The organism is Paraburkholderia sp. RL17-347-BIC-D (assembly GCF_046027915.1).
Lineage (GTDB): Bacteria > Pseudomonadota > Gammaproteobacteria > Burkholderiales > Burkholderiaceae > Paraburkholderia.
The window spans coordinates 1-45,597 of the sequence record NZ_JARESS010000060.1 but is presented as its reverse complement, the minus strand read 5'-3'; the positions used below and the strand labels follow the sequence as shown (position 1 = coordinate 45,597).

The window sequence follows — 45,597 nt, the reverse complement described above, 5'->3', positions numbered from 1 at the left end:
GGTTCCCGACGAGTGCGCTAAATGTGCGGTGCCTTCAAGAGATTGACCGACGCTCGCATATACTCCAAATTGCACTCAGCCTCCGGGGGCACAGCGTTTCAGTGTCGCCAGGCTTGTTTTCCTGGTTCATTGACGGGGCGTTGCCGGCACTGCCACTATTCTCGAACTGGACGGGCGCGGCGACCATGCGCGGCCTGATTTCAATGACGGAAGAGAATGTGCCCGATTTTAAATAGGGGAGTGAAAGATGAGCACGGTGCTCGAGACCCGACCCGGCGCGGCAGAGGAGCCGGAGCGCAAGGCGACGTCGCACACAGCTGTACTCGACCCGGAACGCCGCAAGGACACCGGCCTTAAGTCGGGCCTGATTGCGGAGAAGGATGCTCTGTACATGGCGTACTACCAAGGCACGGTTTTCCACGGACACCCATCGCTGTCTTCCCTGCGCCTCGGCAACGAGGATGTCTTTTATGAAGTTGCGCTTCACGGGAAGGTGTATCGCGCGCTCGCGCGGCCTGTGCCCGGCCAGAGTCCGCGAACCGCCACCCGCGACCTGAAATACGGGCTTGCACGCGCGTGCTCGGAAGGCCTTCAGAGGGATGGCTGGCTGCTCGAGCCACCGACCGCCATACCGAACACGCCGCGCGCGCTGGTGCACGAGCTTCAGCACTTCACTGGCCTTACCGTCGACGATATCGTCGACAACGCGTACAGCATCCTGAACTATCGTCGCCACCACAGCGCGCAGTATCCCGATACGATGGAGCCGAAGGGATACAGCTTCAAAGAACTGTTTCTGATGTCGGTCGACACAGACGGCACCCTGAAGACCCTCTATGAAACCCCCTCTGGTGTGTACCCGGAAAAGTGGACAAACTTCCTGCGGGTGCTCGACCGCAAGGAGTGTGAACCGCTTCGGCAGTACGCCGTCTCGGGCATGGCAGTCGGAGAATATGGGGAAGCCGGTGCAACGGCCATCCGCGAGGCATTGCACCTGCGTGACGGTGGGCTTCGCGCGGTTCCGCCGGCGTCGTACATGCCTTTTATGGAGCGCTTTCCCCTAGCCGACCACCAGAAGCTCGAACGCACCGTGGGCGGACAGCGACGATAACCGTGCACTGGGCGGAATCTCGCCAAGCCCAACACTGCGTTCGAAACGCCTCCCACCCAGCAGAAGAGCCGGAGCGCATGGCGACACCGCATACGGCCGTACTCAAGCTCGGAGCGGCGGTAGAACTGCTTGCAAACCAATGGCCACAAGCTACCCGGAAGGGGCGGTCGAGTGGCTCCTGACTCAGGTCTGAGCGAGATTGATTCGACCGGGCCCAGACACCGACGACCGTAATTCAACCAGGGCCGTAATTTCGAATCCTTCAGAGTCGAAGTAGCTGCCGCTGGACGTACTTCACTACCTGGTGAGCCCAGCGTCTCGCGCGACACTCACCACTTCGACGAGACGCAACTCGCTCAGTTCGTGCGCAAGGGTTCACGCTAGCGTTCGAAGTGGCATCCTTGCAGCGCGCTCAGCGTCCCGCAGTGCACGACTTTTATGACACAACAAGCTCGGTCGCCTTCACACTTGAGCGCGCCCTGATACTCGGCAGTATCGTCCAGTTCATCTTGAGTAGCCAGATTACATGAAGACCCGTGCTCCCCAGGCACAAAAAGTAAAAAGCCCCTCAGACTCTCGTCGCGAGGGGCTTCCTTTCCGGCGGTCCGGTTTAGACCGCGGCGTCCTTCAGCTTCTTCAGCGGGCGCACTTTCAGACGCACTGAAGCGGGCTTTGCGGCAAACCATTTTTCCTCGCCCGTGAACGGGTCCTTGCCGAAGCGTTTCTTCTTTGCCGGCACGTCCTGAGCAACAACCTTCAGCAGACCCGGCAGCGTGAACTCCTTCGCACCCTTCTTGTGGACCGATGCGAGCACTGTTTCTTCCAGCGCGGCCATCAATGCCTTCGCCGCTTTCGGCTCGACACCTGCGCGCTCGGCAAGATGGGTAGCAAGCGAAGCCTTCGTGAACGAATCCTTGATGGGCTTCAGCGGCGTGGCTGCGACCGCCTTCTTGGTGGCAGGAGTCGCCGCCTTCTTTACCGTCGGCGCCTTCGCCTTTTTCTCGACCGGGGTCGTCACCTTCTTCGGAGCCGGCTTTGCTGCAGCTTTCGTTGCCATAGATTCCTCGTCATTGGTCAAAGGTTGGCCCGGGGCCCTTGCCTTTGCGTAGTCACCGACAATGCGCAAAGGTCCAAATCCTCAGGCTCGGACTAGCGTAGCAATTCGCATTTCAATCCGCAACGGGTGAGACCCTAAAACAAGGGGTTTTGTGCAGAAGGAACACAAAAACGGCGACCTGTACCCCTCCAGAGGAGGCTGTGCTCACGAAAACGGCTACGCGACAGGGTTTGACGCAGGGCAAGGGGGTGTAAGCCACTCGTGCGGGTCCAGCGTCGGGTGCCGGAATCGGCAATGATGCATGCGAGCGCCTAAGGTGATTGGTGTTTGCCGAAGGATATTTATTGGGCGACAAACATGAATGGCGATTTCTACGACTGGAATGCACCGTGCAAAGCATCGACTTGGATGCGTCACAAGTCATAGCGCCTGCGAAACTATCTCGTCCTGTTGGAGACGTTGCGTGCGTCGCCCCTTGAAGACAGTTCTGCTATTTGAACCTTCCGCCAATGCTCCTCAAGACGTAATCGACAACAGCTAGCGGACGGTCGATACGCATGGCATAGTGCGGACATCTCAAAGGGAGAGAAAAAATGACAATTTTGGAATCTATGCAGGCAAAAATTAAGAAGCTTGAGCAGCAAGCCGAGGCTCTGATTGCGAAACAGTCATCGGGCGTCATCGAGAAAATTCGCAAGCTGATGGCAGAACACGGCCTGACGGCTGCGGATATTGATGGGCACGCTGGCGGCAAGGTGCGCGCGAAGAAGGTCGGAGCCAAGGCTGTCGGCAAAGGGGGCACTGCCGCGGTCAAGTATCGGGACCCGAAGAGTGGCGCGACGTGGACCGGACATGGCCGGGCACCCCAGTGGATTGCAAGCGAAAAAAATCGCGGTAAATTCCTTGTTGATGGAGGTAAGGCGATGCCGGCACCTGTAAGCAAAGCGAAGGCTGCTGGCAATTACGTCCGCGGTCCGCAGCCTGCGCTTTATCGTGACCCAAAGAGTGGCGCGACCTGGAGCGGGCGTGGGCGTGCGCCGACGTGGATTGCTAAAGCCAAAGACCGAAGCAAATTTTTGATTGCAGGTGGTGCTGAATTGACTGTTGCCGCGACGGCCAGTGCTGTGAGCAAGGCGAAGGCTGTCGGCAGAAAGATGGCGTCGAAGTCGGGCGGTGCGACTGCGGGCAAGGGGCAGCCAAAAGGTCCGCAGCCGGCCAAATATCGCGACCCGAAGTCTGGCGCTACCTGGAGCGGACGCGGTTCGGCGCCGGCGTGGCTTGCTGGTGCCAAAGACCGTTCGAAGTTTTTAATTGATGGCGTTAGCGGAGTTGCGGATTCTGCCGCTGCTAGCAAGCCGAAAGCCGTCGCGAAGAAGCCCGCGACAACGACTGCGGTGGCGAAGAAGGCGCCGGTGAAGAAATTGGTTGGCGCCAAAAAGGCGGTTACGAAGTTGCCTGTCGCAACCGCGCCAGAAGCTGTGACTGCTCAAGCGACCGCGTAAGCCAGGGCACAGAGCTCGCTTTTCGTTGCGTCGGGACGCGCGATTAACGGGGTCTACCGCGAATGCGCCCGCAGTGCGTCCAGACGCGCGGCGCATTTTGCGTTCGAGCCACCGCGCTTGTAAGCCTGCGCAGCCTTTGCACTGTCTGGAACGACGTCGCCGGGAGCACTTCTGTCCCGGTGCCCCTCCCAGTACAAACCAAGGTTGTACGCGGCTGACCGGTGTCCAAGCTCCAAGGCCGTGGCATACATGTCCTTGGCCATCTCAAGGTCGGCGTCCATGCCACGACCAAGCCGCGCACTGTCCGCAATAGCGCTGCCGCCATGCCGCGCAGCGGCTCGCTCGCGGTATCGTCCTTCAGCACGTCGCCCAGAATGACGTGTCCGCCCTCATAATCCGCAGGCCTACCTGTCTCCGTGACAAGAGACAGTGCAAGCGCGACCCGGAGGGAGGGATGCCGGCCAGGGCCAACCCGTTCCAGCAGTCGCCGGCCGAGATAGGGCGCGCCCAGCAACGGACTGGTGAGCAGGCCATTCGCAATGGCCGCGATAGATTCAAGTGAAAGAAATCCGACCTTGTTTGCCGACACAACGTGCCGGAAGAACCTTTCCACGTCGAGTGACGGGTCGCACTGGCGAAGTTGTGACCACTCGCGTTCAATCTGGCCCAACCAGCTGGAATCTACCGACATCAGATTTCGCGTCCTATGGTGAGTGATGAGGACGATGATACCTCACCGCTATTGTCGCCTGATAGCCCACGAACGCAATCGGATGCCGTTCGAAGTCGACGACCAGCCGTTTGAAAAGAGCCCCGCGTTAGCGTGGCAACGATGGCTCCGGCCCGTGCCAACATCGACCCATGTTTCTCCTCACGACGTCAGTCAATGGGACCTGCGCAGATGCCGCGCCGCTGTGAAAGTCTTGATGTACCCTTCGGCACCTCTGACATTTTTGGCCAAGGCCTCCTGTCGCTCAGCTTCGGCCAGACCGGCTGCGCCTGAACCGCCAATTTCTGACAACGATTTATGCGATTATGTCGCGCAGCGCGTCAGCCAGAATCACGGTTGCTGGGATAACCTGCAAGTGGCCAGCGATTTGTTGGCCTGTCCGACCATTTGAATCTGGGCGGTCGGCAGCAAAATCAGAATCGGGAGAACGAAATCGGCAGAGTCGATTTGGGGACCAGATGGAAGGGATTATTGTCGAGCCGGCAGACACGTCGGAAGAGCCGCCTTGCGTCCAGATTAAAGCCACGCTCGCTAGCAAAATAAATCTGGCAGATTGTCAGAATGCCATTTCGGTTGTCCACGAGCTTCCGCTCGCCAATGAGACCGCCGATGACATCAAAGAGTTACGGCTCACTGCCTCTTCAGAGCCGTCGTTTTTCAGGCCGAAGACCTAGCTGGTCTATGGCCGTGCGCCGCTGGACACCACACGCCGATCAGTACACGCGTTTGCACTCGGCGCTCGGCGACCTCCGCCGTCAGGCCACGCGCGGCAATTTAGGCAGCCTTGTCGTATTGCGGCGCGAGGCGGGGAAATAATGTCCAGGCATTGCCGTGGTTAACCGATTTGCGCTCGGCGACACTGAAACCTTCGTAGGCGTTCAGTTGCGCAGTGAAAGTGCCAGCGATATCTGCTGAGACATACGGGAAATCGCTGCCGAAGAGAATCCGCTCGGTTCCGGCGAAGGCCTTGAGCGCCGGTAGCGCGACTGGACTCGCCGACAAGGCGGTGTCGAAATAGAAACGCCTGAATTTCGCGAGGATGTCGGCCGGACTATCGGCGTCGGGTCGGAAGACTCGAGCGAGTTGGGCGAAGCGATGCGACGCGTATGGAAGAAATCCGCTCGCGTGCGCGAGAATGATACGGACGTGTCGGTATCGGTCGATGACTCCGTTTTGCACGAGTTGTACGGCAGCGCGTGTCGTGTCGAACGGGTAATCGACCATCGGGGCGGCGACAGCGTCGAGTCACGGAATCTGCGGTAAACCAGGATGCACGAAGACAACTGCGCTGCGGCGGTCGAGCTCAGCCCAAAGCGGTTCAAAAGTTGGATCCGCAAGATATTTCCCTTCGTAGTTCGACAGCAGGACCACACCGTCGGCTCGGAGCTTGTCTAGCGCGTATTCAATCTCATAAAGTGCGCCATCGACGTCAGGGAGAGGAAGTGTTGCGAAGTGCCCGAAACGGGCGGGTCGCTTGACCACGAGGTCTGCCGTATATTCGTTTACGCGTCGGGACATCGTTCGACGCTCTGCTGGCTTCCACGCTGCGACGCTTGGCGCCGTCAAGGACAGGATGCCAGTAGCGATCTGTTGAGAATCCATCAGGTCGACAGCGCTTTGTGGCGACCATCGAGGAATGACGGTGCCTGACTGATCGCCGCCATTTGATGGAAGTTCATCCGCCCAGAAGGGCGGGACGACGTGCTGGTGAACATCAATGCGACGAGCCGCGCTCATAAATTGCTCCGTATGCTTGAAGAATGATTGGGTGAGCGACGGAAAAGCCAAGGGTGCGACTTCTCCGTCGACATGGATCAGAACGGGTAGTTGGGGAGCTGCGAGTGCACCGTGATCCATTGCCACTCGCTGAACTGGTCGGCATTGCTAGACGCGCCGTGGCCGAAGCCGTTTCCGGAAATGCCGAGGCCGCCAATCGGGCCATAAATCCCGTGCACCACGGTCTGATCGTTGATGTGGATCACTCCGGAATGCAGCGCATCGGCGACACGTTGGGCGCGGGCCAGGTCGGGAGAAACCACCGCCGCCGACAAGCCGTACTCGGTCGCATTGGCCAGTGCAATGGCTTCCTCGTCGGTGCGGAAGGTCGTGATCGCCGCCACCGGTCCGAAGATTTCCTGGGCGAAGGCCGTCATCCCGGCTGTCACTCCGGTGATGACGGTCGGCTCGAAGAACAGTCCATTGCGTGAGCCACCCGTCAGAAGCTTCGCTCCCTCGGCCACTGTCTGCGAGACGATCCGCTCGGCATTGGCGGCCTGGCGTTCGTTGATGATCGGCCCGACCTGGACCTTTGCGTCGAGGGGATTGCCGACGACGAGTGCGTTGGCCTTTTTCACCAGGGCTTCGACGTAGGCTTCGGCAATGTCCTCGTGTACCAGGTGACGGCCGGTGGTGAGACAGATCTGGCCTTGGTGGAAGAAGGAGCCCCACGCGCCAGCACTCGCTGCCGCCTCGATATCTGCATCGTCGAGCACGATGAAGGGATTGTTGCCGCCCAATTCCAGTGACACGCGCTTAAGCTGTCCGCTGGCGACCGAGCCGACTTCGCGGCCGACACGGCTGGAACCCGTAAAGCTGACCATATTGATAAGCGGTTCTTTGACCAGTGCGGCACCGGTCTCCGCAGCGCCCGGCAGGACGTGGAACAATCCTTTGGGTAAGCCAGCTTCTTCAAATACCCTGGCAAAAGCCACGCCGCCGATAATCGGCGATTGCACGTCGGGCTTCAGCAAGACGGCGTTGCCCATCGCTAGTGCCGGGGCGATCGCCCGCACGCCCAGGATGAAGGGCGAGTTCCACGGCGTAATAATGCCGATCACGCCGAGCGGAATTCGCCGAGCGATGCTCTGAAAGCCCGCCTCCATCGTTTGGGTCAGGATGCCTATGGGCTGACTCCCGAGCGCGGCTGCCTCCAGAAGCTCGCGTGCGGTGACGTGCACCTCCCACTGTGCTTTGGCGCGAATCGAACCGGTCTCGCGGACCAGCTGTTCGGCCAGCTCGTCGGCGTGCGACAGCACGAGGCGGGCAGCCTCCCTTAGCACATCGCCACGCTGCGGCCCTGCCAGTTTGGCCCAAGCCTTTTGCGCCTCGCGTGCCGATGCGGCGGCAGCCGCGATGTCCTCGGCGGACGCGATGCCGATCGTGCCGAGCTTTGCGCCCGTGGCTTTTTCCGTCACATCCTCGGTGCCGAGGCCTGGGTGCTTCCATCCGTTGCTGTAGATTTTTTCTTTCCACACGTGTGTGGGCGTCAGCAATGCTGTGCCAGTCATTCTTGCTTCTCCAAAGGATAGTTACTCAGACATGATCGCCATGTACTGAAAAGTAATATGGAGCCGTCTACAAAATCAGGTTGTTAAGAAGTCCGTCTTTCGGACAGGTTTATGCAGCCGTTAAATGCCGCACACATGACGTGTCGCCGCAGCGCAGATTCAAGCGGAAAGTTTTGCCGCGATGCGTTCGGCCACCATGATGGTCGTCACGTTCGTCGGGGCCGACGGGATGTCGGGAATAATCGATGCATCGACAACCCGCAGCGTTTCGACGCCGCGCACCTTGCCCCACCCGTCGACCACAGCGGTCGGATCGGCTTCGGTGCCCATTGGCACGGTCGAGGTAGGGTGCAGATAAGCCGCGACGTTCGAAACGATGTTTGCCCTGAGCGCTTTGTCGTCGATGGTGTTGCCCGGCGCCATCTCATGGTCGATTACGTCCAGGAAGGGTGCGGAACGGCCAATCTGGCGGGACAGCTGCACGGCTTCGACGAGCCGGTCGAGATCGTTCTGGTCATCGAAGAAGTTGTAGCGAATGTCCGGCGCGGCGCGTGGGTTGCGGCTCGAGAGCCGCAACTGACCAATCGACTTCGGCAGCGTCACCGCACAAGCCAGAACGATCGCGCCACCGGTGGGGCTGACCTTTGGGTCGATAAGATGCGTGCCCGAGATCTGCAGGTCGAGATCGCCGGGGCCCGCGCTCTGCGAGCGCGTCCATACCAGCGCGCCGGCAGCGGGCTGCATGGCGTTTGATTCGCGCTTGAGTGCGTAAACGTTGTAGAAGAACGGATGATCCTGCAGGCGGTTGCCCACCGGAAGGTCGGCGACGGTTGCAATGCCGAATTCGGAGAGGTGCGCAGCAGGCCCAATGCCCGAGCGCATGAGAATCGCCGGGCTGCCGAAAGCCCCCGACGCGAGAATAACTTCACCGGCGGACAGAACGTGACCGTCGACCAATTTGACGCCCACGGCACGCTTACCTTCGAAAACCACGCGATCCACTTCGGCACCGCCCTGGATCGTCAGATTGGGACGTGCACGCACGGCGGCCGTGAGGTAGGCCATGCCCGTATTGATGCGCACGCCATCGACGACGTTGAGCGTGTAGGGGCCGGCACCGTGCTGGTCCGCGCCATTGAAGTCCGATACGTGCTTCAGCCCCAGCGTTTGCGCGCCGTCAACGAAAGCTCGCATCGACGGTGTGTTTTCCGCGGCGGTACGCTGCCGGATCGGAAATGGCCCGTTACGTCCGTGCCAGGCGTCGTCGCCGGAGGGCGTGTTTTCCATCGACTTGTAGGCGGCCAGCACGTCCTCCCACGACCATCCTTCGATGCCGCGTTTGGCCCAGCGCGCGAAATCGGCCTGCCGGGCGCGAATTGCGACGGCGGCATTGACCGCCGAGCTGCCGCCGACCACGCGGCCTCGTGGCACCGGAATGTTGTGGCCGAGACTGGCAGCGTCATCCGTGTGGTAATGCCAGTCATAGGCTGGCGAGCCCGCGACGATATTGGCGTCCTTCACTACCTGAGGGTAGTCGTTCGGCGCGAAGTTCGGTCCCGCTTCCAGCAGCAGAACGCGGCGCCGCGAGTCTGCGCTCAGGCGCGTCGCGAGGACGGCTCCAGCCGAGCCTCCGCCAACGATCAGGATATCAAAATGCTTCGTCGATTTTGACAGTCGACCAGACCCGGTGTTTCCAGATTGCTTTTCCACCCCCAAGGCTGATGTGGTACCGGTAACCGTACCGACTGCGGCAACTGCCGCTGCTGCGCCTGTAATGAGGACTTCACGTCTGGACATCTTCATTGTTGTACTCCTGAACACGTTTGCGGCGCTTCAAGCGCTCGATGAGCCGATCAATCGATATCGAACGGCTGTGTGCTCAGAATGGGCCAGCTTCAGCGAGACAACAAGATGACTTGCCTGGACCTCAGGTCCAATGAGATGGACGATGCGACTTTACGCGATGACCAGTGGGATGCGCTCAGCCAGGAAGTCGAGAAATGCGCGAACGGAGGGCAGCATGCCATGGCGAAACGGGATGACTGCCGTGATACTGGCTTCGCCGGCCAGCCAGTCGGGCAAGACCCGCTGGAGTGTGCCGGATCGCAGGTCTTCGGCGCAGACATAGGCGGGCAAGGCAACGATGCCGAGCCCGTCCTGCGCGGCCTGCTTGAGGGTGACGATGTCATTGCCGGCCAGACGGGGTTTGAGCGGCACGACCGCTTCTCCGTTCACGGGGTGCTTGAGCTTCCAGGCCATTGGACTGTTGTGCCTCAACATGACCAGTGTGTCATGTCCGGCGAGGCTTTCTGGCGCGAGCGGCATGCCGTGGTGTTCGACGTAGCTGGGGGAGGCGAACAGGAACCAGGGCGCCGGTGCCAACGTGCGCTGCACGAGTGTGGAGTCGGACAGTGGACCGGTGTGTGAGCGCAGCGCGAGGTCATAGTTGCCGCCCGCGATGTCGACCTGCTCGTCGCTGATGTGCTGGATTACATTGATCTTCGGATACCGTTGAATGAAATCTGGGACTATCTGTCGCATGGCGAATAGTGAGGTTGCCACCGCGGTGGTGAAGCGAATCGTGCCGCTCGGCTCGGCCAGGCGCTCGCGCACGGCGCTTTCGGCGAAGTCCGCACGTTCCAGCATCGCAATTGCATGCCGGTAGAACACGTCGCCCGCATCGGTCATGCTGATTCTGCGTGAGGACCGGTTGACGAGCCGTACGCCGAGGGCTGCCTCGAGTTGCTGGAGGCGATGGCTTACCGTCGACTTCGGCACGTTCAGATTGCGGCTGGCGGCGGTGAGTCCCCCGCACTCCACAATGCGAACGAAATAGCGGAAGTCATTGAGATCAAGCATTGGCGCACCTTGCGAGTCCAGTGTGATAGACGGCGTCACTGTATACCGTTTGCCGATCCGCCGGATTTTTATCAAATCAGGAAGTGTGTGTGTTCGAAATGACGATTTTTACGGAACAGGACGACGGCTAGACTGGCCTCACTTACTCCCGCACATCGCGGGGCCCGTAGAACGCCAGACTATCCCGGAGGTAGCGTTGTGAAAGCGAACGCGAATCGAATTGTTGCCGTAGCCCTTGCCGCAGTCTTACTCGTTCCGACTGTAGCGTTCGCTCAGGCGGCGTCTGCCTTGACCCGTGATCAGGTCCGCGCGGAATTGCGTCAGCTCGAACAGGCTGGCTATGACCCTGCTGCCAACCACGACGCCCGTTACCCTGCGGATCTGCAGGTTGCCGAAGCCACGGTTGCCGCGCGTGACAACGCCGTTCAGGGTTCCGCCGCCGGCATGAGCTATGGCACATCGACGAGCGGCTTTTCGGAAGCGGGTACTGCGCAAAAACAGTCGTCAGTTTCTAAGTAGGTCTGTGTCGACCGTCGCGTCGGCTGGCTACGAGACGGTCGTGCCGCTCTCCGCGAGGAAGATCGATCCGGTGGTGACACGCGCCTCGTCCGAGGCCAGAAACAGCGCAGCGTAGGCGATGTCGATGGGTTCCGCCGCGCCGAGCAGATTCTTCGCGTTAAGCTCGCGCATGCCCTGACTCACCCGCAGGCGTTCGATAACCCGTGGCGAAAGCGTAGTGGAGGGCGCGATTGCATTGACACGAATCCGGTCGGCCGCGTAGGTCACGGCAAGGGAGCGCGTCAACGCGGTGACCCCGCCCTTGGCCGACGTGTAGCAGTCTACGCCGGGCACCCCCATGAGCGCGACATTCGATACCATGTTGACGATCGCTCCGCTGCCATTCTTGCACATATGCGGTATCGCGAAGCGGCAACCAAGGAAGGTGCCCCACAAGTCAACTTTGATGACGCGCCAGAACTCTTCCAGATCAGCGTCAACTGCCGTGTTGTCGCGCGGCGTCGAGCCACCCGCGTTGTTATAGAGGATGTCGAGTTTGCCAAACTCGGCCACGGTTGCCTCGATCATGGCAGCAACACTATCGCTTTGCGTGACGTCGGTCGTTATCGCGATCGCCGTGCCTCCATCCGCTCGAACACCAGTGACGACCGCGGCGGCCGCAGCGGCGTCGATATCGGCCACCACGACACAAGCGCCTTCGCGGGCAAACAACTGCGCGGCGCTACGGCCGATGCCGCTTGCAGCGCCTGTGATGATCGCCACCTTGTTGCTGAGCCGGAGCATGTCAGAACCTCTCTTGTCGCTAACTGTGACGGGTACAAACAAACGTCATTGCGGTACGGGTGGCGTCTCAGGGGTGGCAGAAAAATGATGATGCGCGATCATCCATCGCCCGCTGCGCCGCACAAGAAGCCACGTGGTGCGTAAGGTGGTAGCCGACGGTTTGCCACTGATGAGCGTAAAGCGGAAGTTGCCGTAACCCTGAGCAAGAAACGCGTCAGGACCGAGCTCAGTGATTGCCTGTTCGACGAGTTCGAGTTGCGTCGAACTCAGCATGCCGATGTACGACGCGAAGTATCCACGCACGCCTTGCGTGCCGGTTGCCATGCCGGGTCGGCCCGCGAACATCGTGGCGTCGTCGCTATACAGTGCGGTCAGGCCGTCGACGTCCCAATGCAGCGCTGCAGCATTCCATGCGCTTTCTATCGAATGCAGCGCTTCGCCCGCAGCGCTGAGCACCTCTTTCACTGTGGTTTCTATAGTGGACATGCTTCTTGTCTTTTCAAAGGGGAGCGACAAACCGTGTCTGCATCACGCATGGTTCGGTCGCGATAGCCAGCGCACATTCATTTAACTTTGTGTTGACTCAAATGTCAATAGTTCGTCTAATGTGTCAAACAACAAGCGGTGCAGCACGCGAGTCCACGCGATCATTGAGTCAGGACGATCCCGCGAATCTTCCGCGCGCGCCGACAACGCATTCAGACAAACGGAGGAAGACATGAGCGACAACGAGAACGTGACCTGCGACGTGCTGGTGGTCGGCACCGGTGCGGGTGGTCTGGCGACGGCCATCACGGCAAAGAAGCAGGGGCTGAACGTCATAGTGGTCGAAAAACAGCCCGTATTCGGCGGCAGCACGGCGCTATCGGGTGGCTGGTTATGGGTGCCGAACAACCCGCTGGCACGCAGAGCCGGGATAGAAGACACGGTGGAGGCGGCCCGCGACTACGTCGAGCGCGAAGCCGGAAGGCACTTCGACGGGCCGCGAGTCGATGCTTTCCTCAGGCACGCGCCGGCCATGGTTGAGTTTTTCGAGCGCGAGACGGAGGTCAGGTTCACGCTCGGAGCGGCTTTTCCCGACTATCACGCGGAGACGCCCGGCGCTTCGCACGGCGGCAGACCGATCTGCGCTGAACCGTACGACGCCAATGAACTGGGCCCTCACGCAGCATTGCTGAGCCCGCCGATTCGCGGCATGACATTTGTCGGCCTCACCTTTGGCTCCGGGCCGGACATGCGGCACTTTCTGAATGCGCTGTATTCGGTGAATTCGGCCTGGTACACGGCCAAACGCCTTGTCAAATATGGCCGGGACCTGCTGCTTCACGGGCGGAGCATGAAGCTCTTCAACGGTGCCGCACTGGCCGCGCGCCTGTACAAGTCGGCGGTCCAACTCGACATCCCGATCTGGTTAAGTACGCCCGTGACAGATCTGCTCGATGAGGGCGGCCGCGTCTATGGTGCCGTGATCACGCACGAAGGGCAGGTGAAGCGGGTCCGGGCGACCCGCGGCGTCGTTCTCGCGACGGGAGGTTTTCCGGGCGATCTCGCACGCCGCGAGGCTGTGTTTCCACACGCGCCCAGTTCGGCGGAACACATCACGATGGCGCCGGCCACCAACACCGGCGACGGCCTGCGCCTCGCGGAGTCGATTGGCGCCGCCACCAACATGACGTACCCGCACCTCGGCTCGTGGATGCCGGTATCGCGTGTTCCACTTGGCAATGGCCGGGAAACCGCCATCACGCATATTCTGGATCGCGGCAAACCCGGCATCATCGCGGTGCGCGCTGACGGCCGGCGCTTTACCAATGAAGGTGCCAACTATCACGATTTCGGCGCCGCCATGATCGGCGAGACACCCGGGCAGCGTCAGGCTGTTTTTCTTGTCGCCGATCATCGGGCGGTGCGCAAATACGGCCTTGGATTTGCCAAACCGTTCCCTGTACCGCTCAGTCCTCACCTGCGCTCCGGTTATCTGTTGCGCGGTGCGACCATCGAGACATTGGCGAAACGTGCGGGGATCGACGCCGGTGGCCTCGTGCAGGCGATTCAGCAATTCAATCTGCACGCGCGCGACGGTCGCGATCCGGAGTTCCACAAGGGGGAGGCTGCCTACGACCGCTTCCAGGGCGATCCGCTGCATACGCCGAATCCATGTATTGGACCGCTCGACAAAGGGCCGTATTACGCCGTCCGGCTGATGCCCGGCGATATCGGCACGTTTGGCGGCCTGCGCACCGATACCCAAGGGCGTGTACTCGACGAGCAGCGCGAGCCGATTGCGGGGTTGTACGCCGTCGGGAACGACATGGCTAGCATCTTCGGCGGAAGCTATCCGGGCGGCGGATCAACCCTCGGGCCAGCGATGACGTTTGGCTATATCGTCGGTCGACATCTTGCCGGGATCGACGACTGACAGTGAAAAAGCCGTTTGCGTCCCCCGCAAACGGCTTTTTTTACCGATGGTGCCGGCGCAGTGGCCTTCAGGCCGCTCCGAACCGCGCTTACATGCAGTTCTCGAAATTGAAGAACGACTTGCGCCACTGCACGACTTTCACCTCCTGAAACAGACCGCCTTTGTTGAAAGGATCACCGGCGGCGAATGCCTCGGCAACGGACCTGTCGTCGGTATCGATGATGATGATGCCGCCGTGCGGCACGCCCTCTGGATCGAGCATGGCGCCACCCGCGAGCATCAGATGTTTTCGCTCGCTCAGGTAGGCGACATGTTGTGGCCGCAGTTCAGTGCGCAGCGCGCCGCTGCCGGGTTTGTCAAAAGTGAGCATGGCATAGGGCATGAAGCTTTTCTCCTTTAGATAGATGACCACGTAAGCATTGCGTGAATTCTACGATTGCGTCAAAAAATAAGCATACAAGTTAACCCTTGAAGCTAGCCTTTAACGTCGACCCCTCACGTTAACGCTTCGGGCATCAGGGTAAAAACGGACCATCGCTCGCTTGACGTTTTGACGATAGTGTCTAAATAATTTCATCAACGACAACAAAACATAAAATCAACTGGAGACACAGTCATGAACTTTCCTCCCTTCCTTGCGAGCATCGGTAGGTCTTGTGCCATACCGCTGATGGTGTCCGCAGCCCTGACCGCGGCATGGCCCGCTGCCGCCCAGTCGAATGGCCCGCTGAAGATCGGCGTGCTGACCGACATGTCGTCGGCCTATAGCGACCTGGCCGGTAAGTACTCGGTGGCCGCCGCGCAGATGGCGATCGAGGACTTCGGCGGCACGGTCAACGGCCACAAGATCGAACTGGTGACGGCCGACCATCAAATGAAGCCTGCCGTAGGCTCGGCCATCCTGACGCAGTGGTTCGATCGCGACAACATTGCCGCCGTATTCAGTCTCGCAGGTTCGTCCGTCGCGATGGCCGCCTCGGCGATTGCGAAGACGCGTCCAACGCGTACTGTGGTCTACACGATTGCCCAGACCTCTGATCTGAACGGCAAGGTGTGCCTACCGAATAGCATTCACTGGTCGCCCGATTTCTACGCGCTCGGTGTCCCGTCCACTCGCTATGTGAGCCAGAAGCTTGGCAAGGCGTGGTATGTCATGGTGCAGGATACCGCCGCCGGTACGCCTGCCTACAACGCCGCGATCGAGGGCATCAAGAGCGGCGGTGGGCGCCTCGCGGGTGAAGTGCGTGTGCCGGTTAATGCAGGCGACGTGTCGTCATTTGTGTTGCAGGCGCAGGCGTTGCGACCCACCAGCCTTGCGGTCGGCTTCGGCGGCACTGACATGGTCAACGTCGTCAAGGCGGCACACCAGTTCGGCATGACGCAGGGCGGCGTCACGCTGGTCGCAAACGGGGGTTTGTTCGCGACAGACATCAAGGCGATGGGACTCGACCAGGCGGCTGGCATTGTATTTGCCACGCCTTTCTATCCGGAGATGAATGCCGATGCACTCGCCTGGTCGAAGCGTTTCATGGCGAGAACGGGTGTTGTGCCCGCGTTTTCGCACGTCGCCGAGTATGAGGCCGTCACTCATTACCTCAAGGCAGTTCAGCAGACTAAAAGCGACGACGCCACGGTTGTCGTGCCAGCGATGAAAGCCATGCCGGTCAACTCCTTCGCTGTCAAGAACGGCCATATCCGCGCCGACACCGAATTGATCCGTCCGATGTACCTCGCGAGAGTGAAGGCGCCGTCGCAATCGAAATCGGTGTTCGACTATGCCGAATTGCTCGCCGTCGTACCGCCTGACGAAGCGTACTCACCGCTAGCGCGTAGCGAATGCCCGTTGGTGAGAAAGTGATTTCGGGGCTTACGTCAACGCTTTCTCCTGGCGCATCCGGCTCACGCTACGACATAGAGGTAACTTCATGAGTCAGTACATTCTCGAAGCACGGGGGCTCGTCAAGCAATTCGGCGGCCATCTCGCGGTGGGAGGCGTGGATCTGCGTATTGAACGGGGCCACATTCATGCGCTGATCGGGCCCAATGGGGCCGGCAAGACGACAGTATTCAACCTGCTGACAAAGTTCCTGCAACCGACCGCGGGCACCATCAGCTATCGCGACAACGACATTACGCATGCGCGGTCTGCCGAGGTTGCCCGTATGGGTATGGTGCGTTCGTTCCAGATCTCGGCGATCTTTCCGCACCTGACGGTGCTTGACAACCTGCGTCTTGCCCTACAACGCAAGCTCGGCACGGCGTTCCATTTCTGGCGCAACGAACGCAGCCTCGACGTACTCAACGAACGCGCGGAAGAACTGATCGCTGCAGTGGGCCTTGCCGACTACACGCACGCGGTAGCGGCCGACCTGTCGTATGGCCGCCGGCGCGCGCTCGAAATCGCCACAACGCTGTCGCTCGAGCCGGAGTTGCTACTGCTCGACGAGCCGATGGCCGGGCTCGGCCGGGAAGACATCGGCACCGTCTCGAACCTGATTGCCAAAGTCGGTGAACGCTATACGGTGCTGATGGTCGAGCACAACCTGTCCGTGGTCCAGGCATTGTCGAACCGGATCACCGTGATGGCGCGTGGCAAGGTGCTGGCCGAGGGGGCATACGCTGAGGTATCGAAAGATCCCGACGTTCGCGCCGCTTACATGGGGGCCGCCCATGACTGACGATACGACGCGCATCAAGACTGACGACGTTCTGCTGACAATACGGAACCTGCGTGCCTGGTATGGCGAATCACAGGTGTTGCATGGCATGAACTTTGAGATCGGACGTGGCGAGGTTGTCACGCTGCTTGGCCGCAACGGCGCAGGCAAATCGACGACGCTCAAGGCCATCATGGGCATCGTCGACCGTCGTGACGGTGAAATCCGGTTCGGCGGCCGCGAATGCACGACGCTGCCTTCTGAACGGATTGCTAAGCTGGGTATTGCCTATTGTCCGGAGGAGCGGGGGATCTATGCCAGCCTGACAGTCGGGGAGAACCTGCTGCTGCCGCCGGTGGTGGCCGACGGGGGCATGCCGGTCGACGAGATATACCAGATCTTCCCGAACCTGTACGAGCGCCGTCAGAGCCAGGGGACCTGCATGTCCGGCGGCGAACTGCAGATGCTCGCGATCGCCCGCATCCTGCGCACCGGAGCGCGGTTGTTGTTGCTCGATGAGCCAACCGAGGGTCTCGCCCCCGTCATTGTCGAGCAGATCGGGACGCTTATCGGCACCCTCAAACAACGCGGTTTCACCATCTTGCTGGTCGAGCAGAACGCTCACTTCGCAGCGGGCGTCGCAGATCGCCACTACATCGTCGAGCATGGTCGCGTGGTCGACATGATCCCGCGTGCCGCTTTCGACAGCAGTAGCCAGCGTGTCAATCAATACCTGTCGGTCTGAGGGCGGCGAGCCCCGGCATCGCAAGACATTTGATACGGACTAGGAGCAGAAGATGGACTCGTTACTCCAGGCTTTGCCGCCGCCCGCGGCGTTTTTCGGACAGTTGCTGATTGGTCTCATCAACGGTGGTTTTTACGCAATGCTTAGTCTCGGCCTTGCGGTGATCTTCGGCTTGCTCGGGATCGTGAACTTTGCGCATGGCGCGCAGTATATGCTGGGGGCGCTAGGCGCCTATGTGCTGCTCGACACATTCGGCCTCGGGTACTGGCCCACGCTAGTCATCGCTCCCGTTCTGGTCGGCGCATTCGGCATCGTGCTCGAACGCACGCTCCTCAAGCGCATGTATCGGCTCAATCACCTGTACGGCATGTTGCTCACGTTTGGTATGTCGCTCGTGATCGAGGGACTCGTACGCTACAAGTTCGGCTCGACGGGTGTTCCCTATCCGATACCGCCTTCGCTTGGCGCAGCGTGGAATCTCGGCTTCATCTTTCTTCCCGCTTACCGCGTGTGGGTGATCGGTGCGGCGCTGTCGGTCTGCCTCGCGACGTGGTACGTGATCGAGCGTACATCGCTCGGCGCGCACCTGCGGGCGGCGACCGAGAATCCCAGGCTGACCCGCGCGTTCGGCATCAACGTGCCGCGCCTGGTCACGCTGACTTATGGGTTCGGCGTGGGCCTCGCGGCACTCGCGGGCGTGATGGCCGCGCCGATTTACCAGGCCAACGCGCAGATGGGCTCGGACGTCATCATCGTCGTATTCGCGATCGTCGTGATAGGTGGCATGGGATCGATCATGGGGGCCATCATCTCGGGATTCGCACTCGGCGTGGCCGAAGGCCTGACGCGGGTCTTTTACCCCCAGGCCTCAACTACGGTCGTGTTCCTCATCATGGTCGTCGTGCTGCTGGTGCGACCGGCAGGACTCTTCGGCAATGCGTTGCTGACCAGCCAGGGGCAGGCGGTGCACTGCGAACCGACGCGGCCGTTTCTCTCGCCGGCCACAACGCACGTGCTGGTCCTGCTTTTGCTCGCACTCGGCCTCGTGGCGCCTGCGCTCATCTATCCGGTGTTCCTGATGAAGGTGTTGTGCTTCGCACTGTTTGCCAGCGCATTCAACCTGTTGCTTGGCTACGGCGGCCTGTTGTCGTTCGGTCATGCGGCTTTCTACGGCTTCGCCGGCTATGTGACCGCGCATTGCGTGAAGGAGTACGGCTTCGACCCGTTGCTCGGCGTGCTGGCCGGCGCGGCCGTTGCGGCGATGATGGGACTGGCGTTCGGCTTCGTCTCGATTCGCCGCCAAGGCATCTATTTCTCGATGGTGACGCTTGCGCTCGCACAGCTTGTCTACTTCTTTTCGTTGCAGGCGCCGTTCACACATGCCGACGAGGGCATCCAGGACGTGCCGCGCGGCATGCTGTTCGGGAGGATTGACCTCAGCAACACCACGGCGCTGTACTACTTCGTGTTCGTCATCTGCGTGGGTGGGCTGTGGGTCATCTATCGCGCAATTCATTCGCCGTTCGGTAACGTGCTGAAAGGCATCCGGGAGAACGAGCAGCGTGCAATCTCACTGGGCTACGAGACGCATTACTTCAAGCTGCTCACGTTCGTCCTGTCAGCGACGCTGGCCGGAGTGGCCGGTTCGCTCGATTCGTTGGTGTTCCAGCTCGCGTCGCTCAACAACGTTCACTGGTCGATGTCAGGACTCGCGATCCTGATGGCGATTCTGGGTGGCGTGGGCACGTTCTCTGGGCCGATCGTTGGCGCGGTCGTCGCGGCGGCGATGGAGAACTACCTGGCGGCGCTGGGCGCGTGGGTGACGGTTATTCAAGGCGCGATCTTTATGGTTTGTGTGCTGGTGTTCCGGCGCGGGATCGTGGGCGAAGCTGCCCGGTTGTTTAGTCGGCCCCCGCCGGTACCGCCGAAGGCGAACGAAGAACTCGTCGCCAAAACGTTGTAGACGCGCGCTGTGTTATCCCTGATGTGGCCGATGTTTCCTTGCCCTTTTATGGAGTCGATGAGATGACAACTGTGGGAAATAGCACGATCGACGACATCTCCTCCGGGATTCGCCGTCGCGCAGTCGTCACGGGGGCGGCGCGTGGGCTTGGCCGTGCGATGGCGAATGGGCTGCTCGACGCTGGCAACACCGTGCTGTTCGTCGACCGTGATGCCCAGCAGGTCGCGGAAGCGGTCGCTCAGGCAAATGTGCAGCGCGGCACGGCCAATGCCTTCAGCTTTGCCTGTGACCTGACGCAACCCGATGCAGTCGCCGACGTGATGTTCAGGGCAGACGAAACGCTTGGCGGCATCGACATCCTGATCAACAACGCGGGTGTGGGGCCGTCGCTCGTCACCCCGGATTACTTCGACAATCCACCTTCGTTTGTCGATCTATCCGATGACATGGTGCGGTTGTTCTTCGAGATCAACGCTGTTGCGCCGTTTCTGCTCGCGATCCACGCCGCGTGGCGCATGCGCGCGCAAAACTGGGGGCGTGTTGTGAATGTCACGACCAGCCATGAATCGATGATGCGACGCGGCTTCGCACCATACGGCGGCTCGAAGGCGGCGCTGGAATCGCATTCGGCCATCATGGCCCAAGACCTTGCGGGCACCGGCGTTACCGTCAACGTACTCGTGCCGGGCGGTCCTGCGGATACGCCGATGATTCCCCCGGAGGCGGGTTTCGACCGATCGAAGCTGGTGCCGCCGCAAGCGCTGATCGCGCCGCTCGCGTGGCTAGTGTCGGAAGGCAATGCGGCGCCAAACGGCAAGCGGGTCCTGGCCGCCACCTGGACGCCCGAGGCGGCCGCGGCAGCCGGCGATGCTTCGGTTGCGCCAATCGGTTGGCCGCTCATCGGCAGGACGATCATGCCGAACCCATAGCCGTTACACCACTACCCCACTACGCAACGCATCGCAGTGTCATCGAATTCATCACAGGAACCAGCATGCAGACATTTCAGGAAAAGGTTGTCATTGTCACCGGCGGCGCCCGCGGCATGGGTCGCGTCGAGTCGACCTTGTTCGCCGAAGGTGGCGCTTATGTTGCGATCTGTGACGTCGCGCCAGAGGAAGGCGAGCAGAGCGCCTCCGAGTTGCGGGAGCGAGGGCTGCAAGCGCGTTTTTTCAAGCTTGACGTGACATCGCAGGAAAACTGGAGTCAGGTGATTGCAGCAGTGCTGGAGTGGCGCGGGCGTATCGACGTCCTGGTCAACAATGCCGGCATTCTCTATCGCAAGACGATCTCGAACTATCCGGAAGCCGAGTGGCGCCGGGTACTCGACGTCAATCTCACAGGCACCTTTCTCGGTGTGAGCCAGGTCGCACCGACCATGTGCGCGCAACGCGGCGGTGCGATTGTCAATATCGCGTCCAATGCAGCACTGTCCGGGCACGCGGACCCGGCCTATACGGCGAGCAAATGGGGCGTGCGCGGTTTGACGAAGTCTGCCGCGCTCGAATTCGCGGCGTTCAACGTCCGTGTCAATTGTGTTTGCCCAGGGCTTGTCGTGACCGACATCAATCGCCATTCACCACATCTGCAGCCGATGATCGACATGACGCCTGTCGGCCGTGCAGTCGAAGCCGATGAGATCGCATCTGTCGTCGCGTTCCTGGCGGGCCCTGCGTCAGGCGGCATCACCGGCGAGGAAATCGTCGTGGACGGGGGCTTTACCGCTGGTGCCGCCTATTGGAAGGTGGCCAGCCAGGCAGGTCTGTATCAGACACCCAAATGAGCACGGCACGCATCGCAATATTTCATATCAACGCAAGGGGTTTGGTGTGAGCATGTCCACTTTTGAAGGCAAGTCAGTATTGGTCGTCGGCGGCGGCGCGCGCGACGGGATTGGATTTGCAACCGCACAGATGCTTGCCAAGCAGGGTGCCCGCATCGCGTTGGCTGATCTCGATGGTGGTCGAGTACGAGAACTCGTGGCCGATCTGCCCGATTCCGAGCGACATTCTGCCTACGCACTCGATGTCACGGATGAGGCCGCGGTTGCGCAAGTCGTTGGGGCGGTCGTGCAGCACCACGGCGCGATCGATGGCCTCGTCGTTTCGGCTGGTCTGTATTCGCCAGAGTCTTTCACGGCGACTTCACGCGCCACCTGGGACCGCCTGTTCGCGGTCAACGCCACCGGTGCGTTTCTGGTCTCGCAGACCGTCGCGAAACGCATGGTGGAGTGGGGCCGCGGACGCATTGTTCTGGTTGCGTCTATCGGCGCGCGCCAGCCGCAGCTGACCGCGGCGGCTTACGGTGCGTCGAAAGCCGCAGTGATCCAGTTGGGCCGTTACATGGCACTGGAACTGGCCCGCAAGAACATTACAGTTAACATCGTGTGTCCCGGGTCGACCGCCACGTCGATGATGGGCACCGATCCGGTCCGGCACGAGATCGCGATCAACGGCAATCTCGCGCAATGGCGGCTTGGCATTCCACTCGGACGCATGGCTGAGGCGGCCGATCAGGCGGCAGCAATTACATTTCTGCTTGGCGAAACCGGCCGCCACATCACCGGGCAGGTTGTAACCGTTGACGGTGGGCAGTCGTTTCTCTAGCCCGGGCTTGGTGCAGTAACAGGCATGGACGCCTTTTGGCCCGACGGCGCGGGAGCAGTGTGGTGGACTTTGAAGAATACAGCCAGATTTTTTTGTCGAAAATTTGACGTGTACGTCAAAAAAGCTATACTGACGTCAACGGATACGGAGACATTGATATGAGCAACATACCAGCCGGCGCGGTTCTCGAACGTCCTCATACGTTGACGATTGACTGGTTTCCTGACACTTTGCCGTCTGCCACACAACAGACCAGCGTGACACTGCGCACTGAAGATGGCGCTGCCACCTGCGGGGTTTTGTACCGGGGCGCGTCGACGAAAACGGTCGTTTGTCTGATGCATCCACGCGAGAACTTCACATTTCACTACCTGATTCCCGGACTGCTGCGCGCGGGCGCGTCGGTCTGGGCACAAGCGGCGCGCTCGGTCGGTAACGACCTCCGGCTCGAGCATGAACTTGCCCTGCACGACGTCGCGGCCGGCTTGTGCTATCTCCGCGAAGCGGGCTTCGAGCGCATCGTGTTGCTCGGCAATTCGGGCGGTTCGGGGCTCTATAGCTTCTACATCCAGCAATCGGCACTGCCCGCGCAGGACCGGATCACAAAGACGCCTGGTGGTCGCGCTACACATCTGGCGAGCGCGACCATGCCGATGGTGGACGGAATGATCTATCTGGCTCCGCATCCGGGGCAGGGGCGTTTGTTGATGGGGTGCATCGATCCGTCGGTTACTGACGAAGGCGATGCGCTTTCGATTGACGATACGCTGAACCCCTTCAACCCCGAGAACGGCTATTCCCGCGAACCAGGGGCGACAAGCTATAACGCTGAGTTCGTCTCCCGCTATCGCGACGCACAACGGGAGCGCGTGGCGCGCCTCGACCGGATGGCCCGGCAACTGATCGCCGTGCGCCAGGATGCGCGGCGGGCCGTGAAAGACAAGACGGCAACCCGTCGGCAGAAGCTCGTGGCCAACCACACGCCGGTCATGACCGTGTGGCGTACGGACGCCGATCTACGCTGTCTTGACCCGTCGCTCGATCCCTCCGATCGCAAGCTCGGTTCGCTCTGGTCGCCGAATCCGGTGGTCTCGAATTATGGTTCGGTGGGCTTTGGACGCTTGTGTTCACCGGAGTCCTGGCTCTCGACATGGTCCGGTCTCTCATCGAATGCGGCATTGGAAGCAACCGCGCCTTCGGTCACCGTGCCCTCGTTGCTGGTCGAATACACCGGCGATCAGACCACTTTTCCATTAGCCATTGCCGACATTTTTGCCGCTATCGGTTCGAACGATAAGACCCACGTTCGCGTGCGTGGCGATCATCACGGCAGACCGCTGGATGACGGGGATGAACCGGGCCGGGCAATCGCCGCGCGCGCGGTCGGCGAATGGCTGCATCAACGGTCTTTCTTATAACTCGGGAGTTGACGAATGAATCAATCAGTACCGCTCAGGCTGTCGGGGGTCGATCACACGGCGCGCCCGACGTGGAAGCTGCGCGAAACCATCGAGTTCTATCGCGACACGCTGGGTTTGCCGCTCGTTCACACGATCTCCGCGCGAGGCTGGGGCCCGGAGAGTCATCCGGACTTTCTTCATTTTTTCTTCGACAGCGGTAACGGCAGCACGATCGCCTTTTTCTACTATCTGGGCGAACGGCGACCGCAAGAGCGTCCCTTGATGCCGCCGACGCCCGACGACCATGTGTTCGATGCGACACACACCGCGTGGCTGACCGATAGTGCGGAACAGTTACTCGCATGGAAGGACATGCTTGAGGCGAAGGGCGTCGAAGTCTCATCGACCACCCAGCATGAAGTGATCGAATCGATCTATTTTCGTGACCCCAATGGCTACTTCATCGAGATCACGGTCAAGCTGCGCGAACTGCAATCTCTGGACGCACGGGATGCGGCGCTAACACTTGAAGCGGCGATCATAGCGGAGCAGATCGCGAGCGACCATGCAGGGCAAGTCCGAGAGATCGATACTGTATGGCAGGAAAAGGGCAGACTCTTGAGTGGGCAGTGCGGCATAAAGTGCGAAGGCCCGGGCATTTTCGTGCCGGCGCTGGTGGAATTCACAAGCGTGGTTGATGCAGCGCGGCGTAATTCCGAGTATCGCGTCTCGCAACCGTCGCCGGGTTACTTCCTGATTGAATCGAACGAGACGCTCGAATTCAATCGCAGGGAACTGGGCCTGAAACCGGCCGTCTGGTATGGACTTTTCACCGGCGGATTGTGTGGGCGTATTGACACGTTTGACAAAGACCGCGTTCGCATCGTCGAACAATAAGAGCGGGTCGACTGGAGAAGACAGACATGGCAGGTATCCATTATCCGCTCGAAGGCGTCGTGTATTGCGAGCCGTCGATCGCCCGGCACTATTTTGAGGTGGGGGCATGGAAAGACAGAACGTTCGGCCAGGCGCTCGCCGAGACGGCGCAACGCCTTCCCGACAAGTTGGCCTTGATCAGCGACGAACGCAACATCACATTTCGTGCGCTGGATGAGCAAAGCGACCGTCTGGCCGCCGCTTTGCTCAAACTTGGACTCGAACCCGGCGCACGCGCAGTGTTCCAGATGGGCACGACGATCGACACCGCACTAGCGTTATGTGCGTGCTACAAGAGCGGTATTGTTCCGGTTTGTGCGTTGCCGCAGTATCGCGAGGTCGAGATCGGCAAGCTTGCGAGCCTGTCGTTGCCGCAAGCCTATTTCGTGCAGGCCGACGCTGCACAGTTCGATCTGGTCGGTTTTGCACGGAAGATGTGTGCGGAACATTCGTCGTTCAAAAATCTGGTCGTTGCGCGCGGTGATGCGCCCGCTGGGACGCACTCAATGTCCGCGTTAGTGGAGTCGGTCTCGCTGGATGAGGCAAGGACCACTCTACGCGGTGTACACATCGGCTCGGAAGACGTCCTGAGTTTCCAGCTCTCTGGCGGCACGACTGGAGTGCCCAAAATCATCCCGCGTTTTCACGCGGAATACCTCGCGCATGCCGAAGCGTGGGCGAGGCACGTGGAGGCGGGTGAAAACGCCACGCTCATCTGGTCACTGCCTCTGCTTCACAACGCGGCGCATCTGTATGCGCTGGTGCCCACGATATCCCTTGGGCAAACCACCGTACTCATGCCGAAAGTCGATATTGTCCGGATGGCAGAACTGATCCAGCAGCATCGCGTGACGCATGCTGTTTCAATCGGACCGGTCGCGCCGCAGATCATGGCGTGCGCCGAAGTGCTTGATTACGATCTGTCGTCGCTGAAACTGTTTTTCTGTCTCACGCGCGCCGATAGCCTCGAGGCCTTCCTCGGTGTGCCGAGTTCGAATATGTATGGCACGACCGAAGGATTGCTGATCGGCTCTGGCCCGACAGTCAACGCATTCGTCCGTCATCACACGCACGGGCGCTCGGGTTGTGAGCATGACGAACTCGTTCTGCTCAATGCCGATAACGAATCCCCCGTCGCGCCTGGCGAAATGGGTGAGCTATGTTTTCGCGGCCCGTCCAGCCTGAGAGGCTACTACAACGCACCGGAGGCTAATGCCACGGCCTTCACGTCGAACGGTTTCTTCCGGACCGGGGACATGATGCGCACGCATGTCATCGACGGCGTGACCTACTTTTCGTTCGAAGGGCGCCTGCGCGACAACATTAATCGCGGTGGCGAGAAGATCGGCGCGGAAGAAGTCGAGGCGTTTCTGAGCCGTCATCCCGCTGTGCTGGACGCGAAACTGGTGGCCATGCCGGATCCGTTTTACGGAGAAAAGGGCTGTGCGTTTCTGATTCTTCGTGAAGGGCATGCGGCGCCTGATATCCCGCAGATGATCGAGTTTCTCTCATCGCAGGGTCTCGCGAAGTTCAAGTGTCCGGAACGGATTGAAATTGTGGACGCGTTTCCGGTGACGCGGGTCGGCAAAGTCGACAAGCCGACCATGCGCCGGATCATCGCCGAAACTATTGAGGCCGAAACTGCGGCGAACATTTCACCTTCCAGAGAGGATCAATGACATGAGCAAGATCGCTTACCGGATCGGCCAGATCGTGCCGAGTTCCAACACGACGATGGAAACGGAAGTGCCCGCGTTGCTGCGGCGCCGGGAGACGCTCGCGCCGGAACGATTCACGTTTCATTCGAGCCGCATGCGCATGCATAAAGTGACGAAGGAAGAACTCGTCGCCATGAATAAGGAAGGCTTGCGATGTGCGGCGGAACTCGCCGACGCCCGCATGGATGTGATGAGTACCGCCTGCCTTGTCGCGATCATGGCAATGGGCCCGGGATATCACCGCACAGTGGAGAGCGAGCTGGCGGAGGTGGTCAAAGCCAATCAGTGCGATGCGGAGGTGATGACTTCAGCCGGTGCGCTTATTGAAGGGCTGAAGATCATGGGTGCGCGCCGAATTTCGTTGATGGCGCCCTACATGAAGCCGCTGACCAAGCTGGTGGTGGAGTACATCCAAAGCGAAGGGATCGAGGTTGTCGATGCGCTGTCATTCGAGATCCCCGATAACCTGGATGTGGGGCGGCGCGACCCCATGCAGCTTCTACAGGACGTGGAAAGACTTTACGTGGGGAATGTCGACGTCGTTGTGGCGTCAGCGTGTGTGCAGATGCAATCGCTGCCAGCCATCGAGGCAATCCAGACCCGACTTGGGATTCCCGTCACGTCAACAGCGGTGTGCACGACGCGGCGGATGCTCGACAGGCTGGGCCTCGACGCGGAGATTCCGGGCGGCGGCGCGTTGTTGTCGGAAAAATTTGCAGTGCCTGTGGCGCCGGTCGAGGCCTGAGATGACCGCCTTCGAGGGTTTCGACACCGGCCCGTCAGAGTGGTTGATCAGCGGTCAACCCTTCGTGGTGCGTCGGCGCGTGAAATGGGCCGAGTGCGATCCGGCCGGCGTGGTCTACACGGTCAATTTCAGTGAATACGTGATTTCTGCGGCAAACCGGTTCTATGCTTTCCTGCTTGGCGCCCCGGTTGAGGCCGGCAAGGACGCCCAATCGTTCGGGACGCCGGTCAAGGCGCTTAGCTTTGTATTCAACAAGAGCCTGAGACCGGATGAACTGTTCGATGTAAGCGTGACCGTCATGGATGTGCGCGAAAGATCTTTCGATCTTGCGATAGCAGGAACCAACGAAACCGGGGAAAACATTTTCTCGGCGACGCTGAGTCCAATCTGCATAGCCCGTCCCGAGCGCCGTTCGATCTCGATACCAGCGGAATTTCGCAGCCGTTTGATGGAAGTCGTCGCGCAGCGCACGGCGCTCGAGCAAGACGCAGGAGACTGAAGATGGACATCAATATCGTTGGAGGAGGGCCCGGTGGGCTGTTTCTCTCATATCTGGTCAAACGGCGCTTTCCGGAGTGGACGGTCCGGGTCTATGAACAGAATGATGCCAGCGCAACTTACGGCTGGGGCGTGGTGTTTTCGGATGTCGCGCTGTCGTTTCTCGAGAAATCGGACCCCGAGTTCTTCCGTCGGTTCACCGCCGGCCACGTGCGTTCGGAGCACATGGAAATTGTCCACCGCGGCGTGCACGTGCCGATCCATGGCAACTGCTTTTCGCGGGTCGCCCGCATTGCCTTGCTGCAATTTCTGCATGCCGAATGCAGGTCGGCGGGCGTCGATCTACAGTTCAACGCTCGCGTAGACATCCTGGGCGCATTGCGTCAGGCAGATCTCGTTGTGGTGGCGGATGGCGTAAACAGTCGGACGCGCGCGCAATATGCGGATGCCTTCAAACCGTCGTTCGTGCAGCGTCGCAACAAATTTGCCTGGTACGGAACAAGCAAGCCGTTTCATGCTGTCTCGCTGATCTTTCGCGAAACCGAGTTCGGTGTTTTCATCGCCCACAGTTATGAGTACGCCGACGGGATGAGTACCTTTCTGATCGAAACGGATCCGCAGACGTGGACACGCGCCGGATTGGGCGAAATGAGCGATGCGGACAGCCGTGCCTTCTGTGAGCAGGTTTTCGCCGACGACCTGGACGGACACGGTCTGTTGTCGAACAAGTCCACCTGGTTTGAGGCCGTGACCGTTAAAAACGAGAACTGGCATCACGAGAACATGATCCTGATCGGGGACGCGCTGCGTTCGGTGCATTTCTCGCTCGGCTCCGGTACACGGATGGCGATGGAAGATTCGATCGCGCTATACGAAGGCCTGTGCGCACACAGGTCTGATCTAAAGTCTGTGTTCGAGTATTTCGAGGCGTTGCGCCGCTCCGCTTCGGATCGCTTCCAGCTTGCCGCGGCAAAGAGTCTTGATTGGTATGAAAACGTCGGCGACAAGCTGCATCTCGATCCGATCGGCTTCACTTACGATTACATGCGCCGTACCGGACGCGTGACGCATGATGATTTGCGCCAACGAGACCCGGGATTCGTTCGGCAATATGAACTGCTACACGGTGAGCCAGTGAACTGAGGTTCCGGCTGCGGCGGGTCTATTTTTTTGTTCGTTATTTGTCGGTGTTGTCAAATAAAAGATGTGAAAGTCAATTGAATGGCGACCCCGGTTGTCACGGGAACGACGGGTCCGTCCGGGTCCGCTCACGCGAATTCGCACCGAGTATAGAAATCAGGTTGGGAGACAGTTATGGCATCGCCTGGGGAAGAGACCGCTTTTTCGTTGTTCGACGGCAGGCCTGTTAGCGCGATGCAGTGGCGCGTACTCGGCATATGCGCATTGTGCATGGTGATCGACGGCTTTGATGTTCAGGCCATGGCCTATGCCGCTCCGGCGCTGATAAAAGCCTGGGGCACCAGCCGCTCCGTATTGGGGCCGGTGTTCGCGGCCGGGTTGCTGGGCATGTTCGCCGGATCGCTGGTGCTCGCGGGATTTGCTGACAAGATCGGCCGCCGTCCGATGCTGATCGCGGCGACCGCCTGGATCGCGCTTTGCATGGTGCTTACCCCTTTCGCCAACTCGATTAGCGCCCTAATCGGCATTCGTTTTGCTGCAGGGATAGGAATGGGTGCGATCGTTCCGAATGCAATGGCCCTCGCAGGCGAATACAGCCCGGCACGCATCCGCGTGAGCCTGATGATGGCGGTATCGTCGGGATACATCGTCGGTGGCGTGATCGGCGGAGGGATAGCGGCGCTGGTGATTGCACCGTTCGGCTGGGGCGGTGTCTTCTACGCGGGCGCATCGCTCACAGCGCTGTTGTCCCTTTCAATGTTTGCGGCGCTTCCCGAATCGCTGCAATTTTTCCTTCTGCGCCACCCGCAAACGCCACGAACCTTGCACCTGCTACACCGGGTGGCGCCCGGGGCCGCCATGCCCACGTTGCCGCCCGCGAACGGCGTACTTAGTGGCAATACGCTCGCAATGCTGCTGGGGGAGGGCCGCCGGATCGTTACGCCGCTGCTCTGGGCTGCGAACTTCGCCAACATGCTTTGCGCATACTTCCTCGCCGCATGGATCCCCGTGCTGATGAGTGGGGCAGGCTATTCGTCGAGCATAGCAGTGTTGGCGGGGACGGCACTTTGGCTTGGCGGGCTGGTGGGTAATTTCGCGTTGGGCATGCTGATCGATCGGCGCGGCTTTGCGGCGGTGTTGTTTGCCAATTTCGCCCTCGGTGGCATAGCAATAGTCGGCATCAGCTACTTTCATAACATGCCGCTGGCCGCCGGTCTATGCATCGCATTCGCCGGATTCTGCATTCTCGGCGGTCAATCCGGCCTGAATGCACTGGCGGTCACGATCTATCCGACAAGAGCGCGGGCTACGGGTGCGGGTTGGGCACTCGGTTTCGGCAGACTCGGCGCGGTGCTTGGGCCACTCGCCGGCGGCCAGTTGATGGCGCTCGCATGGAGCGTCGATCAAACGTTGCTTGTGTCGGCCGTGCCGACCGCGCTGGCGGCGGTGGCTGTCGGCAGTCTTGGCCGCATACATGAACGCCGCGTGAAACAGATCCCGGCTTCCGGGGAGAAGGTGCTGGTTCGGCACAGCACGTCCAGTCAGCTGGACAAAAAGGCATAACCGACGAAGAGCGGTTTGCTGGACCTGAGAGGTTCGTCAGCGTTGTTATCCGATGTTTAACCAAAATGTGAGGCACTGTTGAATACAAGCACTTCTTCGGCCGCAACCCTCGGTCGCATTCTGATGAGTTCGCTCTTCCTGATGAGCGGTGTCGGCAAGCTGACCGACCCCGTTGGCACCCAAGCCTATATTGCCTCAAAGGCGCTGCCATGGCCCGAGGCCGCTTACGTCATCGCAGTTGTAATTGAACTAGGGTTTGGGACGGCACTCGTTCTCGGCTATCGAACCCGTATCGTGGCCGCCGTAATGGCGATATTTACATTGGCGACGGGGCTGACCTTTCACGACAACTTTGCTGATCCCAAGCAACTGATTAGTTTCATGAAGAACATTGCGATTACGGGTGGATTTCTGCAGGTGATCGTATGGGGTGCTGGGTCTCTGAGCCTCGATGCATTCATTGCGGCAAACCGGCGACGCGAGCGCGCGTAGCGGTCAGCAGTTCTTTGTATCGTGACATCTTCTGATTGCTATGACATGAAATTATCAATTTATAGACGGATAAACAATAAATAGTATTACTAAATAATATTGGAGACGATTCGTGAAAAAGGCTTATATTGGATGTTTAATCGGTGGATTCGTTTGCGCAGGACATGCGCAGAGCACAATCACCCTCTATGGCATTGTGGATCTTGGCGTCACTTACGTGAACAAGGCACAAACCGGCAAAGCAGGCGATGCGCTGTCAGGTGCACATCAGTTTGCTCTAACCGATGGAACAGCGACGGGAGTAAGCGGGAGTCGCTGGGGTTTGCGCGGAACGGAGGATCTCGGCGGAGGGCTGAAATCACTATTCGTCATCGAAAACGGTTTCAACGCGAATAACGGCGTACTTGCTCAAGGCGGAACGGAGTTCGGCCGCCAGGCCTACGTGGGGATCACTGGCGGACCCGGAACAGTGACACTCGGCAGGCAATATGACACGTTGGTCGACTTCTTGCAGCCGCTGGCTGTCGTGGGGCAGTGGGCGGGATTCATGGGCACGCATCCCGACGACGTCGACAATCTGGCAAATTCGAATCGCATCAACAATGCGGTCAAGTTCACGAGCGCTGCGTACCACGGGTTTAGCGCGGGTGCTGCCTATAGCTTCGGTGGCACGGCGGGGAGCATTACACAGAACCAGATCTGGTCACTCGGCGCCGGTTATGCCGGCGGTGCACTGTCGCTGGGTGCCGGTTACCTGAATGCGCGCGATCCGAATATTTCCTTCTACGGGAATACGCCGAACAAGGGCGGCGTGACAGCGGACAATATGGGGTCGCTGGGATCGGCGACGTCGGCCCAATCGAATCCTGTGTATGCTGGCTATGCATCGGCCAAAACGACCGAGATTTTTGGTGTGGGTGCGGCGTATACGATCAGTGCCACTACGCTCGGATTCGTTGCGACCAATACGCGTTTCGAGTCGCTTGGCTCCGCCTCAGGTCCCAACCCGTTCGGCTATTCTGGAACTGCCCAGTTTACGAACCTTGAGTTGAGCGTTAGATCCCGGCTCACCCCCGCATTATTGATTGGCACGGCATTTGATTATATGCGGCGAAATTCGGTAAAAGGCGATGGTGGCGCCCGGTATCTTCAACTCGACTTCGGTGCCGATTACAACCTCTCCAAGAGAACGGACCTTTACGCGTTAACTGTCCTGCAGCGCGCAAGCGGCCGTGACTCACTCAATCAGGCGGCGGTCGCCTCCGTCAGCGGCTTTAGCCCGTCTACCTCCAGCAAGCAGGTCGGTGTTCGCGTTGCATTGCGGCACAAATTCTAGCGGTGGGGGAGCAGCCAGGCAGCGCACGATGAACTTATTGCGAAACATGAGAGTCTTCGTGCGCGTGGCGGAGGCGGGCAGCTTCACCGCGGGCGCGGAGCAGTCGGACATGACCACGGGGCAGGCTTCCCGTTTTATCTCGGATCTGGAGGCCCATTTGCGCACCCGCCTATTCAATCGGACGACCCGGCGTATCGCGTTGACCGATGCGGGAAACCGGTATTTACATCGCTGCAAGGAAATCCTTGCACTGATCGATGCGTCCGAAGTCGAAGCCGGAGACGCACGAACATCACCGGCTGGCGTGCTTCGTATTCATGCTCCGTTGAGCTTCGGGCAGATCTATGTCGTGCCGGCATTGACTCACTATCTGGAGCGATATCCGTTGGTCCGTGCTGACGTGACGCTTTCGCAGCGATTTCCCGACTTGCTCGATGAGGGATTCGACGTTGCGTTCCAGGTCGCCACGGCCAATTTACCCGACTCCGCACTCGTGTCTGCCAGAATCTGCACGATGCCAACTGTGCTGTGCGCGTCGCCGAAATACATCCAGCGGCAAGGCGCACCGAAGTCGGTGCAGGAGTTGCGTCAGCATACGTGCTTGCAGTTGGTCACCCCGCACTTTCCGGTCGATCGCTGGAGGTTTGAAGGAAGAGACGGTGCGGCAGAAATCGAACTGCACCCGGGCAAGTTGCGCGTGAACTCGGCCGATGCCTTGGCGGTCGCTCTGGTTGAGGGATTTGGCATAGGGCCGTTGCCCATGCTTTCTGCGTTATCGGCGCTGCAATGTGGCGCGTTGGTGCGTGTGTTACCGGAATACGAGCTGCAGGGTACGACCGTGTATGCTACTTATTTGTCGCGAGAGTATCTGGACGCAAAAATCAGGACATGGATTACTTTTCTACGCGAGTTTGTGACGGCGGCGCTTTCTACCAGCCACGTTTGAACTTGACCATCGACGGATGACGACGGCGCATGAGTCAGCATGGGCCGCGAGGGGTTGAACAGGATGGTCCGGGCGTTACAATCACGCAAACACAACACTACGGTATGACGGCAAACTGGCCGTCGACCGCTATCAGGAGTGGTTTCGTGGCAAAGGTGAATGCTGAGGGGCAAAAAGAACAGATCCTGAACGCCGCGGCCGCGCTCTTCATCGAGAAGGGTTTCGGCGGTGCGTCGATGCAGGAAATCGCCGAGGCGCTTGGCGTGACCCGTACCGCCGTCTATTACTATTTCAAGAACAAGGACGAGATACTCACGGCGCTGGTGGAGGAGGTCACCTTGAGAGCGAGGCGGCTGTCGAGTCAGGCGGTTGCCGAGCCGGATGCGGATCCGAAAGAGCGTCTGCGTCTGTTGGTTCATCAGCATACGATGCTGATTCTGAGCCACTACAATGAATTTCGCGTGATCCATCGCACCGAGCAGCAGTTGCCCGAGCGCGCGTATCGTGCGAATGAAGATGCCAAGCGCGCAGTATTGAGCAACTTTACCTCGGCAATCGAGGCAGGGGTGAGTGCAGGGGTGTTCCGTGTCGTCGACGCCAAGGTCACGGCGTTTACGCTCATCGGCATGTGCAGTTGGCCCGCGTTCTGGTACAAGCCGGAGGGGGCGAGCAGCGCGATCGAGATCGCCGACACGATCGCGGAGCTCGCGGTGCAATCGGTCGTGCGGCCGGCCAAGCGGCAATTGAAAGGCAGCAGCGCCGTCAGCGAAGCGTTGGCGCTGCTACGCGAGGATCTGGATCATCTATCGCTGATGATCGACAAAACGCCGAAGGCCGGATAGTTAGTTATTCGCCTACGGTTTGACGCTCTCGCTGCCCGCAACCGGTGTCCAGTTCGCGAGCGGCGTGAGGAAATGAAGGTCGAAGCGGCGTTCGACGAACGCCCAGCGGCCGTCGCGACGTTCAAAGCGGTCGTGGTAGAGGCCGCTGATTTGTACCGGACCCATCTCGACATGGGTGCACAGGCAGTCGACGGCAGCGCGGCCGGTCGCTGCATCGCCGTCGATATTGATCAACGGGTTGGCCATCCAGTGATGCATGTGGGGCATCTTCTGCCAATTCTGCCGTGCAGATCCAATAATCGCTTCGACGCCTTCAAAGTTGCCGAACGCGTCGCCGAGCGATAGCGATGCACCTTCGTGCCAAATGCTGCGCAGCAGGGTTTCATCATGGTTGTCGAAGGCCTGAGCGTATTCAGCGATCAGTCGTTCAAGAGCAAAGCGGCTTTCTAGTGCATCGAGCCGTAAGTCCAGAGTTGGAAGATTCATGAAATATATCCTGTGATGGGCGATTTAAAAGTCGGAGGAGCGGGACAGTTCGCGCCAGCGTTCGACTTCACGGGCAACGTAATCCAGCTTGTCGTCGACGACTTTGAGCGCGTCGGCGCCTGCGACGAAGCGCAGCGGCGGGGCCGTTTCGTTAGCGATCCGGACTAGCGCACGGCCAAGCTTGTCAGGGTCGCCGACCTGGTTGTGATTGCGGGCTTCGAACACTGCATTGGCTTTGGCCCGGAAATCGTCATAGTCATCCAGAGCGTGCGTGCCGCGTTTTAGCGAACGGTTGTCGAGAAAGTCGGTACGGAAGGCGCCTGGCTCGACGATGGTAAGCTTGAGGCCGAAGTCCGCGATTTCCTGTGCCAGAGCCTCGGAGAAGCCTTCGATGGCGAACTTGCTGGCCGAATACATCGAAGCGCCTCGAACTCCCTTGAAACCGCCATTGGACGACATGTTGATGACGTGCCCTGAACGTTGCCGACGCATCGCCGGCAAGACCGCCCGGGTGACGTTGAAGGTGCCGAACACGTTGGTGGCGAACTGGCGCTCGATTGCCTCGGGCTCGATTTCTTCGAATGCTCCGAACTGACCATAGCCCGCGTTATTGACCAGCACGTCGATGCGGCCAAAGCGGGCGAGGGCGGCTTCCAAGGCGGCCTCAGCCTGTGCTGCATCGCGAATGTCCAGCTGCGCTGTCAGAACGTGCGCCGCGTTCGCGGCATAAGCTTCCTGCAGCCGTTCAAGGTCGAGATCGGTGGCAACCACGACATCGTCCGCAGTCAACGCTGCCCGGGCAATGCCGGCGCCGATACCACCAGCACTTCCAGTAATGAACCAGACTTTGCTCATAGTGGCATGTCCTGTTCAACCCAGGCTAACGCCGACGTGTGGTGCGGCGTCCAGCCGAGTTCCTCACGGGCACGCTTCGCGCGGACACGGCTATTGGAACCGAAGGTGTAGTGCGCATGGACCTTACCCCAACGCTCGGTAGCCTGCTCGACCGACAACGATTCAACCGGTCCAAGCTTCAGACGCCGTGCGATAGCATCGCCAATTTCACCGAACGACGCCTCGCCGTTCTCGATGAAATAAAACGCGCCAGCCGGTGCTTTCTCCAATGCGAGCAGATAGAGTTCGGCGACGTCTTCGATATGGACGTTCGACCAGCGATTGACGCCCCGTCCAACAATGTGCACCACGCCGCCCTTACGCGCGTTGTCGACCAGAAAGGGGATCTGCACGCTGCGCGGATTGAGACCGGTGCCGCTGCCGTAGATGTTGCTCGGACAGATCACCACAGCGCGCACACCTTCCCCGGACGCGGCGAGTACCCGCAGTTCAATGTCGCGACGGGGTTGCTTGACGGGCTCGACGACCATCGGTGTGTTTTCGTCGAAGATTGCTTCCGCAACGCTATTGCCCAGCGCGTCATCCCCGATCACACTCGAACCACTGGTGTGGAGCAATGGCTTGCCGGAGCCCCGCAGTCCTTCGATAAGGGCTTCGATCGCCGGCCGATGGTCGCTGTCGGCAGCGTGAATCACGCCTTCGGATTGCCCGGCCTCACGCGTCAGAAGACTGCTGTCTTCGAGGCTCCCGATCACGGGCTCGATACCCAGTGCCTTCAGCGATTCGGCTTTGCTTGCGTCGCGTATCAGTCCACGAACGCTGTGGCCTGCGGCGAGCAGGCGGCGGGCGACAGTGCCGCCGACGAAACCGCTGGCACCAGTAATGAAAATGGTCATGATCTGTTCCTTTGGATAACGTAGTTAGCTGCTCAAGCCGGCAGCAAGGTAGTCTGGTGCGCGACAAGCCTCCACATTTCCTGCTCGCGTCGCCACACCACCGTGAAGAGCGAATGGAGACTCCGTTCCGTTCCACGCACGGTCGCTTCCATTTTCAGAGAGCCACTCGCGACAAACGATTCATTACCAAGGGGTACGACTGTCTCGATGCGGCTATTGGCGCTTCGGTAGATCACCGCGCCCGCGCGGACGGCGTCGAGGTAGTTCGTCTTGTCGTCCTTCAGGCCACTCGAATGCACGAATTGCAGATCGTCGGATAAAAGGTCGGTTAGCGCGGTAGCATCGGCATTCAGCAGTAACTGCCATCGTGTGTCTTCGAGCTTGCGTGCGAGATCGAAAAGGTCTGGTCCGGTTGTCATCATGAGTTCCTGTTCAGGCATCGGTGTGATACCGCTGCATCTTCAATTTGACGGAAATGGAGGTTGTATCTCTACGGGCAAAGAGTTGGCGTCCTGCCTGCCCTGCAAAAGTAACGGCTTTTCGGGCATGAATTAAGTAGGGTAGAGTTCCCGATAGAGCGGACAATGTGTCCGTCCAATGGATGCTGCGAGACTATGGATAGCGTTGCACTTAATGTTTTTGTTCAGGCCGCCGAGACGCGCAGCTTTGTCGCTGCCGGCCGCATTCTGGGTATTTCTGCCTCAGGCGTGGGTAAAAGCGTGACGCGTCTCGAGGAAAGTCTGGGCGTCAGGCTGTTTCATCGAAGCACACGCAGCGTCACGCTGACGGCCGAGGGCGAGATGTTTGTCGAACGCGCACGCCGCATTCTGGCTGAGTTCGACGCGGCGCAAGCCGAGTTGTCGGAAGCCTCTGCAGTCCCCAAAGGGCGATTGCGCGTCGGGTTACCGATGATCGGCGAACCCTTTCTACCTGTACTTGTCGAGTTTCAGCGGCGTTTTCCCGAGATCGAACTGGATCTCGATTTCGATAATCGGAAGGTCGATGTGATCGAGGAGGGCTATGATGCTGTTGTTCGTAGCGGCGACGTTGAGGATTCCCGTTTGACCTCGCGGCGACTTGGCTCTTTCCGGATGCTGCTTGTTGGCGCGCCGGCCTATTTCGAACGCTGCGGGAAGCCGGTGCATCCGAGGGAACTCGCCGAACACGCCTGCATTCAATTCCGCATACCGAACACCGGCAAACTGCAGGTGTGGCAACTGCGCCGCGATGCCGACGAAGTCGAAGCGCAACTGTCCACAACGGTGACATGCAATACCAACGAGGCGCGCTTGTGCTTTGCGCTGGAAGGTCTCGGCATTGCCTACATGTCGGACTTCACGGTGCGCGATGCCCTCAATGACGGCCTGCTGGTCACGGTTCTGGACGAATACACGACCGACCACAACACCTTCCAGCTGTTGTGGCCGTCCGGCAGACATATCACGCCGAAGCTACGAGCGTTTATCGACTTCATCAGCCAACACGTACCGTTGGAGCAGGGACGTCAATAGCAGACGAGCAGTGCGTTTCGCGGCGATTGCCGGACACGCTTGCTTCTGACGCACGGTATACACAGTCCATCGATTTACCAGACCGAATCACCGCGAATCACCGCATCCGCACCACCGTCAATGAAAATGGTCTGGCCGGTCATATGGCCGTTCTTTTCGCTGGCGAGCCAGGCAAGGAACTCGGCAGCGGCCAAAGGCTCATACGGACCGCCGAGTGGCATGGGGGTGCCGGCGCTGACGGCGCGCTTTTTATCGGGGTCTTCGAAAAGTCGCGCGAGCAATTCGGTCCTGACAAGTCCCGGCGCAAGCGCATTCAGCGGTATACGCGAAGCAGCCCAATCCGCATTGATCGCATTGCGCCGGATCCATCGTGAAAGTGCTCTCTTGGTTGTCGCGTAGACGTAACTCGCGTCTCGTGCCCGTTCCAATGCCTGTTCCTCTGTACCATTGAGCAGCATGTTCAGAAGTTGCTCATCGTAGGGGTGGACGGAGGTAATGGACGAGACGGCCACGGCACGAGGGGCCGACGACTTCAGCAGCAGCGGGCGGAGCCCCTGTAGCGTCGCCACGGCGCCGTAATAGTTGATCGCTACGGTGGCGGGGCTCGCAATATCGACACCTGCCACGGCGAGAACGGCGTCGATCGAACCGCCGCTTTTTCTCTCCACCTGCTCGACCAGATCGACGCGTCCTTCAGGTGTACCCAGGTCTGCGATGACTTCGGCGTTGCGAATATCAGTGCCTATCACATGATGACCCTGCGCCTCGAGTAGCTGCCTGGTTGCGAGGCCAATTCCGGATGCTGAACCTGTAATGACGTATTTTCTGAACGTATTGGACATATTGATTTTTCCATTTAAGACGGGCTAGAAAGGCAAACCGGCGCATACATGAACCCGTGGCCGGGGGCTGTTTGCATGTCGAAAAGGTAGCCGCTCTACCTCGAAAGGTGAAGAAGGCTGCGGCTCCCGACAGTGCGGACAGGTTGTCCGGACCTGCACGCTCCTTGGGCACTTGTATGTCATGGATTCCTGGCAAGGGGTTAGCGGACGCATCGCCAGCTCAATCGACGCCGAGCATCAATGGCGCAACCCGCGCGCGCATCACGCGCAGCCGCACCGGCAGCCTGGCAATGTGCCGGTATCGCGCTGGACGCGCAACATCACTACGCTGCTCGAAGTCGTCAATCGCGGCAATGGGTCCGATCACTACATCGGCCTGGCCCTGACGGAGGCTGGTGGGTTCGTTCAATCACGCCTCGATGACGAACTCGATGCGCTCACGAAGACGCTTGGTGGTGGTTATCATGCGGTAGTCGACGCGCTGTCATAATCGCGATGGGCTGCGCGGGATCTCTCGCTCACGGATGACAGGTTCGTTGCCCGTCCCGTGTCGGGTTCGAGGCGAAATTTGTCATGGCGGACCTAAATAGTGGAATGGCCGCTTCGCGCTGGAAAACGGCCCTTGCGATTACGCTGGTACGTAGCGCGGCTTTGGGTCAGCTGGTGTCCGACGCGCAATGCGTGACTTGGGAGTTTGCACGTGCGGAGCGTCGGGCAGGGTTCGGCCATGAACTGCCGTTGATTTGAGTTTATATTTTGACTTTCGAAGGGCCGCTCCGCCTCGGCGGATTCAACCGGTGGATGCAATAGTTTGGTTAAACCGCTCGGCGGGCGTTTCGTAGTTCAGTGTCTTCCTCGGACGCTCATTGAGGCGTCTCGCCACGGCATTGAGTTTGGCCTGTGAATACACCGACAGGTCGGTTCCCTTCGGGAAGTACTGCCTCAACAGTCCATTCGTGTTTTCATTCGACCCACGCTGCCAGGGATGTTGTGGGTCGCAGAAGTAGACGGTAACGTCAGTGGCGACAGTAAAGCGTTTGTGGCTGGCCATCTCCGTGCCTCGATCCCAGGTTAGCGATTTGTAGAGTTCCTGCGGCAATTTGCAGGCGTGTTTGATCAGCGCATTGGCAACTGTCTCGCTGTCCTTGCTGGCAATCTTCACCAGCATGACATAGCGTGTCTGGCGTTCGACGAGTGTCGCAATCTGGCTGCTCCCGCTGCCGCAAAGCAGATCACCTTCCCAATGTCCCGGTACCGCGCGGTCCTCGACTGTGGCTGGACGTTCGCTGATTGACACTGTGTCGCGGATCCTGCCGTGCTCGCCCGTTTTCTGCGTGTAATGGCGGGAACGCCGCATGACCCGGGTACGCCGCAAATGTTCCAGCAATTCCTTCTTCAAGGCACCACGGGCCTGGATGAAGAGACTGCGGTAGATGGTCTCGTGTGACACGTGGTAATCCTCGTTGCCCGGGTACGCGCGCTTGAGCCATCCGGCGATCTGTTCGGGCGACCACTCCAGTTGAAGTTTGTCTGCCACGATGCGTGCCAACATCCGGTGTTCGACCAGCTTACAGAGTTTGGGCCGCTGCGCCCGATCCCAGGCAAGCTGATCGGCGTAGCTTGCCCGATAGCCATCCTGTCCACTGTTGCGTTTGATCTCGCGGCAGATGGTAGACGGAGCCCGCGAAAGCCGACTGGCGATTGACTGGATCGAATCGCCAGCGACGAGCGCTCTCGATATCTCCTCCCGCTCGGCTAATGTTAGCGCCAGCCGCGAGCGATGTCGCTGTGCCGGCTGGATTCCACCGGTTTCGCCGATAATCCGCTGCACGGACGAGTGGTGGCGATCGAAAAGCTGGGCGATATGCTGGAGAGACTCACCCTTCCGCCAGCGCTCCCACATCAGCGCTTTCTGCTTCTCGCTGTAGTAAATCCGGCGCCGCTGTTTCATTTGCAACACTCCCGCCGCTCACGCAGCTTCTAGTGTGTTGCATCCACCGGTTGAATCCGCCCTCACATAGCTGACTTTGATATGGACCAGACTTGGCGAGGTTCTGGATGTGTCACCTGAATGGCCACCAAAGCGCATGACGTCGCATCAAGTACGCTTCGATTTTGAATCCACCGGAAACCATTCAGCGTTTGGACGTCTTCACAAAAGTGCTCTTGAATTGCGCCCCCAAACAACCCGGCTCGCTGCGTGACTAGTCGCTAAATTTAAGGTTAAGCGTCAATCAGTGCGCCAAATCGCCGCAAATCATTTGGCGACCAGCTTCTGGGCTGAGCTTTCGACTGCTGATTTGCTCCATCGACGCGCTGCCAAGATTACCTTTTGCCCGACCGTTGTGTCGCGCGGCACCGACAGCATGCGTGCGCCGCCGAACGAATCGATAAGAAATCCACTTCTTTCTCACCTTATTTCTTCGTAAGATTCAGCTTGAGCGACGGCGGAAATGCCGACTAGAAGAACCAACACTGAGAACTAGTTTGACGGTCGATAAAGTGCATATAAGCCGATTTCTAATCGTGGCCATGGTTTGTAGCGCCCCCTTTTCGGCCAGCGCTCAGGGAAACTGCGTAAAAGACAATATGGGCCGCATTTTCTGCGCTCCACCTGGAGGAGTCGCGGTGTCTACGATGCAGGGCGCTGCTTGCGCGCCAGGAAGGTGCATCACGGACAACATTGGCTACGTGAAATGTTCAAGTCAGTTTGGCGGCGGCGCAATGCTCAACGATCTGGGGCGACCGACGTGCGTCGGCGGCTGTGTCAACCCCTCAAAAGAATTCTGTCAAAAACTCGGGGATAAAAAATGAGGTTTCTACTGTCAGTCACTCTCTTGGCTTCCTTAACAGCATGCGGCAGCACAATGATAGGCGGTTCTCGCCCCGGCTCCACGCAAGCGGACTTTTCCGGCGAGTTGCTCGAGTGTAGGGCTATGTCACAGCGTGTTTTCGACCGTCAGGACACGAATTCAATTGTTCAATGCATGGAAGCGAAGAACTGGAAGATTCAGCTGAAGGACGGCTGATCGAGAGGATCAGTTTCAGCCTGGGTCGACGACAGTGCGTCCATGATGATCAACGAAGGCGTCCCCGTCTATCACGTGCAAAAGATCCACGGGAAACGAAGCTCCATGAGGCGCTTGCCGTGCTTGACCGACCGCGTGCAGTGCCTCCGGCCTCGAAAGCCGCCTGAAATGCGCCAGATAGGCCGCAGCAATGAAGGAATCCGCATGACATGCTGGATATATTTAAGGCACTAAGCGTTTTCGGGCGGAGAGGCCGTCGCCCCGCTAGCATTCGTCAAATTTTCTAGCGCCGCCTGTATCAGTTCGTCCGGATTCCTAGGTGCTCGGCGTTGATTAAAGGCCGCATCGATATCTTCCCGGCTGACTAAAACGATGCCAAGTGAACGCACGTCTTCAGCGTCAGCGGCAACTTGGTCTCGGGGCACCCCGCATACTAGGACCGCGACGACGTTCAGAGCGTGTCCGCTTTCCTGAAGTGCCTTAGTGAGCGATCCACGTCTGTCCACTAATTTGCCGGCCTTGTTTCGGAAGTCCGCAGTCTTGAGGGTGCATTCAACAAGGATTAACTGGCCGCCGGGCGTAGCAACAATCAAGTCAGTCGCATCGTTGTCGAGTGTCAGCACAGGCGAAAAACCGAGCAAGAACAATAGTGACGCAATGCCCCTTTCGAACAGACGTCCGTCGGCGGCAGTCGTCAGCGCGTCCGTGAGCTTCTTCAACTCCTTGTCGAAATGTTGAACGGTTAGTAGGCGGTTGTTGCGTGCCTTCGTCGGGTCGAGAATCCACGTTCGTCGTACCGTCGCATTGCCGATCATCAGCATCAGCAGCACCTGATCAGAGTCAGGGAGATGGACAAGTGCGGTTCCCTTGCGTAATCCGTCCTCGTCCTTCCATTCCAGCCTATCAGCGATCTGCTTCCGACCGAGCATAAAATTGCCCGGAACTGCACGCACTGCCAGACGAAGTGTCGATGTATCAAAGTTGGGGTGCGCGGCGACAGTGACCAAGAGCTGGTCCGAGGTGAGGCTGCATTGATCAAAGCGGATGTCGGCTGGTGGAACAATTTCGCATGTGATCTGCGGGACCGTCAAAGGCTCCGTGCCGGGTTCTCGAAGACCCAACCACCCGGCGACATCTGCTAACCCGTCGAACGGTGGTTCCGCAAGTCTCAAAGCATCATCGATGCCCGAAAGAACCGGGGGTGTGAAAGATCCTCGTGGACCGAGAGATACCGTCAGGCGAAGCGGCGAAAACCACGCTTGCCGGTCGATCAATCCGCTCCCGTATTTGGGTCCTCTGTTTGCATGGGGCAACACAAACGTGCGTCCGTTGGCATGGGTGAGAAAGCCAACTCCTGCCCGTTCGATGATTGTTTCAGCGTCTTGAATCTTGTCGATTCGGATCTGGGTCTGGCTGACGATTACATCATCGACTTCTAAAAAGAAATTCCTGTCACCCTTCGGTGGCAATGGCGAAAGTACGATCGATGCATCCCAGAGTATTGCGTCATTTTTGCCGTCGCTTTTTTGGGCGATGAACCTCACGTCCAGTGTGTAACCGTCGCAAACCCATGCTGCTGCCGCCGCCTTGAAGCGCTTTAGGTGACTGACGTTCTCGTCTGGTAGATCTTCCATGTGCCCCCCGTCCGGACTGGCCAACTCTGCTCGGAGGTTGGTCGGGCACAGTTCAATCAGAACGCACGGCCAATCCGAAACTCCGTAAGCGCTGCCAGTATTAGTCTTGCTGCGCGTGACCCTAAAGGCCGACCTGCACGAGGTAGGCCGAGCTTAAGAACGCTATAGTATCCAAAAAATCGAGCAGCGCACTGCCAATTCGGACTCTCGCACTAGCATCATGGTCAACGCGCAACATTATTTAAAACTCCGTCGCGTAGACCTCGTATAGGGTGGCGCAAAGCCAGCAAAGTAGCTCGATAAGAAACGGCTCTGCGGCAACGCGGCCCGCGGGCGGACGTTTGCGCCTGTCGTTTCGCGCAGTCCCTCGCACGTCCGCTTCGCCACCACAATTGCGCCACTGCACCGCTTCATCACTGCATCAGCGCGCATCAAGCATCCCGCCTGGCCGCGCCGCATCCGGCACCGCTGGGCATCCTGACCGACCAATCGCCATAGCCACGAAGCTCCAACCGCATCGGCGCACTCCGCGGTTTCCTCCATCGAGGCTTATTCGACGCCTGCCAACACGCGCAGAGGCACCGTCACATTCCTGTGGCCGATGGCAGGCATCGAATAACCCTTAACGAACTGGGGCTGTTCAAAGTAACTTTGCCGAGCCTTCCCGGGCAGCGATGGTCCAGGGGGTAGAATGACAGGCGCAACGCCTGTCAGATATGGATGGCTCCCCTTGCTGTAGCAGATCTGTAGCACGCGAAACTTCCCCGCTTACAGCAACCACAGGCAATTCCGCCGGGCTAGCTCGCGTACTCACGCCCCATTGAGCCGATATAGGACCAAGGTGCAATATCGGCATCCCCCACTGGTCACGTAAACTAACCTTTGAGCAATTGCCGTGGATCGTGCGCTCCCGGACGACGTCAAGAACCAGGCCATCCTTACGGACGAGACGATTCGGGCGCTTTTCCTCACTGACGACCCGTTGATGAAGATATGAGGGCAGACCCGTGAACAGGCGTCTCTTGAGATTTGCGATGGTGCCAGCCCTGCTGTTCGCGGGCAGTGCCATCGGACAGCAATATCCGATTATGGACATGATGGCCGACAACCTCGTGCAAAAGTACCAGCAATCGTCCTGTGAGCAACTGTGGCATGAGAGAGCCGAGAAACAGGGCAAGCCAAAGCCCGAGAGAGAACAGCAGGCCGTGCAGATGCTGCGCGACGATCCACAGATGCGCACCGCGTTCATCAACAGGGTGGCAGCGCCGATCCTCAACAAGATGTTTGAGTGCGGCATGATCCCCTGACCGTCGACAGGGTGCCACGAGAGACCGAGGATTGAACTGCGAGCGACGTCGGTGTCGCATTGACTGTGTTTGTATGTGTATTCAGCGGCGCGCTGCTTGGCTTGTACGTGCGTGCCATGCTACCGGAGCATCACCTTGGCGATGATTCAGTCGGTGTCGTGAAGCTGGCGACCGGTCTGATCGCGACGATGGCCGCGTTGGTGCCTGGCCTGCTGATCTCGTCGGCGAAAAGCTCATTCGATACAGTGAATAGTGAGCTTGTGCACAATGCCGCTAACATCGTTCGCCTCGATCGCGTGCTGGCCCAATATGGACCTGAGACGCATGAGGTCCGTGACCTGCTTAAGCAGAACTACAGCACGTGGATTCAGATACTCGCTTCCCGCGATCCCGCGCAGGTATCAGCAGCGGGCAGCATCCAGTCGTTAAAACGGGCGGAAGGCCTTCAGCACAAGCTGAAAGAACTCTCGCCGCGTAACGAAGAGCAGCGTCAACTGCAGACGAGCGCCATCCAGATTGCCGATGAAGCGCTGGCCGTGCGCGGGCTGGCGCTGCTGCAGGAGGCAAGTTCACTCCCCATACCGCTGCTGGTAGCCCTGGTGTTGTGGCTTTCCATCATTTTCGGCTCGTTTGGGGTGTTCGCCCCCGCCAACGGCACGGTCATTGCAGCATTGTTTCTGGGCGCGTTATCCACTTCCGTGGCAATTTGCCTGATACTGGAAATGAACTCGCCGCTCGCGGGGCTGATTTCAGTCTCACTTGCTCCGATGCGCAACGCGCTCGCCATGCTTGGTCAGTAGCTGCGTGGAGCCCAGCGCGGGAGTCTCGGCACAAGCCTGCCGACCGGAGGGTTGAAGCGTAATGTCACCCGTGCACGGACGTCAGCGCTTACGCAACTTTGCCGACGCCACTGTCCAACGCGGCAAGGACTACGAGGCGGGTGAAACGGCCGCTCAGGACTGCCGGATTCAATCGGTGGATGCAATAGTTTGCTGGAATCGTTCAGTCGGCCGGAGCGGTCGCTCGCGCAAGGGAATGGCAGTCCATCTGAGTCAACGCGCCAAAACTTAGTGCCACGCGGCCAACGACGAATATTTCAGCGGTTGCATTTGCGATTAACGACGTTGATTTGCAAGCCATAACGTATCCTCTACAAGAGCGTTCTTCACGCCCATCGTCCTCG

42 protein-coding genes and 1 pseudogene are annotated in these 45,597 nt (G+C 59.4%); 27 read left to right on the top strand and 16 right to left on the bottom strand.

Translation table 11 applies throughout. From position 1 onward, the window contains the following. A partial coding sequence (locus tag P0D96_RS41270; RefSeq protein WP_408319628.1) for a hypothetical protein occupies window positions 1-236 on the top strand: 236 nt, incomplete at its 5' end. 11 nt (window positions 237-247) lie between these two features. After that, window positions 248-1,111 carry a hypothetical protein gene (locus P0D96_RS41265; RefSeq protein ID WP_408319626.1) on the top strand — a complete coding sequence of 288 codons (864 nt, stop codon included), beginning with the start codon at window positions 248-250 and terminating at the stop codon, window positions 1,109-1,111. Between the two features lie 610 nt (window positions 1,112-1,721). On the opposite strand, the gene P0D96_RS41260 is transcribed toward P0D96_RS41265, so the two are convergent. Beyond that, window positions 1,722-2,168, bottom strand: coding sequence for an HU family DNA-binding protein (locus tag P0D96_RS41260; RefSeq protein WP_367840578.1), 447 nt, complete (start codon window positions 2,166-2,168; stop codon window positions 1,722-1,724). 593 nt (window positions 2,169-2,761) lie between these two features. On the opposite strand from P0D96_RS41260, the gene P0D96_RS41255 reads away from it, so the two are divergent. Further along, window positions 2,762-3,670, top strand: coding sequence for an H-NS family nucleoid-associated regulatory protein (locus P0D96_RS41255; protein ID WP_408319624.1), 909 nt, complete (start codon window positions 2,762-2,764; stop codon window positions 3,668-3,670). Between the two features lie 1,504 nt (window positions 3,671-5,174). Here P0D96_RS41255 and P0D96_RS41250 read toward each other — a convergent pair. The 4 genes and pseudogenes from P0D96_RS41250 to P0D96_RS41235 all read right to left on the bottom strand — a co-directional run bounded on the left by P0D96_RS41250 (window position 5,175) and on the right by P0D96_RS41235 (window position 10,546). Continuing rightward, a pseudogene (locus tag P0D96_RS41250) lies at window positions 5,175-6,137 on the bottom strand (amidohydrolase family protein). A gap of 77 nt (window positions 6,138-6,214) precedes the next feature. Beyond that, complete coding sequence (locus P0D96_RS41245) at window positions 6,215-7,687, bottom strand: benzaldehyde dehydrogenase (RefSeq protein WP_408319622.1); 1,473 nt, start codon at window positions 7,685-7,687, stop codon at window positions 6,215-6,217. A 159-nt stretch (window positions 7,688-7,846) separates the two neighbouring features. Beyond that, the gene (locus P0D96_RS41240) at window positions 7,847-9,490 is read right to left on the bottom strand and encodes a GMC family oxidoreductase (protein ID WP_408319620.1); all 1,644 of its coding nucleotides are present in this window, start codon (window positions 9,488-9,490) and stop codon (window positions 7,847-7,849) included. Window positions 9,491-9,643: 153 nt separating this feature from the next. Beyond that, the gene (locus tag P0D96_RS41235; protein ID WP_408319618.1) at window positions 9,644-10,546 is read right to left on the bottom strand and encodes a LysR substrate-binding domain-containing protein; all 903 of its coding nucleotides are present in this window, start codon (window positions 10,544-10,546) and stop codon (window positions 9,644-9,646) included. Window positions 10,547-10,744: 198 nt separating this feature from the next. Between P0D96_RS41235 and P0D96_RS41230 the strand changes: the two genes are divergently transcribed. Then, window positions 10,745-11,065, top strand: a complete 321-nt coding sequence (locus P0D96_RS41230) for a DUF4148 domain-containing protein (RefSeq protein ID WP_408280763.1) — start codon at window positions 10,745-10,747, stop codon at window positions 11,063-11,065. A 27-nt stretch (window positions 11,066-11,092) separates the two neighbouring features. Here P0D96_RS41230 and P0D96_RS41225 read toward each other — a convergent pair whose 3' ends face one another. Together P0D96_RS41225 and P0D96_RS41220 are read right to left on the bottom strand one after the other, a co-directional pair. After that, window positions 11,093-11,848 carry an SDR family NAD(P)-dependent oxidoreductase gene (locus tag P0D96_RS41225; RefSeq protein WP_408319616.1) on the bottom strand — a complete coding sequence of 252 codons (756 nt, stop codon included), beginning with the start codon at window positions 11,846-11,848 and terminating at the stop codon, window positions 11,093-11,095. A 45-nt stretch (window positions 11,849-11,893) separates the two neighbouring features. After that, window positions 11,894-12,334, bottom strand: coding sequence for a YybH family protein (locus P0D96_RS41220; protein WP_408319614.1), 441 nt, complete (start codon window positions 12,332-12,334; stop codon window positions 11,894-11,896). A gap of 232 nt (window positions 12,335-12,566) precedes the next feature. On the opposite strand from P0D96_RS41220, the gene P0D96_RS41215 reads away from it, so the two are divergent. Then, window positions 12,567-14,267 (top strand): FAD-dependent oxidoreductase, encoded by a 1,701-nt coding sequence (locus P0D96_RS41215; RefSeq protein WP_408319612.1) that lies wholly within the window; start codon window positions 12,567-12,569, stop codon window positions 14,265-14,267. 88 nt (window positions 14,268-14,355) lie between these two features. On the opposite strand, the gene P0D96_RS41210 is transcribed toward P0D96_RS41215, so the two are convergent. Next, window positions 14,356-14,649: a YciI family protein gene (locus P0D96_RS41210; RefSeq protein ID WP_408182548.1), complete on the bottom strand. Its 294-nt coding sequence runs from the start codon at window positions 14,647-14,649 to the stop codon at window positions 14,356-14,358. A 234-nt stretch (window positions 14,650-14,883) separates the two neighbouring features. Between P0D96_RS41210 and P0D96_RS41205 the strand changes: the two genes are divergently transcribed. The 18 genes from P0D96_RS41205 to P0D96_RS41120 all read left to right on the top strand — a co-directional run bounded on the left by P0D96_RS41205 (window position 14,884) and on the right by P0D96_RS41120 (window position 33,854). Continuing rightward, on the top strand, window positions 14,884-16,125 hold the full coding sequence (locus P0D96_RS41205; RefSeq protein WP_408319610.1) for an ABC transporter substrate-binding protein: 1,242 nt from the start codon (window positions 14,884-14,886) through the stop codon (window positions 16,123-16,125). A 67-nt stretch (window positions 16,126-16,192) separates the two neighbouring features. Next, a complete protein-coding gene (locus P0D96_RS41200; RefSeq protein ID WP_408319608.1) occupies window positions 16,193-16,945 on the top strand; it encodes an ABC transporter ATP-binding protein in 753 nt (250 codons plus the stop codon). Continuing rightward, window positions 16,938-17,669 carry an ABC transporter ATP-binding protein gene (locus P0D96_RS41195; RefSeq protein WP_408182552.1) on the top strand — a complete coding sequence of 244 codons (732 nt, stop codon included), beginning with the start codon at window positions 16,938-16,940 and terminating at the stop codon, window positions 17,667-17,669. Before P0D96_RS41200 ends, P0D96_RS41195 begins: the two co-directional genes overlap by 8 nt. A 52-nt stretch (window positions 17,670-17,721) precedes the next feature. Then, the gene (locus tag P0D96_RS41190; RefSeq protein ID WP_408182553.1) at window positions 17,722-19,632 is read left to right on the top strand and encodes an ABC transporter permease; all 1,911 of its coding nucleotides are present in this window, start codon (window positions 17,722-17,724) and stop codon (window positions 19,630-19,632) included. Window positions 19,633-19,694: 62 nt separating this feature from the next. Continuing rightward, window positions 19,695-20,561 (top strand): SDR family oxidoreductase, encoded by an 867-nt coding sequence (locus tag P0D96_RS41185; RefSeq protein ID WP_408319605.1) that lies wholly within the window; start codon window positions 19,695-19,697, stop codon window positions 20,559-20,561. Between the two features lie 65 nt (window positions 20,562-20,626). Further along, the gene (locus P0D96_RS41180; protein ID WP_408182557.1) at window positions 20,627-21,415 is read left to right on the top strand and encodes an SDR family NAD(P)-dependent oxidoreductase; all 789 of its coding nucleotides are present in this window, start codon (window positions 20,627-20,629) and stop codon (window positions 21,413-21,415) included. A gap of 52 nt (window positions 21,416-21,467) precedes the next feature. Then, on the top strand, window positions 21,468-22,238 hold the full coding sequence (locus P0D96_RS41175; protein ID WP_408182558.1) for an SDR family NAD(P)-dependent oxidoreductase: 771 nt from the start codon (window positions 21,468-21,470) through the stop codon (window positions 22,236-22,238). A gap of 158 nt (window positions 22,239-22,396) precedes the next feature. Continuing rightward, window positions 22,397-23,656: an alpha/beta fold hydrolase gene (locus P0D96_RS41170; protein ID WP_408319603.1), complete on the top strand. Its 1,260-nt coding sequence runs from the start codon at window positions 22,397-22,399 to the stop codon at window positions 23,654-23,656. Window positions 23,657-23,671: 15 nt separating this feature from the next. Continuing rightward, window positions 23,672-24,535, top strand: coding sequence for a VOC family protein (locus P0D96_RS41165; RefSeq protein WP_408319601.1), 864 nt, complete (start codon window positions 23,672-23,674; stop codon window positions 24,533-24,535). A 26-nt stretch (window positions 24,536-24,561) separates the two neighbouring features. Then, a complete protein-coding gene (locus tag P0D96_RS41160) occupies window positions 24,562-26,253 on the top strand; it encodes an AMP-binding protein (protein WP_408319599.1) in 1,692 nt (563 codons plus the stop codon). Window position 26,254: 1 nt separating this feature from the next. Further along, a complete protein-coding gene (locus P0D96_RS41155) occupies window positions 26,255-27,037 on the top strand; it encodes a maleate cis-trans isomerase family protein (protein WP_408319597.1) in 783 nt (260 codons plus the stop codon). A 1-nt stretch (window position 27,038) separates the two neighbouring features. Continuing rightward, window positions 27,039-27,536 carry an acyl-CoA thioesterase gene (locus P0D96_RS41150; RefSeq protein WP_408182568.1) on the top strand — a complete coding sequence of 166 codons (498 nt, stop codon included), beginning with the start codon at window positions 27,039-27,041 and terminating at the stop codon, window positions 27,534-27,536. Window positions 27,537-27,538: 2 nt separating this feature from the next. Further along, window positions 27,539-28,678: an FAD-dependent monooxygenase gene (locus tag P0D96_RS41145; protein WP_408182570.1), complete on the top strand. Its 1,140-nt coding sequence runs from the start codon at window positions 27,539-27,541 to the stop codon at window positions 28,676-28,678. 267 nt (window positions 28,679-28,945) lie between these two features. Further along, entirely contained in the window at window positions 28,946-30,238 is a 1,293-nt protein-coding gene (locus tag P0D96_RS41140) for an MFS transporter (protein WP_408319595.1), read from the top strand. A 78-nt stretch (window positions 30,239-30,316) separates the two neighbouring features. After that, a complete protein-coding gene (locus tag P0D96_RS41135) occupies window positions 30,317-30,730 on the top strand; it encodes a DoxX family protein (RefSeq protein WP_408182574.1) in 414 nt (137 codons plus the stop codon). A gap of 112 nt (window positions 30,731-30,842) precedes the next feature. After that, window positions 30,843-32,066, top strand: coding sequence for a porin (locus P0D96_RS41130; RefSeq protein WP_408319593.1), 1,224 nt, complete (start codon window positions 30,843-30,845; stop codon window positions 32,064-32,066). Window positions 32,067-32,094: 28 nt separating this feature from the next. Then, window positions 32,095-33,012 (top strand): LysR family transcriptional regulator, encoded by a 918-nt coding sequence (locus P0D96_RS41125; protein ID WP_408319591.1) that lies wholly within the window; start codon window positions 32,095-32,097, stop codon window positions 33,010-33,012. A 146-nt stretch (window positions 33,013-33,158) separates the two neighbouring features. Next, window positions 33,159-33,854 (top strand): TetR/AcrR family transcriptional regulator, encoded by a 696-nt coding sequence (locus P0D96_RS41120; protein ID WP_408182578.1) that lies wholly within the window; start codon window positions 33,159-33,161, stop codon window positions 33,852-33,854. A gap of 12 nt (window positions 33,855-33,866) precedes the next feature. On the opposite strand, the gene P0D96_RS41115 is transcribed toward P0D96_RS41120, so the two are convergent. From P0D96_RS41115 to P0D96_RS41100, 4 genes are read right to left on the bottom strand one after another with little or no spacing between them, the layout of a single operon-like run. Further along, window positions 33,867-34,340, bottom strand: a complete 474-nt coding sequence (locus P0D96_RS41115; RefSeq protein WP_408182580.1) for a nuclear transport factor 2 family protein — start codon at window positions 34,338-34,340, stop codon at window positions 33,867-33,869. Between the two features lie 24 nt (window positions 34,341-34,364). Then, the gene (locus P0D96_RS41110) at window positions 34,365-35,195 is read right to left on the bottom strand and encodes an SDR family NAD(P)-dependent oxidoreductase (protein ID WP_408319588.1); all 831 of its coding nucleotides are present in this window, start codon (window positions 35,193-35,195) and stop codon (window positions 34,365-34,367) included. Beyond that, window positions 35,192-36,091 (bottom strand): NAD-dependent epimerase/dehydratase family protein, encoded by a 900-nt coding sequence (locus P0D96_RS41105; protein WP_408319586.1) that lies wholly within the window; start codon window positions 36,089-36,091, stop codon window positions 35,192-35,194. Before P0D96_RS41105 ends, P0D96_RS41110 begins: the two co-directional genes overlap by 4 nt. 32 nt (window positions 36,092-36,123) lie before the next feature. Then, window positions 36,124-36,513 (bottom strand): nuclear transport factor 2 family protein, encoded by a 390-nt coding sequence (locus P0D96_RS41100; protein WP_408319584.1) that lies wholly within the window; start codon window positions 36,511-36,513, stop codon window positions 36,124-36,126. Window positions 36,514-36,705: 192 nt separating this feature from the next. Here P0D96_RS41100 and P0D96_RS41095 point away from each other — a divergent pair, with 192 nt between their 5' ends. Then, complete coding sequence (locus P0D96_RS41095; RefSeq protein ID WP_408182587.1) at window positions 36,706-37,602, top strand: LysR family transcriptional regulator; 897 nt, start codon at window positions 36,706-36,708, stop codon at window positions 37,600-37,602. A gap of 74 nt (window positions 37,603-37,676) precedes the next feature. On the opposite strand, the gene P0D96_RS41090 is transcribed toward P0D96_RS41095, so the two are convergent. Beyond that, on the bottom strand, window positions 37,677-38,444 hold the full coding sequence (locus tag P0D96_RS41090) for an SDR family oxidoreductase (protein WP_408182589.1): 768 nt from the start codon (window positions 38,442-38,444) through the stop codon (window positions 37,677-37,679). A gap of 181 nt (window positions 38,445-38,625) precedes the next feature. Between P0D96_RS41090 and P0D96_RS41085 the strand changes: the two genes are divergently transcribed. Further along, window positions 38,626-38,934, top strand: a complete 309-nt coding sequence (locus P0D96_RS41085) for a hypothetical protein (protein ID WP_408319582.1) — start codon at window positions 38,626-38,628, stop codon at window positions 38,932-38,934. Window positions 38,935-39,234: 300 nt separating this feature from the next. Here P0D96_RS41085 and P0D96_RS41080 read toward each other — a convergent pair whose 3' ends face one another. Together P0D96_RS41080 and P0D96_RS41075 are read right to left on the bottom strand one after the other, a co-directional pair. Then, complete coding sequence (locus P0D96_RS41080) at window positions 39,235-40,395, bottom strand: IS30 family transposase (RefSeq protein ID WP_408319580.1); 1,161 nt, start codon at window positions 40,393-40,395, stop codon at window positions 39,235-39,237. Window positions 40,396-41,703: 1,308 nt separating this feature from the next. Next, window positions 41,704-43,107 (bottom strand): hypothetical protein, encoded by a 1,404-nt coding sequence (locus P0D96_RS41075; RefSeq protein WP_408319578.1) that lies wholly within the window; start codon window positions 43,105-43,107, stop codon window positions 41,704-41,706. A 1,034-nt stretch (window positions 43,108-44,141) separates the two neighbouring features. On the opposite strand from P0D96_RS41075, the gene P0D96_RS41070 reads away from it, so the two are divergent. Then, window positions 44,142-44,414, top strand: a complete 273-nt coding sequence (locus tag P0D96_RS41070; protein ID WP_408319576.1) for a hypothetical protein — start codon at window positions 44,142-44,144, stop codon at window positions 44,412-44,414. Between the two features lie 59 nt (window positions 44,415-44,473). After that, on the top strand, window positions 44,474-45,214 hold the full coding sequence (locus P0D96_RS41065) for a bestrophin-like domain (protein WP_408319574.1): 741 nt from the start codon (window positions 44,474-44,476) through the stop codon (window positions 45,212-45,214). Window positions 45,215-45,416: 202 nt separating this feature from the next. Here P0D96_RS41065 and P0D96_RS41060 read toward each other — a convergent pair. Next, window positions 45,417-45,597: hypothetical protein (locus P0D96_RS41060; RefSeq protein ID WP_408319573.1), on the bottom strand; the 181-nt coding region annotated here is incomplete at its 5' end.

Bases quoted from the DNA above. Each gene is read 5' to 3' on its own strand.
- P0D96_RS41170 (WP_408319603.1), top strand. From the start codon at position 22,397: ATGAGCAACATACCAGCCGGCGCGGTTCTCGAACGTCCTCATACGTTG.
- P0D96_RS41190 (WP_408182553.1), top strand. From the start codon at position 17,722: ATGGACTCGTTACTCCAGGCTTTGCCGCCGCCCGCGGCGTTTTTCGGA.
- P0D96_RS41220 (WP_408319614.1), bottom strand. From the start codon at position 12,334: ATGTCCACTATAGAAACCACAGTGAAAGAGGTGCTCAGCGCTGCGGGC.
- P0D96_RS41140 (WP_408319595.1), top strand. From the start codon at position 28,946: ATGGTGATCGACGGCTTTGATGTTCAGGCCATGGCCTATGCCGCTCCG.
- P0D96_RS41145 (WP_408182570.1), top strand. From the start codon at position 27,539: ATGGACATCAATATCGTTGGAGGAGGGCCCGGTGGGCTGTTTCTCTCA.
- P0D96_RS41225 (WP_408319616.1), bottom strand. From the start codon at position 11,848: ATGCTCCGGCTCAGCAACAAGGTGGCGATCATCACAGGCGCTGCAAGC.
- P0D96_RS41265 (WP_408319626.1), top strand. From the start codon at position 248: ATGAGCACGGTGCTCGAGACCCGACCCGGCGCGGCAGAGGAGCCGGAG.
- P0D96_RS41155 (WP_408319597.1), top strand. From the start codon at position 26,255: ATGAGCAAGATCGCTTACCGGATCGGCCAGATCGTGCCGAGTTCCAAC.
- P0D96_RS41075 (WP_408319578.1), bottom strand. From the start codon at position 43,107: ATGGAAGATCTACCAGACGAGAACGTCAGTCACCTAAAGCGCTTCAAG.
- P0D96_RS41240 (WP_408319620.1), bottom strand. From the start codon at position 9,490: ATGAAGATGTCCAGACGTGAAGTCCTCATTACAGGCGCAGCAGCGGCA.
- P0D96_RS41165 (WP_408319601.1), top strand. From the start codon at position 23,672: ATGAATCAATCAGTACCGCTCAGGCTGTCGGGGGTCGATCACACGGCG.
- P0D96_RS41255 (WP_408319624.1), top strand. From the start codon at position 2,762: ATGACAATTTTGGAATCTATGCAGGCAAAAATTAAGAAGCTTGAGCAG.
- P0D96_RS41235 (WP_408319618.1), bottom strand. From the start codon at position 10,546: ATGCTTGATCTCAATGACTTCCGCTATTTCGTTCGCATTGTGGAGTGC.
- P0D96_RS41175 (WP_408182558.1), top strand. From the start codon at position 21,468: ATGTCCACTTTTGAAGGCAAGTCAGTATTGGTCGTCGGCGGCGGCGCG.
- P0D96_RS41100 (WP_408319584.1), bottom strand. From the start codon at position 36,513: ATGATGACAACCGGACCAGACCTTTTCGATCTCGCACGCAAGCTCGAA.
- P0D96_RS41260 (WP_367840578.1), bottom strand. From the start codon at position 2,168: ATGGCAACGAAAGCTGCAGCAAAGCCGGCTCCGAAGAAGGTGACGACC.
- P0D96_RS41085 (WP_408319582.1), top strand. From the start codon at position 38,626: ATGGATTCCTGGCAAGGGGTTAGCGGACGCATCGCCAGCTCAATCGAC.
- P0D96_RS41110 (WP_408319588.1), bottom strand. From the start codon at position 35,195: ATGAGCAAAGTCTGGTTCATTACTGGAAGTGCTGGTGGTATCGGCGCC.
- P0D96_RS41080 (WP_408319580.1), bottom strand. From the start codon at position 40,395: ATGAAACAGCGGCGCCGGATTTACTACAGCGAGAAGCAGAAAGCGCTG.
- P0D96_RS41125 (WP_408319591.1), top strand. From the start codon at position 32,095: ATGAACTTATTGCGAAACATGAGAGTCTTCGTGCGCGTGGCGGAGGCG.
- P0D96_RS41115 (WP_408182580.1), bottom strand. From the start codon at position 34,340: ATGAATCTTCCAACTCTGGACTTACGGCTCGATGCACTAGAAAGCCGC.
- P0D96_RS41095 (WP_408182587.1), top strand. From the start codon at position 36,706: ATGGATAGCGTTGCACTTAATGTTTTTGTTCAGGCCGCCGAGACGCGC.
- P0D96_RS41070 (WP_408319576.1), top strand. From the start codon at position 44,142: ATGGTGCCAGCCCTGCTGTTCGCGGGCAGTGCCATCGGACAGCAATAT.
- P0D96_RS41195 (WP_408182552.1), top strand. From the start codon at position 16,938: ATGACTGACGATACGACGCGCATCAAGACTGACGACGTTCTGCTGACA.
- P0D96_RS41105 (WP_408319586.1), bottom strand. From the start codon at position 36,091: ATGACCATTTTCATTACTGGTGCCAGCGGTTTCGTCGGCGGCACTGTC.
- P0D96_RS41180 (WP_408182557.1), top strand. From the start codon at position 20,627: ATGCAGACATTTCAGGAAAAGGTTGTCATTGTCACCGGCGGCGCCCGC.
- P0D96_RS41090 (WP_408182589.1), bottom strand. From the start codon at position 38,444: ATGTCCAATACGTTCAGAAAATACGTCATTACAGGTTCAGCATCCGGA.
- P0D96_RS41205 (WP_408319610.1), top strand. From the start codon at position 14,884: ATGAACTTTCCTCCCTTCCTTGCGAGCATCGGTAGGTCTTGTGCCATA.
- P0D96_RS41200 (WP_408319608.1), top strand. From the start codon at position 16,193: ATGAGTCAGTACATTCTCGAAGCACGGGGGCTCGTCAAGCAATTCGGC.
- P0D96_RS41185 (WP_408319605.1), top strand. From the start codon at position 19,695: ATGACAACTGTGGGAAATAGCACGATCGACGACATCTCCTCCGGGATT.
- P0D96_RS41160 (WP_408319599.1), top strand. From the start codon at position 24,562: ATGGCAGGTATCCATTATCCGCTCGAAGGCGTCGTGTATTGCGAGCCG.
- P0D96_RS41210 (WP_408182548.1), bottom strand. From the start codon at position 14,649: ATGCCCTATGCCATGCTCACTTTTGACAAACCCGGCAGCGGCGCGCTG.
- P0D96_RS41215 (WP_408319612.1), top strand. From the start codon at position 12,567: ATGAGCGACAACGAGAACGTGACCTGCGACGTGCTGGTGGTCGGCACC.
- P0D96_RS41245 (WP_408319622.1), bottom strand. From the start codon at position 7,687: ATGACTGGCACAGCATTGCTGACGCCCACACACGTGTGGAAAGAAAAA.
- P0D96_RS41150 (WP_408182568.1), top strand. From the start codon at position 27,039: ATGACCGCCTTCGAGGGTTTCGACACCGGCCCGTCAGAGTGGTTGATC.